This window comes from Sulfobacillus harzensis (assembly GCF_012933365.1).
In the GTDB taxonomy this organism is placed as follows: domain Bacteria; phylum Bacillota; class Sulfobacillia; order Sulfobacillales; family Sulfobacillaceae; genus Sulfobacillus_B; species Sulfobacillus_B harzensis.
Genome location: NZ_JABBVZ010000002.1, coordinates 1 through 57,671 on the forward strand (window position 1 = coordinate 1; position 57,671 = coordinate 57,671).

At 55.7% G+C, this 57,671-nt stretch carries 55 protein-coding genes and 3 tRNA genes; 18 read left to right on the plus strand and 40 right to left on the minus strand.

The genetic code is table 11. The annotated features are described in order from the left end of the window. Window positions 1–39: 39 nt before the first annotated feature. The 5 genes from HIJ39_RS00665 to HIJ39_RS00685 form a co-directional block, all read right to left on the minus strand. Window positions 40–360 carry a hypothetical protein gene (locus HIJ39_RS00665; protein ID WP_169095652.1) on the minus strand — a complete coding sequence of 107 codons (321 nt, stop codon included), beginning with the start codon at window positions 358–360 and terminating at the stop codon, window positions 40–42. A 303-nt stretch (window positions 361–663) separates the two neighbouring features. Beyond that, window positions 664–2,271, minus strand: coding sequence for a hypothetical protein (locus HIJ39_RS00670; protein ID WP_169095654.1), 1,608 nt, complete (start codon window positions 2,269–2,271; stop codon window positions 664–666). Next, complete coding sequence (locus HIJ39_RS00675; protein ID WP_169095656.1) at window positions 2,268–4,454, minus strand: glycosyltransferase family 2 protein; 2,187 nt, start codon at window positions 4,452–4,454, stop codon at window positions 2,268–2,270. Before HIJ39_RS00675 ends, HIJ39_RS00670 begins: the two co-directional genes overlap by 4 nt. Further along, window positions 4,451–4,636 carry a hypothetical protein gene (locus HIJ39_RS00680; RefSeq protein WP_169095658.1) on the minus strand — a complete coding sequence of 62 codons (186 nt, stop codon included), beginning with the start codon at window positions 4,634–4,636 and terminating at the stop codon, window positions 4,451–4,453. Before HIJ39_RS00680 ends, HIJ39_RS00675 begins: the two co-directional genes overlap by 4 nt. Then, window positions 4,633–5,097: a hypothetical protein gene (locus tag HIJ39_RS00685; RefSeq protein ID WP_169095660.1), complete on the minus strand. Its 465-nt coding sequence runs from the start codon at window positions 5,095–5,097 to the stop codon at window positions 4,633–4,635. Before HIJ39_RS00685 ends, HIJ39_RS00680 begins: the two co-directional genes overlap by 4 nt. 448 nt (window positions 5,098–5,545) lie before the next feature. On the opposite strand from HIJ39_RS00685, the gene HIJ39_RS00690 reads away from it, so the two are divergent. From HIJ39_RS00690 to HIJ39_RS00705, 4 genes are all read left to right on the plus strand, one after another. Continuing rightward, window positions 5,546–7,105 (plus strand): archaeosortase/exosortase family protein, encoded by a 1,560-nt coding sequence (locus HIJ39_RS00690; RefSeq protein ID WP_169095662.1) that lies wholly within the window; start codon window positions 5,546–5,548, stop codon window positions 7,103–7,105. A gap of 129 nt (window positions 7,106–7,234) precedes the next feature. Then, a complete protein-coding gene (locus HIJ39_RS00695; RefSeq protein ID WP_169095664.1) occupies window positions 7,235–8,239 on the plus strand; it encodes a GGDEF domain-containing protein in 1,005 nt (334 codons plus the stop codon). Further along, the gene (locus tag HIJ39_RS00700) at window positions 8,236–8,610 is read left to right on the plus strand and encodes a VOC family protein (RefSeq protein WP_169095666.1); all 375 of its coding nucleotides are present in this window, start codon (window positions 8,236–8,238) and stop codon (window positions 8,608–8,610) included. Before HIJ39_RS00695 ends, HIJ39_RS00700 begins: the two co-directional genes overlap by 4 nt. Window positions 8,611–8,680: 70 nt before the next feature. Next, the gene (locus HIJ39_RS00705; RefSeq protein WP_169095668.1) at window positions 8,681–8,938 is read left to right on the plus strand and encodes a hypothetical protein; all 258 of its coding nucleotides are present in this window, start codon (window positions 8,681–8,683) and stop codon (window positions 8,936–8,938) included. Between the two features lie 166 nt (window positions 8,939–9,104). Here HIJ39_RS00705 and aceA read toward each other — a convergent pair whose 3' ends face one another. Further along, window positions 9,105–10,367 (minus strand): isocitrate lyase, encoded by a 1,263-nt coding sequence (gene aceA, locus HIJ39_RS00710; RefSeq protein ID WP_169095670.1) that lies wholly within the window; start codon window positions 10,365–10,367, stop codon window positions 9,105–9,107. 290 nt (window positions 10,368–10,657) lie between these two features. Here aceA and HIJ39_RS00715 point away from each other — a divergent pair, with 290 nt between their 5' ends. Further along, entirely contained in the window at window positions 10,658–11,173 is a 516-nt protein-coding gene (locus HIJ39_RS00715; protein WP_169095672.1) for an RluA family pseudouridine synthase, read from the plus strand. A 221-nt stretch (window positions 11,174–11,394) separates the two neighbouring features. Further along, complete coding sequence (locus HIJ39_RS00720; protein ID WP_169095674.1) at window positions 11,395–11,715, plus strand: hypothetical protein; 321 nt, start codon at window positions 11,395–11,397, stop codon at window positions 11,713–11,715. Between the two features lie 76 nt (window positions 11,716–11,791). Here the strand turns inward: HIJ39_RS00720 and HIJ39_RS00725 are convergent, their stop codons facing one another. From HIJ39_RS00725 to HIJ39_RS00745, 5 genes are all read right to left on the minus strand, one after another. Beyond that, on the minus strand, window positions 11,792–12,175 hold the full coding sequence (locus HIJ39_RS00725; RefSeq protein ID WP_169095676.1) for a cytochrome o ubiquinol oxidase subunit IV: 384 nt from the start codon (window positions 12,173–12,175) through the stop codon (window positions 11,792–11,794). A gap of 30 nt (window positions 12,176–12,205) precedes the next feature. Further along, complete coding sequence (locus HIJ39_RS00730) at window positions 12,206–12,826, minus strand: cytochrome c oxidase subunit 3 (protein WP_169095678.1); 621 nt, start codon at window positions 12,824–12,826, stop codon at window positions 12,206–12,208. Further along, the gene (locus HIJ39_RS00735) at window positions 12,823–14,799 is read right to left on the minus strand and encodes a cbb3-type cytochrome c oxidase subunit I (RefSeq protein ID WP_169095680.1); all 1,977 of its coding nucleotides are present in this window, start codon (window positions 14,797–14,799) and stop codon (window positions 12,823–12,825) included. The genes HIJ39_RS00730 and HIJ39_RS00735 overlap by 4 nt, the downstream gene beginning before the upstream one ends. A 47-nt stretch (window positions 14,800–14,846) precedes the next feature. Then, window positions 14,847–15,767, minus strand: coding sequence for a cytochrome c oxidase subunit II (locus HIJ39_RS00740; RefSeq protein ID WP_169095682.1), 921 nt, complete (start codon window positions 15,765–15,767; stop codon window positions 14,847–14,849). 183 nt (window positions 15,768–15,950) lie between these two features. Further along, the gene (locus HIJ39_RS00745) at window positions 15,951–17,150 is read right to left on the minus strand and encodes an MFS transporter (RefSeq protein WP_169095684.1); all 1,200 of its coding nucleotides are present in this window, start codon (window positions 17,148–17,150) and stop codon (window positions 15,951–15,953) included. Window positions 17,151–17,269: 119 nt separating this feature from the next. On the opposite strand from HIJ39_RS00745, the gene HIJ39_RS00750 reads away from it, so the two are divergent. Next, the gene (locus tag HIJ39_RS00750; protein WP_243239240.1) at window positions 17,270–18,823 is read left to right on the plus strand and encodes an acetate--CoA ligase; all 1,554 of its coding nucleotides are present in this window, start codon (window positions 17,270–17,272) and stop codon (window positions 18,821–18,823) included. Window positions 18,824–18,851: 28 nt separating this feature from the next. Here HIJ39_RS00750 and HIJ39_RS00755 read toward each other — a convergent pair whose 3' ends face one another. Next, window positions 18,852–20,081 carry an MFS transporter gene (locus HIJ39_RS00755; RefSeq protein ID WP_169095688.1) on the minus strand — a complete coding sequence of 410 codons (1,230 nt, stop codon included), beginning with the start codon at window positions 20,079–20,081 and terminating at the stop codon, window positions 18,852–18,854. A 118-nt stretch (window positions 20,082–20,199) separates the two neighbouring features. Here HIJ39_RS00755 and HIJ39_RS00760 point away from each other — a divergent pair, with 118 nt between their 5' ends. Continuing rightward, window positions 20,200–21,804 carry a long-chain fatty acid--CoA ligase gene (locus HIJ39_RS00760; RefSeq protein ID WP_169095690.1) on the plus strand — a complete coding sequence of 535 codons (1,605 nt, stop codon included), beginning with the start codon at window positions 20,200–20,202 and terminating at the stop codon, window positions 21,802–21,804. Between the two features lie 12 nt (window positions 21,805–21,816). On the opposite strand, the gene HIJ39_RS00765 is transcribed toward HIJ39_RS00760, so the two are convergent. The 14 genes from HIJ39_RS00765 to HIJ39_RS00830 all read right to left on the minus strand — a co-directional run bounded on the left by HIJ39_RS00765 (window position 21,817) and on the right by HIJ39_RS00830 (window position 36,253). Beyond that, on the minus strand, window positions 21,817–23,295 hold the full coding sequence (locus HIJ39_RS00765; protein WP_169095692.1) for a hypothetical protein: 1,479 nt from the start codon (window positions 23,293–23,295) through the stop codon (window positions 21,817–21,819). Between the two features lie 69 nt (window positions 23,296–23,364). Then, window positions 23,365–24,516, minus strand: coding sequence for an ABC transporter permease subunit (locus HIJ39_RS00770; RefSeq protein ID WP_169095694.1), 1,152 nt, complete (start codon window positions 24,514–24,516; stop codon window positions 23,365–23,367). Next, window positions 24,503–25,471 (minus strand): ABC transporter ATP-binding protein, encoded by a 969-nt coding sequence (locus tag HIJ39_RS00775; protein ID WP_169095696.1) that lies wholly within the window; start codon window positions 25,469–25,471, stop codon window positions 24,503–24,505. Before HIJ39_RS00775 ends, HIJ39_RS00770 begins: the two co-directional genes overlap by 14 nt. Further along, entirely contained in the window at window positions 25,446–26,480 is a 1,035-nt protein-coding gene (locus tag HIJ39_RS00780; RefSeq protein WP_169095698.1) for a hypothetical protein, read from the minus strand. Before HIJ39_RS00780 ends, HIJ39_RS00775 begins: the two co-directional genes overlap by 26 nt. Beyond that, entirely contained in the window at window positions 26,477–27,460 is a 984-nt protein-coding gene (locus tag HIJ39_RS00785) for a hypothetical protein (protein ID WP_169095700.1), read from the minus strand. The genes HIJ39_RS00780 and HIJ39_RS00785 overlap by 4 nt, the downstream gene beginning before the upstream one ends. Continuing rightward, on the minus strand, window positions 27,432–28,352 hold the full coding sequence (locus HIJ39_RS00790; RefSeq protein WP_169095702.1) for an ABC transporter ATP-binding protein: 921 nt from the start codon (window positions 28,350–28,352) through the stop codon (window positions 27,432–27,434). The genes HIJ39_RS00785 and HIJ39_RS00790 overlap by 29 nt, the downstream gene beginning before the upstream one ends. After that, entirely contained in the window at window positions 28,345–28,749 is a 405-nt protein-coding gene (locus HIJ39_RS00795; protein ID WP_169095704.1) for a GntR family transcriptional regulator, read from the minus strand. Before HIJ39_RS00795 ends, HIJ39_RS00790 begins: the two co-directional genes overlap by 8 nt. A 125-nt stretch (window positions 28,750–28,874) precedes the next feature. Beyond that, the gene (locus tag HIJ39_RS00800) at window positions 28,875–29,918 is read right to left on the minus strand and encodes an alcohol dehydrogenase catalytic domain-containing protein (protein WP_169095706.1); all 1,044 of its coding nucleotides are present in this window, start codon (window positions 29,916–29,918) and stop codon (window positions 28,875–28,877) included. Between the two features lie 79 nt (window positions 29,919–29,997). Beyond that, window positions 29,998–30,288, minus strand: a complete 291-nt coding sequence (locus HIJ39_RS00805; RefSeq protein ID WP_169095708.1) for a DUF4359 domain-containing protein — start codon at window positions 30,286–30,288, stop codon at window positions 29,998–30,000. A gap of 47 nt (window positions 30,289–30,335) precedes the next feature. Continuing rightward, the gene (locus HIJ39_RS00810) at window positions 30,336–31,835 is read right to left on the minus strand and encodes a carboxylesterase/lipase family protein (protein ID WP_169095710.1); all 1,500 of its coding nucleotides are present in this window, start codon (window positions 31,833–31,835) and stop codon (window positions 30,336–30,338) included. A gap of 64 nt (window positions 31,836–31,899) precedes the next feature. Beyond that, the gene (locus tag HIJ39_RS00815) at window positions 31,900–32,145 is read right to left on the minus strand and encodes a GNAT family N-acetyltransferase (RefSeq protein WP_169095712.1); all 246 of its coding nucleotides are present in this window, start codon (window positions 32,143–32,145) and stop codon (window positions 31,900–31,902) included. 910 nt (window positions 32,146–33,055) lie between these two features. Next, window positions 33,056–33,658: a hypothetical protein gene (locus HIJ39_RS00820; protein WP_169095714.1), complete on the minus strand. Its 603-nt coding sequence runs from the start codon at window positions 33,656–33,658 to the stop codon at window positions 33,056–33,058. Between the two features lie 114 nt (window positions 33,659–33,772). Continuing rightward, window positions 33,773–35,071 (minus strand): EAL domain-containing protein, encoded by a 1,299-nt coding sequence (locus HIJ39_RS00825; protein ID WP_169095716.1) that lies wholly within the window; start codon window positions 35,069–35,071, stop codon window positions 33,773–33,775. A gap of 279 nt (window positions 35,072–35,350) precedes the next feature. After that, the gene (locus tag HIJ39_RS00830; protein ID WP_169095718.1) at window positions 35,351–36,253 is read right to left on the minus strand and encodes a LysR substrate-binding domain-containing protein; all 903 of its coding nucleotides are present in this window, start codon (window positions 36,251–36,253) and stop codon (window positions 35,351–35,353) included. 127 nt (window positions 36,254–36,380) lie between these two features. On the opposite strand from HIJ39_RS00830, the gene HIJ39_RS00835 reads away from it, so the two are divergent. Beyond that, window positions 36,381–37,487, plus strand: coding sequence for an SLAC1 family transporter (locus HIJ39_RS00835; protein WP_169095720.1), 1,107 nt, complete (start codon window positions 36,381–36,383; stop codon window positions 37,485–37,487). Window positions 37,488–38,333: 846 nt separating this feature from the next. On the opposite strand, the gene HIJ39_RS00840 is transcribed toward HIJ39_RS00835, so the two are convergent. The 14 genes from HIJ39_RS00840 to dnaA form a co-directional block, all read right to left on the minus strand. Continuing rightward, window positions 38,334–38,409 (minus strand) — tRNA-Arg (locus HIJ39_RS00840). A gap of 71 nt (window positions 38,410–38,480) precedes the next feature. Further along, window positions 38,481–38,573 (minus strand) — tRNA-Ser (locus HIJ39_RS00845). Between the two features lie 83 nt (window positions 38,574–38,656). Further along, window positions 38,657–38,743, minus strand: a tRNA-Ser gene (locus tag HIJ39_RS00850). A gap of 69 nt (window positions 38,744–38,812) precedes the next feature. Next, on the minus strand, window positions 38,813–40,084 hold the full coding sequence (serS, locus tag HIJ39_RS00855; protein WP_169095722.1) for a serine--tRNA ligase: 1,272 nt from the start codon (window positions 40,082–40,084) through the stop codon (window positions 38,813–38,815). Beyond that, window positions 40,077–41,117 carry an S-methyl-5-thioribose-1-phosphate isomerase gene (mtnA, locus tag HIJ39_RS00860; RefSeq protein ID WP_420824553.1) on the minus strand — a complete coding sequence of 347 codons (1,041 nt, stop codon included), beginning with the start codon at window positions 41,115–41,117 and terminating at the stop codon, window positions 40,077–40,079. Before mtnA ends, serS begins: the two co-directional genes overlap by 8 nt. A gap of 283 nt (window positions 41,118–41,400) precedes the next feature. Beyond that, window positions 41,401–42,000 carry a pyridoxal 5'-phosphate synthase glutaminase subunit PdxT gene (pdxT, locus tag HIJ39_RS00865; protein ID WP_169095726.1) on the minus strand — a complete coding sequence of 200 codons (600 nt, stop codon included), beginning with the start codon at window positions 41,998–42,000 and terminating at the stop codon, window positions 41,401–41,403. After that, window positions 42,000–42,887, minus strand: coding sequence for a pyridoxal 5'-phosphate synthase lyase subunit PdxS (gene pdxS / locus HIJ39_RS00870; RefSeq protein ID WP_338055031.1), 888 nt, complete (start codon window positions 42,885–42,887; stop codon window positions 42,000–42,002). Before pdxS ends, pdxT begins: the two co-directional genes overlap by 1 nt. A 32-nt stretch (window positions 42,888–42,919) precedes the next feature. After that, window positions 42,920–45,352, minus strand: a complete 2,433-nt coding sequence (gyrA, locus tag HIJ39_RS00875) for a DNA gyrase subunit A (protein ID WP_169095728.1) — start codon at window positions 45,350–45,352, stop codon at window positions 42,920–42,922. An 18-nt stretch (window positions 45,353–45,370) separates the two neighbouring features. Beyond that, window positions 45,371–47,287, minus strand: coding sequence for a DNA topoisomerase (ATP-hydrolyzing) subunit B (gyrB, locus tag HIJ39_RS00880; RefSeq protein ID WP_169095730.1), 1,917 nt, complete (start codon window positions 47,285–47,287; stop codon window positions 45,371–45,373). A gap of 71 nt (window positions 47,288–47,358) precedes the next feature. After that, window positions 47,359–47,616, minus strand: a complete 258-nt coding sequence (gene remB / locus HIJ39_RS00885) for an extracellular matrix regulator RemB (protein WP_169095732.1) — start codon at window positions 47,614–47,616, stop codon at window positions 47,359–47,361. 11 nt (window positions 47,617–47,627) lie between these two features. After that, window positions 47,628–48,173: a DciA family protein gene (locus HIJ39_RS00890; protein ID WP_169095734.1), complete on the minus strand. Its 546-nt coding sequence runs from the start codon at window positions 48,171–48,173 to the stop codon at window positions 47,628–47,630. After that, window positions 48,146–49,264 carry a DNA replication/repair protein RecF gene (gene recF, locus HIJ39_RS00895; RefSeq protein ID WP_243239242.1) on the minus strand — a complete coding sequence of 373 codons (1,119 nt, stop codon included), beginning with the start codon at window positions 49,262–49,264 and terminating at the stop codon, window positions 48,146–48,148. The genes HIJ39_RS00890 and recF overlap by 28 nt, the downstream gene beginning before the upstream one ends. Next, window positions 49,218–50,327 (minus strand): DNA polymerase III subunit beta, encoded by a 1,110-nt coding sequence (dnaN, locus tag HIJ39_RS00900; protein ID WP_169095736.1) that lies wholly within the window; start codon window positions 50,325–50,327, stop codon window positions 49,218–49,220. Before dnaN ends, recF begins: the two co-directional genes overlap by 47 nt. Before the next feature lie 267 nt (window positions 50,328–50,594). Then, complete coding sequence (dnaA, locus tag HIJ39_RS00905; protein ID WP_169095738.1) at window positions 50,595–51,947, minus strand: chromosomal replication initiator protein DnaA; 1,353 nt, start codon at window positions 51,945–51,947, stop codon at window positions 50,595–50,597. Between the two features lie 294 nt (window positions 51,948–52,241). On the opposite strand from dnaA, the gene rpmH reads away from it, so the two are divergent. The 9 genes from rpmH (at window position 52,242) to HIJ39_RS00950 (ending at window position 57,663) form a co-directional block, all read left to right on the plus strand. Beyond that, on the plus strand, window positions 52,242–52,376 hold the full coding sequence (gene rpmH, locus HIJ39_RS00910; protein ID WP_169095740.1) for a 50S ribosomal protein L34: 135 nt from the start codon (window positions 52,242–52,244) through the stop codon (window positions 52,374–52,376). A gap of 4 nt (window positions 52,377–52,380) precedes the next feature. Beyond that, window positions 52,381–52,725 (plus strand): ribonuclease P protein component, encoded by a 345-nt coding sequence (gene rnpA / locus HIJ39_RS00915; RefSeq protein ID WP_169095742.1) that lies wholly within the window; start codon window positions 52,381–52,383, stop codon window positions 52,723–52,725. Between the two features lie 2 nt (window positions 52,726–52,727). Then, a complete protein-coding gene (yidD, locus tag HIJ39_RS00920; RefSeq protein ID WP_338055032.1) occupies window positions 52,728–52,940 on the plus strand; it encodes a membrane protein insertion efficiency factor YidD in 213 nt (70 codons plus the stop codon). 18 nt (window positions 52,941–52,958) lie between these two features. Next, entirely contained in the window at window positions 52,959–53,636 is a 678-nt protein-coding gene (locus HIJ39_RS00925) for a YidC/Oxa1 family membrane protein insertase (RefSeq protein WP_169095746.1), read from the plus strand. 105 nt (window positions 53,637–53,741) lie between these two features. Then, window positions 53,742–54,437 carry a 16S rRNA (guanine(527)-N(7))-methyltransferase RsmG gene (gene rsmG, locus HIJ39_RS00930; protein ID WP_169095749.1) on the plus strand — a complete coding sequence of 232 codons (696 nt, stop codon included), beginning with the start codon at window positions 53,742–53,744 and terminating at the stop codon, window positions 54,435–54,437. A gap of 29 nt (window positions 54,438–54,466) precedes the next feature. Further along, on the plus strand, window positions 54,467–55,255 hold the full coding sequence (locus tag HIJ39_RS00935; RefSeq protein WP_169095751.1) for a ParB/RepB/Spo0J family partition protein: 789 nt from the start codon (window positions 54,467–54,469) through the stop codon (window positions 55,253–55,255). Window positions 55,256–55,257: 2 nt separating this feature from the next. After that, complete coding sequence (locus tag HIJ39_RS00940) at window positions 55,258–56,019, plus strand: ParA family protein (protein WP_169095753.1); 762 nt, start codon at window positions 55,258–55,260, stop codon at window positions 56,017–56,019. Then, window positions 56,012–56,899, plus strand: a complete 888-nt coding sequence (locus HIJ39_RS00945) for a ParB/RepB/Spo0J family partition protein (protein ID WP_169095755.1) — start codon at window positions 56,012–56,014, stop codon at window positions 56,897–56,899. Before HIJ39_RS00940 ends, HIJ39_RS00945 begins: the two co-directional genes overlap by 8 nt. 62 nt (window positions 56,900–56,961) lie before the next feature. After that, on the plus strand, window positions 56,962–57,663 hold the full coding sequence (locus HIJ39_RS00950; protein ID WP_169095757.1) for a DUF554 domain-containing protein: 702 nt from the start codon (window positions 56,962–56,964) through the stop codon (window positions 57,661–57,663). Window positions 57,664–57,671 lie beyond the last annotated feature (8 nt).

Sequence of the window (57,671 nt, forward strand, 5' to 3'; positions counted from 1 at the left end):
AACGAATGGTGGCGAATTACTGGACGAGGTGGTGGGAATTTACCGGAATGGGTGGTGGATTAGGTCCGGAATCCGCAAGATAGTGGAGAACCCCGCATCGTATTTCTGGATCGTATTTTGAACATACGCTATTTCGGCGGCGGAGAGGCCCTGTGCCTTGAGGGCCGCATTGCTGTCCGTCACGTAACCTGTGGTCGTATTGACGATCTCGGTATTGCGGGCCGCCTCGGCGGCCTGAGCCATCTGCGCCGATGTGAGTGTTCCGGTTGTTGTCTGGGCAAAGGCAGTCGCCCCGACCAACGGCACGACCAAGCCAACCCCTATCGTCAAAATTTTGTGGAGTCTTCCGCGGTTACTCACCTGTGACACCTCCTATTATTTTGGACAAAGCATGGCAGACACTCGCCGTAAGAAATAGGGGTGAGAACAAAAATCAGCCGGATGACAACCGGATGACATGAGATTAGCTATTCGAATTTCTTGGAACGCTTCGGGGTCACGCGACGACATGGTGGACCACCATCACAGTTCATTGAAATTATGTCCACGACGGGCATGATGATCTCGTCTTCCACGACTCGACGGTCCTAAGGTCCCGAAAATCTGCGCAAAACGGCGTCCGGAAAATCTACGAAGCGTGGGACAACCTCTCCAACCTGCCCCTTATGGCGCATCGGGAAGAATGGCATAAAGACGATATGCTGTTCCCGGAAAGGTGGCAATCAACTTGGTCCATGGCACCTTGCCCGCCCAAAGCCCAGGGTAGGTGCGATTGATGGCGTTTAATTTTCCAGTCCCTGATGGCTCGGGCACGAGGAATGCGTTAACCTGCCCGAGCGGATTGAGAAGGGCCGATTGGAAGTTCAAGTCAGCCGTTATGACGAATTGGTTCGGGTTTTTGACGTAGGGAACAACATCAAATGAGGTAAACGTATCGATTAACACTTTGAGATGTGGATGCGCATTGATATAGCGTGAAATTTGCTCGTCTTGGACAAAAGGATGAACTCTCTGTCCATGCACAATATCGCTGACGTATGCGTAATCGCCGTTCCCCCATACGGGATTTCGAAGCGCACGCCACGTGGTCCAATTGCCGACTATAAGCAACCCCGTCGCAAGGACCACAGCAAAGATTCGAAATCGCTTCCCGATGTCTTGCACTGACAGCGCCACTAAAACAAAACCAAAGGGAATATAGTACAGAAAAAACCGTGCCCAATCTGCCGAACGCCCCAGGTACAACAGAATCACCTGCAACATTGGCGCACCCGCAGCCGCCCCAATGAGCGGAAGACCCGCTCTACGCGAACCGCTGAGTTGCCCAATCAATGCGCCAAGAATGCCAAAGATAACGGGCACGAACAGGAACGTCCAGTGCACTGAGACCTGTATCGCATTCCATAAATGGGCCCTAGCAAAACGTGTCAGGGCATTTTCATAGACTCCAGTTAAAGTTTGGGAAGCGTTCCCGTAGGGGGACAGCAAAAAATACAAGGGATTTTTCATGATGAGCCAGTTGGTAAACATCCAAATGCCCGCCATGTAGACGATCGGGAGTTCAAAGACGAGCAACATGCCCTCTATATACGCCCGCGAACGGCCTCGACGGACCAGGGCCCCAATGAGCCCCAAACCCGCGAAAGCTGCCACCGGCACCGCTTCATAGCGCAACAGAAACCCGACGGCCAGCCAAATGCCGGAGCGCGCCAAGTCAGAGACAGCGTCCGTCTCGAAATAGGCTAGCAATCCTTCGGTCATGCCTAAGAGCGCAGCCGCCAACATCCCATCGGTCATCCCATTGGCCCCGTACCATAAGATCATGGGATTTAATGCGTAAATCACGGTCCACGTCCAACGCAGCCATCGCGGTACGCGAAGCCAGTGCAAGGCGCGGTACAGATTCGCTAATCCAATCCCATAAAACGCCGCGCTAACGATGTTGCCGGCAAATCCTTGAACGACTAAGGAAGGCCACCACCGGTGAAGCAGTGTCAATGGCACCTCCAGGAGGCTGGGCAGTGGATTCCAGACAAAGCCAATTGCTGCAAAGTGCGGATGGGGCCTCAAAAAAACATAGTAAGCGCTCAGGACGCGTGAAAACGCGTCACCAACGATGATTCCATTGGAAAAGAGGGTATGATGCGCTACCACCAGGGCCGCGACAAAACCACTGACGCCCAAATACCAGGGATCTCGGGTCGGCCTCCTTGGGTCAATGAGGACTGGATCTGATAAGAGGTCCCGTAATTCCGTGCTGACGGCGCTCATCCGACCTGCCTCTCATGCGGCATTTTCGCGTCGGTGAGGCCATGCACGGTTTTTTCCCAGTACGACGGCCGAGTGAACAATTGTAAAAAGCCCTTCCACCCGGCAATGGACATAAAGGTCCAATACACGGGGTTTAAGGTGGCATATTTGGACAAGTCCCAGTCGCGACGCGTCGCCAGTCCAGTCACATTGGTGTACATGAAAGCAAAGTTCCCGAACACTAAATTCAAAAATGCCGCATAGTACACCCAAGCGGGAAACAGGGCGTGGGCAAAGGGAACGCCCAAAAGAAACCATACCGTGGTCATTCCCCAGAGAAAGGGATTGATGAGAAAGGTGAAGGGAGTACCGAAGATGACCGACTGAAAAGCCATCATCCCGCCCCACCCCAACTCCTTGACCAACCGACGGGGATGACGCATGTGCACGATCCAGGTTTGGATATAGCCTTTCACCCAACGGGATCGCTGCCGAATCCAATTGACAAAATCGGAATTGGCCTCTTCCCAGGTTGTTGAATCCATCACCACGGTACGGTATCCGAGACGCGCCAATCGGATACCGAGGTCGGCGTCTTCGGTGACGTTAAAAGGGTCCCACGCCCCGATCTCTTTCAGCACCGACACACGAAAGTGGTTGGACGTGCCCCCCAACGGGATGGGCAAATTGCGAGCAAACAACGCCGGCAGCAGCTGGTCAAACCACATCGCGTACTCGCTGGTAAACCAACGCGTTAGGATATTCTGCGTTTGGTTGTAATATGAAAGTTTGGCTTGTACGCAAGCCACCCGCTCGTCGCTCACCCGAAAGACTTCAATCGCTTTGAGCAGTTGATCCGGATCAGGAGCATCCTCGGCATCAAATATTACGACGAAATCGCCGCGAGCCTGCCAGAACCCATAGTTGCATGCCTTAGGCTTCGTTCGCGGCATTGAGGTTGGTACAATCACGATCTGAATGAAGTTCGGTAAGTGGGCAGCTCTCGCCGCCTCCATGGTATCCAAATCGTCGGCCTCAAGCAGAAACTTGACATCAAGAAGATGCTTGGGATAACGGAGTTCGGAAATGGATTGGGCGATCTTCGGAAGCACCGCTGCCTCTTTGTATAACGGAACCAAGATCGTATAGATAGGGAGTTGGTCCTCGCTCAGCGCCCCCGACAGGCTCACCGGGCGAACAATGCTGTACGGCTTTTCTTTGGCCGAAACAAACATAAGCCATAGACGATACACGGTGTTCAACGCATAGAGGACTTCCACCACGGCATTCAAGAAGGTGAGGGTGACAAGCCAATTTTTAATCATAAAGAGCACGAAAGCTGTAGTGGCGGCAAGAGAAACCGTTTTTTGACGCCGGGACAAGAGATAATCGGCTGACTGGTCCGGTCGCTTCACCAATATCTGTTCGCGGCTGCGGGTCGCATGCCGGTTTCCATAGTAGCGCGAGTAGGTCACCAGCACATCCCGGTAGCCGGTCACGTAAACTAGCACCGGACAACCGAGGGAATCCACCAGTGTATTCACAACATCCGGACGCCACGGGTCCACCATGGCAATCCCGACCTGATTGGAAGACTGAAAAATGGGAACCACCGCATTTCTGAGCCAAAAGGCCTCGTCCATGGCATCCCAAACGTCTGGCGGAGCGGTCAGCCCGCTGCTTGCCAGTTCCACCAGCGGCAGACCGCTTTGTAATGCGAGCGCTTCGGCCACATCCCAAAAGTTGGCCATGTTGAAGCTGGTCAAGACCTCGCCCAACCGAGCACCCATTGCCGCTTGCATTTCCAACGCTTCCACCAATTGGTCGGCGTGGACTTTGCTTTGCTGCAGCAAGATGCCCCCCAATTGCCGGTCTACCAGGCGATCGGTTAGTCCATAAACCCGGTCAAATGCGAGTGTGAGTTCCCATTCCTGAACGAGAAACGCCTTGACGGGGATTCCCAAAGATTGGAGCCACATCACGGAATCCCTATTTTTCGGGTCCTCCAAGCCGACCCAAAGCCGGTCCTCCGGCTTTGCCAGCGGAATCACCCGATGTTTTACTAAAGCGTCCCGCTCGAAGTTCATTACCAGACTGCGATCCACGGGGTCAACCAACCCCCCATCAGCGGTATGATAGGGGATGAGTGAGACATGGCCTTCAATGTGGATGTCGAAACTCCCTGACGCGACCTGTGCGTTCATGACCGTTTACCTTCCTGCTGATGGCGCCTAAGCCGTCGCAGCGAGAAGATATAGAGAACCGGCACAATCGCCATCAGGGCCAAGGGCACGGTGAAAAAGACCCAATAGCCAACGTCCATCAGGGCAGACGCCACCAGCACCAGGGCTGCCACCGAAACTAAAGTGGAGATGGTCTTAATCATAGGCTTGGGCCCTTAAGCGAAACATAGATGGTATCCTTCTCCTGTCTGACCTGGGTGACCTCTTCCCGCATTTGAAGCCACTCAAGCAACAATCCGCGATGGCTAACGTACCCGTCGACTCGATAGAAGCCATCACGAAATACCTGAAAGCGAATGGATAAGGCATCAACCTGTTTCAGTTCATCGACCAAATCCACCACGTCAGCGAGATGCGCAAGCGGACCAATGAGAAGGGTCACGGTTGAGGAAGGGACTCCATCATCGCGGGTGAGTTCGCCAATTGTGCGGCGCAACGACGCGATGGTGACCTGGTCGACCTCACGCGCTTGCATCAATTGGGACACTTGGGTGCGAAGAGCATCAATCTCGCGAGCTTGGTCGTCGCGTTGTTTTTCCAGTCGTTCGATTGCGGCGTCGACGTCGGCTCGTCGGTATCCTAGGAAGTCCCGACCGAATTCCATTGACACTCCTTGGCGAAACATCATACATTAATATGGTAAATCTTATCACTAATTAACGGAATGTGTCGATTGTAGAGGGAAAATATGGCCACGCGCGCACGCTGGATTGCATATCCCCTGGGGCTGATTCTATTCATGGGAATTGGTCCGCTTGCGTACGCCGCCCCATCCCCGTCCCCCCCACAAAAGCCTCCACACGTTAGCGAGCAACAACCCTCAACTTTTGAAAAGGCCCATAAGAAAAGCCCTCCCGGGGGCAAACAAAAGAAAAAGGCCCAAAAGAAAAACGGGACCGGTGACGATGGCGACCAAGATAAAGATAAGAATCATGACCATGACGATCCACCGCCGTCAGATGAGCTTCCCGAAGTCCCCTGGGCAACTGGCATCCCGGTGATTATGTTGGGTTTGCTTGGAGTCTACTTCAAGAAAAAGGCCCCGGGACAGAATGGAATCTAAGCGACTGAGTCCCATGATGGTGGGTTTATGGATTTTGTTAGCCATTGCCCCTCTGTTTCATGTGTGGTCCACATTAACCACCGATTTCTTAGCTGACAATCCGCTGGCGTATCTGGTATGGATTCCCGTCGTCGCGTTCGCGTGGGCATTTCTCCGACTCTTATCGATGGCGCCATATCCCGATGATCGCGAGCTGAACAGCATACTGGGCATGACGGGGATAATCTTATTCGGTTTAGTGCTTGCCCTCGGAAGCTACCACTGGCCGTGGGCCTTCTCCATCGATAACCTGGGCATTTTAATTTGGCCCTTCTGGGCTCTCTCATTGGCGTGGTTTCTCTTTGGCGTGGGCACCACACGTCGCCTGATCCATCCGCTCGCCTATGTGCTCTTGGCATGGCCGCCATTGTACACCCGCATCGTAGCATGGACGATGCCGGCCCTAAACCAGCTCGACTTAACGGGAATGCACTGGCTGGACCGGGTTCCCTGGATTCGGCCAGAACATGGCTCCGGTGTCTACCTCGTCCAGAGCGTGCATAGCTGGATTCCCATACAAATCAGCCAGGTTTGCAGCGGCGCGGATAGCCTTCTAGCTATTCTTTTGTTCCTGCCCGTTGTCCTCGCTTTCTTCCGCGGATCAGGCATTTGGAAGTTGACCCTGCTCGTGAGCGTTGCCGTCGGGGCCGTGGTTTTGAACTTCCTGAGGCTTCAAATCATTCTTTTCCTGTTGCACGCGACCAACGCCAACCTGGCGCTAGGGATTGTGCATCCAATCTTGGGCTTTCTGCTCTTGGCCATGCTATTCACCGCCATGCTGGGGGCCTCGCCTCTGTTTCATCTTCAGGCCCAGTTCCCCAAATTGACCGCGCACTTGCGACCTCCCCGCCCTGTTCCCCTCGGCATCGCCATCGTGGCGGGGTTTGCGCTGTGGCAGGGGCTGACCCCTTTGGGGCAGTGGGGGCCGGGAACCCCGTCGCACCCAGTTGCCGTGGCCACCACCCGCCTTTCAGCTTATCTTCCTCGCATTGCTGGGTTTCATCGCACCGTAGCCCTTCACCAAAGCGAGGAATCCGTCATGGGTCCCGGATCCGAAACACTGGCCGTCGATTATGCCAATGGCACGAGCGTCATTCTGGCAGAGGTCTGGCGAACGCAAGACCCTTTGGTCCTCGCAGGCTTAGGAGGACGGAATTGCCTCTTGTTTCACGGTGATCGGGTGCTGAACGCCTCGCCTGTGTCATTGTTCCACCATGTTCCAGGCAATGTTTTCGTGGTGGCGGCTCCGACCCCAGCCATCACCCGTCTTGGCCCCGAGTACATTGACGTGGAATACACCGCCTCCACAGAACTTCGGGATGGCCACCGCTGGTACTTTCGGGTCGAGGTTGCGGGATGGGTATCTTCCAAAACGGTGAGCCAACAAGCCGCTATTCGCGCAGGGCACCAAGTCCTTGCACACATCCGGGATAAACGCACCACCCTCCCCTTGCTCGCGGTTTTGGAAGTGACCGCTCAGCGTCTCAACCTCACCACGACCAGTGCCTAATGTCGTAAACTTTTTCAAGTGTGAAAAGAGGATTCCTTTCCACCGCGGCGAAGGCTATCCTTATATGATCACATCTTGTATGAATCTCTCTACTCGAATGCAGCGTCCAATGATTGAATGGAGGTACCCTTGGATCCCAATTCGGAGTCGGTTTTGCGTGTTTTCCTTCACCGAAGTCGCCAAGTCATTGAAAAACCGACGTTAAAAGAAAAATTAACGGCGATTGCCCAGGCCATTGTGGAAGCTGGCTTGTTCCGGCGTGTTGCCGTGCAACTCTATGCGGAAAGTTATGGCGAAAAGTTGTTTGGTTGGGCTGGCATCACCGCCGAAGAGGAGCAATGGCTCGAGACGCATGACACCCTGGGTCCTGACGAATATGAGCGGGTGCGACGCTATGGAGTGGACTTAGGCAATTTGTACTTCGTGCCCCATGACCGGATTTGGATGGTCCTGGGTGACCCCGATAGTTTTTTGCTGTCTTCCCAGGTGGAGTGGCAAGGGCCGGGATATTGGCACCCGGACGATATGCTTTACGCCCCGCTCCTAGCGTCTGACAACACGACAATGGGCAATGTGACAGCTGACGACCCACCCGACCATCGACTCCCCACGGAGCACACAGCCGCCCTTTTGACCCCATTTCTTGCCATCGCATCCATATTGGTGGAACAATCCTTGGACCGCCGCCGCGATACGCTGACGTCATGCTTCAATGGCCCCTTCTTTCGAGACGAAATGGCGACGTTGGAAGCGAGCGGTAATCTCCGGGGCGTGTTGTTTCTTGATATGGATAATTTAAAGATGGTAAATGATAGTCAGGGCCATGCCGCCGGTGACCGGTTAATTCAAGACACCGCGCATGGTTTGGGGCAGATAGTGCAGCAAGTGCTGGGACGCTCGATGCCTGTGTTTCGCTTGCACGGCGATGAGTTTGCCGTGCTGCTGCGGAGCGGGTCACCGCCGCTAGACCGTATGCTCCCGGAACTAAGAACCCTTAGGGATGCATATCTTCCCAACATCAGCATTGGGGGCGCTGAATACCAATTAGGGATGTCATTGGCGGAACTCACTCGGCTGGCCGAGCAGAGCATGTACCAGGACAAATGGACAAGAAAAGGACTGTGGCCGCAATGACCCCGAAAAATGTTGATCACCTAGTCCTCGAAGTGCGGGATATGGAGAAAAGCCTCGCCTTTTACTGTGGCTTGCTGGGCCTGCCGGCAGAGCGGCTTGATCTATTTCAACAGGGTCAGGCTCCCTTTGTCTCCGTCCGAGCTGGCACCACGCTGGTCGACCTATTCCCGTCAGACAATCCTAGCGCCGGACCGCCCCATTTTTGCGTGGAATTTTCGGATCCGATCGAGGAAATCATAGCGGCTCTGAAGGCCCACGGCATTGATCCCGGCAAGCCTAAACCACGATTTGGGGCCCGGGGCACGGGGCTTAGCGTCTATGTTTACGATCCTGACGGCCACCAAGTCGAAATTCGCACCTATCACGCCTAATTCCCGATTAAAAAATTGCGTCCCTCCGTGCCCTTTCCTACGATGGGAAAACAACGACGGGAGGGACGCCATGCTACTCGTGACTGTGGGGGCGGCATTCGTAGTGGCAGCGTTATTCGTACGGGTCTTGCGCCCGCTTTTGGTGGTGGTGTTGGCATTAACCGCGCTACTTTGGATTTTGCCGCAAATCCCGGTTAAAAACGCCACATTTCAGTCGGTGGTCCTTATCGCCGGGCTTGTGCGCCACGTACTACACCATTCGGTGCAAAACGGCCTCATCCAGTATCGCCGTTGGGGCACAGCAATGTTGTCGCACCACCATCTCTAGTGATACGCATCCTCCGACAGGATTAGAGGCTGACCTTGGTGGGAATGGCACTCCGGACACGCCTCGACAGCCACAGGAAGACAGTCGAGACACCAAATCTGGCGGCAATCGGTGCACGCCCACACTCGCATCTCCATGCGCCCCTCGGGGTGTTGACCCCTGCAGATCATGACCTCACCTCCTCTGTGTTGAATTGCGCCTCCTCGGTCGAGCCCTTGAGTGCCGTTGTCTCTGATTGGCCTTGAGTCAGAACCATCATAAGGGTGTCGAAATAGCCGGCTCCCACTTCCCGTTGATGGCGCACGGCCGTGTAGCCCCGCTGTTCCCCTTGGAATTCGTCCTCCTGCAACGCAGCATACGCCTTCATACCGTGGTCTCGGTACGCGTCCGCCAACTGAAACATGGACCAGTTGAGGGCATGGAACCCGGCCAAGGTGATGAATTGGAACACGTAGCCCATGTCCCCCAACTTGTCTTGAAAGCGCTCCAAATCAGCATCGGCCAATTTGCGCTTCCAGTTGAAAGACGGGGAACAATTGTAGGCCAACCATTTCCCGGGAAACTCGGCGTGAATAGCTTCAGCAAATGCGCGGGCTTCATCAATGTTCGGCTCGGCCGTTTCACACCAGATGACGTCAGCATACGGGGCATAAGCGAGTCCCCGGTGAATGGCGGCATCCAGTCCCGCACGCACGCGATAGAAGCCTTCCGCGGTACGCTCTCCGGTCAAGAAGGGCTGGTCGGCCGGATCGCTGTCTGACGTCAACAAGGTGGCGGCATTAGCATCCGTTCTCCCAATAATCACCGTGGGGACGCCAAGCACATCGGCGGCTAGACGGGCCGCGGTCAGATGGGAAACGGCTTCTTTGGTGGGAATCAGCACCTTTCCGCCCATATGGCCACACTTTTTTGCTGAGGAAAGTTGGTCTTCCAAATGAATGCCCGCGGCGCCCGCTTCAATCATTGCCTTGACTAATTCAAAGACATTGAGCGGTCCACCAAAACCCGCTTCAGCGTCAGCCACAATCGGTGCGTACCAATCACGCGATCCCCCCTTAGGATCGGTGCGATACACCTGATCAGCGCGCATAAGCGCCCGATTGATCCGCTGCACCATGGCAGGAACGCTGTTCGCGGGATAGAGTGATTGGTCCGGATAGGTATCGAATGCAAGATTTCCATCCGCCGCGACCTGCCAGCCGCTGACATAAATGGCCTCTAGTCCCGCTGCAACCTGTTGGACCGCTTGATTTCCCGTCACCGCGCCTAAAGCTCGCACAAATGGCCGATTGGCCAGCAAGTGACGCAACCGCTCTGCGCCCCGGCGCGCCAAGGTGTGCTCAATCATGACCGTAGGCCGCAAGGCCTCCACATCTTCCACGGTATACGGACGCTCAATCCCCCTCGTTGTAAATCCGTCATTGTCCATCAGGTTACCGCTCCTTCCCAAAGTCTCATTTGCCCCATCATACTGAGGGCCACCTGGGCTTTGCCGGATATTTCCCGTCAAATGCCGCTCATTAGGGATGAACGGTGGATAAAGGCCCCTTAACGGAGAGTTGCGAGCCATGACAATCTGGGACACAATAGAAGGCACCAACAAAATGGAAGCTCGCAGGCTTCCGGCTGATTCTTGGAAAGAAGGCGATCGCGACGGAAAAAACTCCGCGCATTCCGATCACTCCCTTGGATTTGGACCTCTGGTATGAAGGGCCAACCGTGGTCATTGCCGACAAACCGGCAGGGATGGCCGTACACCCTCAATCCCCCGAGGGAACCGGGACAGTGGTCAACGCGTTATTGCACAACAACCGCTGGTTAGCTGACATGGAAACCAGTCATGCCCCGGGGGTGGTTCATGTGTTGGCCCCGGAGGATCGCGGTCTCGTGGTGGTGGCAAAATCCGAGGAAGCCCACCAGGAATTGACCCAATTAAAGAACGAGAAGCGCTTGATATTTTCCGTACGGGTGCGGCTGAATAGCGACGTTGAGCCAACGCCTCACCCCGATGTCGTGGTCATCGATCACCAGCGCTATGATGGCCTTGATGTCTACGATATCGACACCAGCATCGGAGATACGGCCCAACTGCGATCCTCCTGGCTCCATGGGGATGCTGCAGCCAGCATGGTCGTCTATCGCGTCCACGTGCCCATGGCGCAAAAGCGCCTTGACATTGGCCTAGGCGAAAGAATATGGCTGCCACGGGTCGACCTCTATACGGCACCGCCCTGAAGTGTCTGCAACGGAACGAAAGAGTTTCTTTCGTCTTATGGCTTCGGTTGGAATGACCACACCCTCACGGACGAGACCAATGTGGCGGAAATGCGGCGTCTAAGAGGAAAACACGAACGGGGCATTCCGCTCATCATCGTCAATGGGCAGACGTCGGTGGGCTTCGATCGGCACCGGCTAAAGGCCCAATTCGGCCTTTATTGAATCTGTGGAGGTGAGTCATGGCAGATTGGAGCGGCACCTTAACTTTTAGCGAAGATAGCTTGCAAGCGCTTGATGCCTTCATCCACCACCCCGATACGCGTCAGACGGACATTTTCCAGCAAGGGACGTTGGCGGTGGACGGCCAGGTCCATCTCGATTGGATTATCAAGCACGATATCTTTGAGGGCGTGGTGATGCACGTAAGTCTCATGGGAGACGACGGCACGCGTTTTCTTGGCGGCGATGGTGCCGTCCTTACCGAGGCACAGGAGGCCCTGCGAACGTTCGACGTCAATTACGAAGGGACGACCTATCACCTCTCGGTTGTTAAGGAATAGCACACGTTTGGCACAACAAAGAAGCGCCCACCCTTTTCAGAGGGCGGGCGCTTTTTCTGCAACTGTCCTGAATGTTTTAGGACACGCCGGATTTAAAGAGCATGATCCAGATGGACATCCCCACCATGCCTAGCGCGATCAGAAACACCAGGTACAGAGGAATCAACTGCCATGCCATGCCGCGGCTCTCCTTCAAGTGCATGAAGACACCTAACTGCAGCGCGGCCTGCAATCCTGCCAGAACCAGAATGACCGCGAGCAGCATCACCGCCGGAAGTACATGATTCATCACCAGGAAATAGGCAGCAAAGGTCAAGATTAAAGACCCGATGTACCCCGCAATTTGCACGGTGGGGAACTTCTCTTCCTCAAAGTGCGGCTTCAGGAATGCGAGGTTCTTGTCATTATCTTGTTGATAGGCTTCCTCGACCGTCAATGCGCTATCAGCGTGCTCAGACATGTCGACGCCTCCCTTCCCTCACGAACTCGCTCATACGATTTTCCCGTTCAAGTACACAAAGGTGAAGATGAAAATCCATACGATGTCCAGAAAGTGCCAGTACAGCGAATAGGTAAACACCTTGCGCGCTGTCTGAGCGGTAATGCCCCGCTTCTTCAGTTGGAACAGCAGCGTGATTGCCCAAAAGATACCGAACGTGACGTGGGCTCCGTGAGTGCCGACCAGGATGTCAAAGGCGGATAAAAATCCGCTCGTGTGCCAGGTGGCTCCGATGGCCGCATAGCTCACGAAGTCGTGAATTTCGGTCCCGACGAACCCGGCGCCAAGGAGCACCGTAAGAATCATCCAACCCATCAGCGCCTTGACGTTTCCGCGGCGCATCGAATAGATGCCGAGTCCGATGGTGAAGCTGGAGGTCAACAAGAGCAGCGTCTCCAGCATCACCGGACCCATCTGGAACAACTGGTTGGATGACGGCCCGGACGCGACGGCACTGTGAAACACCGCATAGGACGAGAACAAGCTTCCGAAAATGAGCACGTCCGTGACCAGGAACATCCAGAACCCGGTAATCTTGATGCTTTCCTTTTCGTCGGCGAACTCGATGGGAAGATGCTGCGCCTGTTTTTCTTCAGCGAGTTCCAAACTCATCCTTGCAACCTCCCTAGCGATGCCTCTGTGCGCCGCACAAACTCGGCATCCAAGTGATGATGGTCGTCGTAGTCAAAGCCGGTGAACAAGAGACATGCAACGACCGCAAGTCCGCCGATGATGGCAATGGGCCACCACTTGAAGGTGAGTCCAAAGCCCCCCACGAAAAACGACACGCCCAACAAAAAGGGAATCGCGGAGTTTCGGGGCATCTCAATGTCCCGAATGTCCTCGGGCTTCAAATCGGCCAGCGATTGTCCGTTCTGCTTCATTGCCCACCAGGCGTCCCGTTCATGTACCACAGGGATGCGGGCAAAGTTGTATTCCGGGGCCGGCGAGGGGATGGACCACTCCAGGGTCCGCCCATCCCACGGGTCACCCGTCAAATCGCGTTCCCCGTAGAGCAAGCTCCAGATGATGTTGTAGACCAAGGCCACGAATGCCGCACCCATGATGAAGGCTCCCACGGTGGAAATAACGTTGAGCTCATGCCATCCGAATCCCACCGGATAGGTGTAGATGCGCCGCGTCATGCCTTTGAGTCCCAGTAGGTACTGCGGCGTAAAGGTAACCCAAAAGCCGATGAAGAAGAGCCAGAAGGCGACCTTGCCCTGCCGCTCATTGAGTTTCATACCAAACATCTTCGGCCACCAATAGTAGAGACCGGACAGGAGACCAAAGAGCGTCCCACCAATAATCACGTTGTGGAAGTGGGCCACCAAGAAATAGGTGTTGTGGAATTGGTAGTCGGCCGGCACGACCGCCAACAGCACGCCCGTGGCGCCTCCAATCACGAAGGTGGGAATGAACGCCAACTGATACAGCATCGATGTGGTCATTTGAATGCGCCCGCCCCACATGGTGAAAATCCAATTGAAGATCTTCACACCTGTTGGGATCGCGATCAACATAGTCGACAAACCGAAGAAGGCGTTGACGCCCGGACCTGCCCCCATGGTAAAGAAGTGGTGCACCCAGGTTCCGTACGAGAGGAACATGATCGCTAGAATGGAAACCACCATGACGGGGTATCCAAAGAGCGCCTTCTTTGAGTAAGTGGATACCACCTCGGAAAACACCCCAAACAGCGGAATCACCAAAATGTAAACCTCGGGATGGCCGAACAGCCAAAAGAGATTGACGTACATCATGGGCATCCCACCGTGGGCCAGGGTGAAGAACGAGGACCCAAAGATGCGGTCAAAGAGGCTCATGGCCAACGCCACCGTCAGCGGCGGGAAGGCGAACAGAATCAACGCCGAGGTGACCATTGCCGACCAGATAAATAGCGGCATCTTCATCAGCGTCATCCCCGGGGCCCGCATGCGGACCGTGGTCACCAGGAAGTTGATGCCTGTCATGGTTGTGCCCATACCGGCAATCAACAAGGCTACAAAGTAGTAGTTTTCGGCCGGACCCGGGTTATACGCCAAGCCTGTGTAGGGCGGATAAGCCGTCCACCCGGCGTTCGGAGATCCCCCAATGATGAAGGAGATGTTAAACAGAATCGCACCGGCCGCAAACAACCAGTAGCTCATCGCGTTCAGCCGCGGAAAGGCCACGTCGCGCGCCCCAATCATGAGGGGCACCACTGCGTTGAAGAGGGCAAAAATGAACGGCATGGCCATGAAGAAAATCATGATGGTGCCATGCGTAGTGAACACTTCGTTATATTGCGTGGCAGGCATGAACTTGGTGCTGGGGAGCGCCAATTGGGCCCGAATCATCATTGCGTCAATGCCACCGCGCATCAACATCAACAATGCCGCAATTAAATACAGCACCGCGATTTTTTTGTGGTCGACCGTGGTCAACCACTCGCGCCATAACCAACCCCAGCGCTTGGTCTTGGTCAGAAACCCGAGGATCCCCAACCCACCGACCACCAACCCGAAATCAATGAGCAGAATATCGGGCAGGCGTACCGAGGGTGGAAAGAGGATGTGAATCAAATATGGGATAAACGAAGGCATACGTCTCCACCTTTCAGCATCTAACCTGTAAACCTTGCGTCCGTCTCCTAGCGACTCATCACCATGGGAACGTACTCAATGCCGTTCTTATGGCGCTGGATGCTGTACATCCCGCCACCGGTCAAGGTAAACCCGCTCGCGACCGATGGGAACGTGTCCTTGGGATAATTCCCGTAGGTTTCCACGCCAACGGTATTGAACTTTAGCAACTGTTTAAAGTCGGCGTTGGTCATCGGCTGAGCCGTGGACGCCGTCTTTTGAGCCCAGGCTTTAAACTGGGCCGGAGGTACCGCCTTCACGTTAAAAAACATCTTCTCAAATTGGGTTCCGGAAAACTGGCCGCTGTGTCCCCAATACGTTCCGGGCTTGTTGGCCTCCAGCCACAAGGGCAGGACGCGATTCGGCATCGTATATTCCATGCCGCCCAACTGCGGAACCCAGAACGTGTTCATGGGCGAGTTGGCCGTCAGTTCAAACAAGACCGGCTCTCCCGAAGGAATGACCACGTAGTTCACGGTCGCGACATGCTGGCCGGGATACTGAAAGAGCCATTTCCACGTCAGCGAGGTTACATCAATGACCACTGGATCTTTCGCTTTCGGGATGCGGTCCAGCGCATATGTAACCTTAACGGTGGGGATGGCAATAACCGTCAACAAAACCGCCGGCAGCACCCACCACAATATTTCCAATCCGCGGTGGCCATGCCAATCCGGGCGATAGGGCGCCGTGTTGCCGGGCTTGTCGCGAAAACGAATCAGAGCGTAAAAGAACAGCACAAAAACGATGAGAATAACAATGGCCATGGCTATGGAGGCCAAAATCATGAGGTGCATCTCTTGACGACCCACTGGACCGGCAGGATGCAGCATCACATATTGCTGACCGCAGCCCGTGCTAAGAAGCCCTGCCGCTGCAGCCACCAATAGAAGCTTCGAGTACGGCTTTCTAAACCGTTGACGGAACATTGAAGACCACCTTCTCCAGAGGATTCTCGACACAGGCGGTTATCCACCGACAGAAAATACAGATGAGGCGGAATTGTTATTCAACACTTCGGAACTTTTCTTTCCCTGTAATCGTTAGATTACTTAACCCGAAGTATAACAATGTTAAAACTCGTAATCAATTATCCTGGACAAAGGAGCGGATCAGAATGTTGCCGATTTTTGTGGCTTTGTTTTAAGAAGGACGCCGACCAATGAGGCACTAAGGGCAAAGGGGACCGCCACCATCAGTTCTACCCGCGGCGAGGCGTGCAACGACAGCGCCAATCCCATCCCGGCGGGAACGAGCACAGCGCCCAAAAATCCAGCCGTGTTGGCGATTCCGGAGGCTAAACCCTGGGCTGGATTAGGAAACCGCTCGCGAACAGTCGCAAATGTCAGCACCGCAGCCCCATTGGCGGCCCCTAAGAGGATAAACAAAACCGCCATCAAACTAAGCGGCAGTCGAAAAACCGCGAGCACCACCCACACTAACGCATTAAGCACCGTTACCGCGGCATAGGGTCTTCTAACACCCCATTTGTCAGCCAGCATCCCGGCAGGGGGTCCGCCCAGCAAGGCGCCGGCAAGCCCAAATGCGAGAAAAGTGCTGGCAGCAACCTCATTGAGCCCATAGTTGGTGCGAAGATATGGGACCGCATAGAGACTAACAAAGCCGAGGAAGGGCCCCATTAGTCCAAAATGGCCCAAGGCGACCGCCCATAGCTCGCGTCGCTGTCGGAAGACCTGATCCCACGGCGCCCGTTCCTGCGGTACCCGAACCTCTGGGTGCATCGGACGAAGCCGCCAAAAGATCACGAAACTTGCTGCCGCCAGTGCAATCAAGGTCCATCCCATCACCGCAAAAGGAGCACGCCAACCCGACGCCTCAACCCAAACAGCCAACGGAATGGTGGCCACCAGTGCCCCCACATTTCCCGACATGCCGGTGATGCCTAGTACGCGTCCGAATATCCCAAAAGAAAACCAGCGCGCCAGCACGGCGACAATATTGAGCCAAATGAGTGCATCCCCCAGGCCCACCAGGACTCGCGACACAACCACCATGGAGAAACTATGGCTCAGGCCAAACATCACCGTGCCCATCCCGTCAAACACGGTCCCCACCACCAGCAGATGCTCGGCCCGAAACCGCCGCGCACCTAGGGCCACCGGAATTTGCAGGACAGCATAGACCAGATACTGGCCGATCGTCATCAATGACAAAATTCCGGGCGTCAAGTGGAACTGGCGCATCAGCTCGGGCGTAACCAGACCGGGTGCGGTGCGCTCCATGAAAATCAACCCATAGGTGAGAGCCAAGACCAAGAGAATTAAGATAGCCTGCCATCGACGTGATTCCATAACTCTAGCATATCCGTCTTTGACGCCAACCGAGAGATAAACCGCAGAAGATGTCGATCGGTTATGGTTGACAGACAAATCTGGAAATGAGACAACCAAAGCATATGGAGGGAGGCCGCATGAATTTCGCCCATCTGGTTGACGGTATTGCCGAGACGGCGCCGGATCGTCACGCGCTTGTCGTCGTCACGCCTGACAAGTTAACTGAGCGTTTAACTTATCGCCAACTCGCCGAAACATCCAACCGCCTCGCTCACAGCTTGATGGAGCAGGGCATCGCGCGAGGCACCCGGGTCATGGTTCTTCTGCCTCGGGGCAAAGAAGCCTATATCAGCTATTTGGCTCTTTTGAAGACCGGGGCCACGATTATGCCGGGCTCGGAGATGCTGCGCTCGGGCGATATCTTATATCGAGTGCGCCACGCGGAGGCTCAAGCTGTCCTGGCGGATCAGAGTCTGGTATCCACCGTGGAAGAAGTGCGCCATCAAATGCCCTCCGTGACCAGATATCTGGCCAGTCCCGACACCTCAACACCGGGATGGCAGTCCCTTGTAGCCCTTCAATCCAACGGCAGTCCGGATCCCGTCCGGACCAGCGTCCTTCCTGATGACCTGGCCTTCTTATCCTATACCAGCGGCACCACCGGCGGGCCCAAGGGCGTGATGCATACTTACCGTTGGCCCTTCGAGCATTTGAAGGTGGCCGGAACATATTGGTTCGACGCCAAACCTGACGATCTGGCCTGGGCCACCGCCGGACCCGGTTGGGCCAAATGGGTCTGGAGCCCCTTTGTCTCCGTCTTGGGCAATGGGGCCACGGGATTTGTCTATCAGGGGCGCTTCGAGCCCGAGACATATCTTGCGCTCATGGCTGAATATCGCGTGACGTTGCTATGCGCCACTCCCACAGAGTATCGGCTGATGGCTAAGGTTCCCCAATTGGATCGCTACGCCCTATCCTTGCGCTCTGCCACCTCAGCCGGCGAGCCGCTCAATCGGGAAGTCATCGAAACCTTTCGTCGCGTTTTTGGGGTGACCGTACGCGACGGTTATGGGCAGACAGAAAATACCCTCCTCGTGGGGACGTTGGAGAACATGGAGGTCCGGCCGGGCTCCATGGGCCGGCCCTTTCCCGGCCTCCCGGTGACCATTGTCAACGACCGTGGTGAGCCGCAAGGACCGGGCGTGGTGGGCCACATCGCCGTCCACCGTGACCATCCGGCCTTGTTCCGGGGCTATCTAAATGATCCCGAGCGCACTCGAGCGGCCTTTCGCGGCGACTGGTACACGACGGGAGACCAGGGGCGCCTGGATGAGGATGGATATATCTGGTTTGAAGGACGATCCGATGACATCATTATCTCCGCCGGATACACCATTGGCCCCTTTGAAGTGGAAGATGCATTGGTGAAGCACCCCAAGGTGGCCGAATGCGCCGTCGTCGCCAGCCCGGATGAAGAGCGGGGTCATATTGTCAAGGCATTCGTCGTGCTGCGAAATCCTGAGGATAAAAATGCCCCGCATCTGACCGAGGAGCTTCAAGCGCACGTGAAAGCGATCACGGCCCCTTACAAATATCCGCGGGCCATTGAGTACGTGGATTCTTTACCGAAAACCACCAGCGGGAAGATTCGCCGCATCGAGTTGCGAGAGCGGGAAAAGGCAGGACGGTAATGCCTCGCCACGATGGAGGCCGAAGAACTCAGCCACTGCGGGTCAGGGACGGCGACGTCGACGAGCGGGAAAAAATCCATGTCAACAGGGCGGCGGTGAGAAGAACCACGCCCAATAGCGCCCATCCCCAATTGTAATGGCCCGTAGCATCCACGAAGGCACCAAACAAGGGAGGGAAAATGGCCGAGCCCAGAAAGGCGGAGGTTCCCACACTGCTCATGGCAAATCCGGAATTTTGGGCAGGTACGGACTCCCCCGCCCATGTCATGGTGAGCGCATTCCACCCCACGGCGCCGGCCCCGAACACCAGCCAGATTCCCAGCAACAGCACGAACGGGGTGTGGTCCGGCAACCATGCCACGACAAACGCCATAACGGCGGCCGTCACTGCACAGGCGACAATGACTGGCGGCCGGCGTCCACCGATCCGATCGCTGATAATGCCGGTCACCACGCGCCCGATACCGCCGCCCAGTTGCGCCGCGGCTAACACCAATCCTGCCCTGGCTAATGTCAGGTGGTGAACCGCATGCAGATCACTAAGCGTGAATCCCAAAACCAAATATTGTCCGGACACGAGGAGAATGGCGACCAAACAGGGACGCCAGACAGACGCCAAAAGACGCCAATCAAAACCCTTTGACGCGGCAGCCAAAGGTCGCTTGGGCCACGGAAGCATGAGAGAGGCGAAAACCCAGCCCAAAATCAACAACTCGGCTGAAAACACCCAAAAGACGGTGTTGAATCCATCGGAATCTACGATGCGCGGCAAAAGACTGGCTGCCAGCAACGCGCCAATCGGAACGCCGGTTTGCCGGATGCCCATCACCATACCACGCGGTCTGTCGCGAAAAGCGGTAAATACCGCCTTGGTTCCTGAGGCCGGCGCGATGGCCAGAGCAATGCCAAGAAAGAACAAGAGCGCCAGCACGCCGTAAAATCCCCGTACAACCAAGAGGCCCAGGGAGAAGAAGGACATCGCCAACGCTCCCCCAAAAAGCAAGCGCCGCGGTCCCACGCGATCCGCGGCCGCCCCCATCACAACCATAGAGACCATCACGCCCAGTGACAGCGCCGTCGTAACCAAGCCCATTTGGGCCAACGATAAGCGGTACAGAGCGGCGAAATAGACGCCCATGACCACAATCCCTTGCTGTACAAACGACATTCCCGTCTGCGAAAGGGTGGCCGCGGCCAGAAACCAGACCGGGCCGACCCGGGCCCGAAACCCCAGAGGATCAAAAGTACGCGTTGCCATGCGATCACCTAATTCATCCTTCGACACACGGAGAAAAAATTCCCTCCCCAACACCAACGCCTAAATTTTCTGTGTTACCATGCAAGAAATAATGTTGCTCCAATGGAGGCGTCCTCATATGATGAAAACCCCGCTCTTATTGCGACATCTCTTCGAATACGCGGAAACCTATTTCCCGTCGGAGGAAATCGTCTCACGGGGCTATGATAATACCTACCGTTTTAGCTATGCCGAATATGCGGAACGGACGCGCCGGCTGTCCGGGGCCCTCTCTTCGTTGGGGGTAGGGTTGGGGGATCGCGTGGGCACGTTTTTATGGAATGACCACGTCCATCTGGAAGCCTACTTTGGGGTTCCTGCCATGGGTGCCGTGCTCCACACCATCAACATCCGCTTGGCACCCGAGCAAATCGCCTATATTATCAACCATGCGGAAGACCGCGTCCTGGTTGTAGACCGTACCCTGTGGCCAATCTTAGCGCCTTTGGCACCGCAACTTAAGACTGTCAAAGCGTTTTTGTTCAGCGGCCCAGGGCAGCTTCCGGATGTTCCCGGCGCCCTCGATTACGAGGCGGCAATTCAACAAGCCACCCCGATGTCATCGTATCCGGATCTGGACGAGAATCACCCGCTGGGCATGTGTTACACCTCCGCCACAACCGGAAACCCCAAAGGCGTCGTCTACACCCACCGCGGCATCTACCTGCACAGCCTGACGCTTGGCCTGGCCAACACCATGGGACTCTCCATGGAGGACGCAGTGTTGCCCGTCGTCCCCATGTTTCACGTCAATGCCTGGGGACTGCCGTTTGCCGCCCTTTGGTATGGGGCAAAAATTGTGCTTCCCGGTCCCGCGCCTACGCCAAGAGATTTAGTGGATTTGATGAAAGACGAAAAGGTTACCGTCGCCGCCGGTGTGCCAACGGTCTGGCTCGGATTGTCCCGGGTTCTGGAACAGACCGGTGAACGGCTTTTTCTCCGCGAGGCGGTGTGTGGCGGCTCGGCCGCTCCTGAAGGACTCATACGCCGGTTCGAGGAAGAATTTCACATCCCCTTTGTCCACGCCTATGGCATGACGGAGACCAGCCCCATTGCCAGCGTTGCCCGCCTCAAGAGGGCTCTGGTACCCGCGTCAGACCAAGAGAAGATGGCCGCGAAAGCATCCCAAGGCTTGTTGGTGCCGGGCCTCACCGTTCGGTTGGAGCGCGACGGGCAGGAAGTCCCCTGGGATGGCGAATCGGCTGGAGAGATGTGTCTTCAGGGCCCCTGGATTGCCGATGAGTATTATCGCGATGCACGCAGCGAAGAAGCTTTTGTCGATGGCTGGCTGCATACCGGCGATGTCGCCACCATTGATAAAAATGGCTACATTCACATCGTCGACCGAACCCGGGATGTCATTAAGAGCGGCGGAGAATGGATCTCGTCCGTCGACTTGGAGAACGCCCTCATGTCCCACCCCGCCGTCTTCGAAGCGGCCGTTGTGGGCGTCCCTCACCCTAAATGGGACGAGCGGCCCTTGGCCTTCGTGGTATTGAAGGAGGGGGCCACGGCGTCTAAAGAGGAGTTGCTGGCACTGTTAGCCCAAAAATTTGCCAAATGGCAGTTGCCCGACGACATCCTCTACATCGATGAGGTGCCAAAAACCACGGTGGGAAAGTTCCTCAAGCGAGCCCTGAGGGACCAATATCAACACTATCTCGCTGGGGAGCGGGACGCTTGAGTCCCTCCCCGCTTATTCGCCCTCTTCCATGACGTCATAGAGCGCGTCCACGCCCTCTTCGGCGGCATCCTGCATCGCCTCTTGGCCGGGCAAGTCTACCACGCCGAGACGATCGGGCTGGCCAATGGCCTGCTCGTGCTCTAGACGTGCCAGTTCCCGCCTCAAACTGACCTCATCGCGGGCGAAGATCAAAAGAAATTGGGGTTCGTCAGCCATCAAGGTCCATTCCATGTCGTTGGCCGACCCGATATCGAATGAGCGTCGATAGTCAAATTCCATACCCTGGGAGAAATGAAACACCCCCGGTTGCTGCTGCAAAGAGGATGGCCCGGGGAGCAACTCCGCCAACGCGTCCATATCCTCGACCGGAGCCAGGGCAAAATACCGCGGGTTCATCGCAAGATATTGGGCTAAATCCGCGTCGTTGACCGGCCCCTCCTCAGACACTGACATGGCCGCAATGCGCCAGTAGCCCTGGGAATCGCGCCGCAACAGAGCTGTCGTGACACGCTCGACAAGCTCCTCCTCATCGGGACGATACCACCCGTGAAGAGCCACACGCACGGCATCCGACGACTCGTCCAGTATTTCGCCTTGAAGTCGCCAAAGATCCCCTGTCTGGGCTTGGTCCCGCTCCTGCGCCGCAATATAGTCGAGGATATCCGTGGGCCGTGCTTCGTCCATCAGCATGTCGTAGCACGCCGCATAATCAGCGTTGTTGCGGGCGTTTTCGTAGGCCATCGCAACCTCAAGCGGAGTGAGAATTTCGTTCTCGAGAAGATAGGAGCCATCAATCCACGGCTTCACCTCCCGCCCGCCAGCCAGCACCATCCAAAGGCCCACGCCCACCATGCCGTCAAACGGGAAACGGTTGTTAACGGCTGATTGCACCATCCCCACCAACGTCAAAAGACTTAACGCCTCATCCATGGTGAGCGTCTTCCAAACCATATCCTTGAATACATCCTGCTGTTCGGAATCGGTCACAAAATAGGCCTCCCCGATCGCGCCCGCGGAAAATCGCAGAAGCCAAATCGCTTCGATGCCTTCATAGGGACCGCCCCAACGCATCCGCATCATCAGCGAGGCGGCATGAAGCCGATACGGCGAAACCAGTATCTCCTGAATTTGGTCGACCGGCGGATACCAAGAGTAGGGAGACAAAAACTTGACCGCCTCCGGTCCTAGTTGCCGTGCGCGCTGAATCACAGACCGACCCAGCGCCTCGCGATCGGGCCGGTCGTTGAGGGCAATCAACAGCCGGCCAATCAGCGCCATCACTTCCGCCACGTCCGGTAGTTCCTGAATCAGCCGGGCTACTTCATCCGGGCTCAACGTGCGGACAATCAAGTCCGCCAATTGGTCGACTCCCCCGGGCACCCAGACGGCTTCTTTCATCGCATTAACGAAAGCATCGCCTGTCAGCCCCAGCATTTGTCCGAGCGATGCCAATACCCGAAATTTTCCCTTATCCTCTTTGTCACGAGCCATGATGAAGCAGCCTCCCTATTGCTTCTCATGGTAACATACCGACGCCGCTTCGAGAGCCGTCCTGGAACGCTACACATCAAGCCGCCGGGACCACAGAATCCCAAATGCTACGGAGGCGAGGGCCCATGCCCCAACGACAGCGAGACCCGTACCCAAGGATAGCCAGGGAATGCCTGTCTGAAAGGCCAGAGCACCGGTCCAGTCCTCCATCAGGACCAAATGGGTGGTCGGGTCGATGACGGCCCATGCCCCGGCATGCTCTGCGAACAATCCGCTTATCACCAATACGGCCCCCACGATGAAGGCGAAAATGGTGGACCCAAAAGCCATGGAAAGCCCCACCGCGATTGACGTCAACACCCCCAGTGCAAGCATCGCCAACCCCAGTGCGGCTAAATCATACTGCCACTGCGGAAGAATATGAAATTTGCTGCCCAAAACGGTCAATTGGGGAGGCACCGTTCCCGGCTGAAATCCCAGATGAAGCCCAACCACATGTGGAACCATGGGTGATCCGATGCCAAAAAAGAGGCTGCCGAGAACAAAGAATCCCAGAGCCGAGGAGACGATAAATCCCCAAAGAATGCTTAGCGAAGCCGACAGCTTGGCGAGATAGATTTTCCGGCGGGCTGGTGCGTGCAAGAGTAAAACGCCCCAAGTGCCGCCTTCCAACTCCTGCGACACTCGATCGCCGCCAATCCCCACCGCCAGCAAGGCGAAAACCAAAAGCGTTATCCCGCCCAGTACCTGCCCGTCCAGTCGGAATGCGGTTTCGGTGCGGGGATTGTAACGGGTTAGCCCATGGCCCACCATATACTGCGTCGTCGCGATCTGTTCCAGGGTACTGCCACGGTCGGCAACCGGGATACTTTTCAGTCCTGCTTTCAATTGCTTGAGCTGCACGACTTCATTAGTCGGCTGGACTTGTTGTTTCATTTCCTGAAGCGTTTTCTCGTCCGACGTCAGTTGCTGCTCCACGGCCGACTTGGCTCTCCCGGTGGCCATCTTCAACTGTTGACGGTCCGCTCTTACCTGCCTTTCCGCCGATCGAAGGTTGACCGCCATCATATGCCGTTGAGACGCTTGACCGTGAAGCATCAATAGGCTACCGCCTACCACGATGACGAGGAAAGCCACCAGTAGCATGCGGCCGCGATGCGCGAGCAGTTTTTCTACTTCATTGCGGTATAAGGCAGCAAAGAGACCCTTACGATCCGACATGGGCTGTTCCCTCCATTGCGATATTTGTGTCTTGGGATTCATTGTTAATCCGAGCAAGATACTGCGCCTCAAGATTCTCCCGATATGGGCGGACTTCCAAGAGATCAACCTGGGCTTCGACCAGAGTGCGAATCAGTCCGGACACGTCATTGGGATGCGCCAAGGCCACGACCGCCCCGCCGTCGGAAATCCGGCGGGCGGCATGCTCCAGATTGGCGAGGTGGGTCATTAATGCGGCCTCATCGCGTGCCCGCACAAGGACCTCGACAGACCTGTCGTGATGTGTTTCCTCCATGCCCACGGCCCGGCCATGATTGATAAACACCATGCGGGTGGCCAACTGTTCTACCTCCGAGAGAATGTGGCTGGAAAGCAGAATCGTTACACCCGATTGTTGCAGCCGCTGTAAATGCAGCCGAAACTCGCGCATGGCCGCCGGGTCGAGACCGTTCATGGGCTCGTCCAGCACTAAGATATCGGGTTCCTGCAACATGGCTAACGCCAGCGCCAAACGTTGACGCATGCCGAGGGAATACCCCTTGACGCGGCGATTGGCGACCTCGCGAAGGCCCACCTCGGCAAGCCGGGCACCGATAACCTCCGTCGACGTGGAGAGTCCCCGCAGCCGCAAAACCTGGCGTAGATTTTGTTCTCCCGTTAGATAGGGATAGAAATGGGACTCCTCAATGATGGCGCCCACGCCGGCAAGCGCCGAACTCGTGTCTTCATTCACATCAATCCCATGAATGCGGATGCGTCCCGTCGTCGGGCGAACTAATCCCAATAGCATACGAAGACTGGTGGTCTTGCCCGCGCCGTTAGGGCCGAGAAATCCACAGATTTCCCCGCGCCGCACCTCAAAGGAGAGGTCGTCCACCGCCTTGACCTTTCCATATTGTTTCGTCACATGGTCAAATTGAATGACCGCATCATCCATGACGTCCATTGCTTCCATAGAATCTTCCTCCCAGCCCTTTCATTCGAAACGAGCCTATCGCCACAATCACCATGCGCCAAATGAAGAAGCCCACAACAAACACGCCAATCCAGAGAACCACTGATCCCAAATGGGGAGACGCCGTGGTACGGGATAGTGCCATGGTCACCGTGGCAGTCCACCAGGCCCAAAAGGCATAGACCAAATTCCACATCCAACGAAAGAAAAACGGATCCCGCAAGCGTTCATACGGCGCCCGCTTGAACCACCGGAACGACAATCCACCAAGGATGAGGATCCAGACGAGATAACCAGCCAGATCCCTCCAGGAACCGGCTCGCCAGGCGACGGAAGTCGCCAGTGGCTCAAAATGTTGAACCCCGTTGATGGTCATCTCAAGCCAGGGGGGCCAGAAATTGATCGCAACATTAGGTCCATAACACAGTGTGGCGACGAAGCTGGCCATGTTCCCGACTAAACCCGGCACACCCGCGACCAAGAGAGCAGCCAAAATCCCATAAACTAGATTGCCGATGGCGGATGACACCGCAAGTCCGCTTGCGACCATTGCTAGGCGAATCCCCACGACCAGGAGCAGCGTGGATGCAATCTTGCCATACGCACCCGGCTCCCCGAGGGACAGGCTTCCTAAAGAGACCGTCAGCGCCGCCGCCAGGGATCCCGCCACCACCGTAAGCCCGGCCCACCACATTTTCGCTTGAAGTATGTCGGTTCGCGACAAGGGCCCTTCCAGCACAAACGACAGTCGACCGCGTCCCCAATCATTGAGAAAAATGGCGAGCGCCAACAGAAGCGCAACGACGGCCTGGGGGGCAGCTCCAGCCCCGGCATATTCCGTAACTAAGCTGGATGCGAAGAACGGTTTGATGCGGGCGATCTGCATCAGCCCCTGCCACTGAAGAATCCAAGGCACTATCGCCGCGAAAAACGCCACGATATAGAGGGTGCGATTGACGCGCCATTCACGATAGAGCGCAGCGCGTGATGGAAGGCTATTCGGGGTCACCGTGTCGCCACCTCCCCCATCCGAAAGCGCTGGAACAGCGCACGCCAAACAAACCAGGCAACCACTGCGGAGAGGGCAAAAACGGCAATGGAGCCGAACTGCGGGGACGACGCAGGCCTGAAGAACAGGGTCACGGTTCCGCCCGTCAGCGCGGCTAGGATCCCGTACACGACATTCCAGGCCCCTGAAAATAGGAGCGGCTCCGAAAACATCTCCCAAGGAGCGGATGACCACCAGCGAAAAGCCAGGCCCCATAGGGCGACACATTCCGCCGTGTAAACGGGAATATAGGCTAAAGCCAACGTGGGACTAAATCCGTACGCGAACGGAGAGACGTGGTCGAGCAACGAACTCGCTCCCGCCATCGTGACCGAACCCGGTCCTATGATGGAGCCGACTGCCATAACAGCGCTCCCGATCACCAGCGGACCGAGGATGATGACGGCTGCTCCCGTGAGAGCGAAAAGCAAGTTTCCAGCCATCACTGATGCCGTCAAGGCCGCGGAAGCCAAGACCAACTGGGAAATGCCGATTAGCGCCATGTACCGCGAAAATGCACTCCAATCGTGGAACCCCGAGATGATCCCCATTACCAGGAGCACGCCCAGTTCTAAAAGCCACCCGGCGAAAACCGATCCTAAAACGAATTGGGTCTTGATTCGAAGAGCAGGACGCCTCGGCACCGGTCCATCCAATAGCGCCGCAAGACGGGACCGATCGCGCCACAACACCGCAACTCCCAGCAATCCGGCGATAATATAATCCCACCCACGAAATTCATTAGGATACGTCACACGCAACATAATTCCTCGTATAAACATCATCGTATATCGGGTCCAAGGGTGGGTTGCGGTATAAAACTCCAGCAACCACGGTGCCGCCATGAGAAATGGGGCGACCACATATAAGCTGCGGTTGACCCGCCATTCGCGATACCAGAGGGCGGAACGGTCAGAGCGACTCCCAGTTGAGCGCTTCACGGCTATACCCCTCCTTCGCCAGAATGACGCGAAAAATCTCGGTGAGATCCAAGTCCAGACACTCGACGTTGTCGGCACCGACCGCCCTAAAGTACTCTTTCATGGGTTCCGCCGGCCCTTGAACGGTGATTACCGCCGTACGACCATGCCGCTCTACGGCGATGATGCGTCCGTCTTCCAGCAGTCCTGGCCGCCAATCGGCCATCACCACCTGTAACCGGTGCATGGATCCCTTCAACGTTTCGAGTTCCTCTTCAACAATCATCCGGCCGCGATAGAGGATGGACACTGTATCCGCCAAGCGTTCGATGTCTTCGATATTGTGGGTCGCAATCACCAGCGTGGTGCCCTGGTCGGCCGCCATGTCGATGATAAATTGCAGCATCTGGCGTTTAACCACCACGTCTAGCCCGTTGGTGGGCTCATCCAGAAGCATCAATTGCGGGTGGGAGGCAATCGCCACAGCGAGCTGTAGACTCGTCTGCTGGCCGCTGGAGAGATGGCGAATGGTGGCTCCAGCCTTTAGCTCAAGGGCCTTGAGCAGTCGGTTGCACAGCGCTTGGTCCCATGCTTGGTACAAGAGGCTCGCGTAGCGCACCCACTCCTCCACACGGAAACTAGGCACTAAAGGGCGGCCCGATGCCACATAATGCACCCGTTGGCGGATGGCCGCGTTTTCCCGGGCCAGTTGCTCGTCCAATACCGAAATGTCTCCCACATCCGGCCAAAGGACTCCCAACGCCAACCGCAGCATCGTGGTCTTGCCGGCTCCGTTGGCTCCGATCAGGCCGTGCACGCTGCCGCGCCGAACATGCCACGTGACCTTCGTTAAAGCCGGCACGCCGCGGAAAGCCTTTGACACATCCCGCATGACCACCGCCATGTCACTCATCGCCGTTACCTCCTCGATCCCGTCGCCACCGCGCTTGGACTTCCTGAAACATCTCTAAGAGCTCATGGTCCGTGAGTTGCAAGTGATGCGCCTCAATCATCATCTGAACCATGGCCTCTTTCATGGTCTCAATGCGCCGGCCGCGGTCCGGCGGAGGCCCAGGGGAGGCGACAAATGTGCCGCGCCCCCGCACCACTTCGATGACATGCGCCCGCTCGAGCTCTTGGTACCCTTTGGCCACCGTATTGTGGTTCAGGGTCATGAGCGTGGCGAGTTCCCGAACAGACGGCACCTTGTCGCCGCTTTGCAGCAATCCTTTGGCGATGGCTGCCTTAATCCCATCGACCACCTGCTGATAAATGGGGGTTGACGACCGCGGATCAACCTGAAACCACATGCGTACACCTCCGTCCCGCGTGTACCATTACATGTGGTACACATTGACCATACTGCAGGCCTCCCCAGGTGTCAACAACAGGAGGCCCAAAAAGTTCCCAGCTCAACACCGGGAGCTCGCAAGCGTTACGGTCCGACGGTCAGAACGACCTTAGTAGCTTGGTGCTGGTCAAACAAGTGATACCCTTGCGCTCCGTCCGCCAACGGCAACTGATGGCTGAAAATATGCTCTGGATGAAGCCGTCCTTGACTTAACAGCGCCATCACCGCCCCAAAAACGGCCGGCACATTGGCCATCCCAGCCCGGATGGTGAGATCTTGGGAAAACGCACGCCCCATCGAGATGGGAAGAGCACTCTCGGTGTAGACGCCGGCAGCCGAGACCGTCGCAAATCCGCGTGCGGCCTGCATGGCCACTTTTAAGGCCTCTGCCGACCCCACCGCCTCGATGACCGCATCGGCGCCTCGCCCCTGCGTCATGCGTCGAATTTGCCGTGCGGCATCCGCACCGCCTATGATCGGCCGCGCTCCCAACGCTTCGGCCTGTTGCAAACGAGAGGCGACCAAATCCACTGAGAAGACTTCCGCGGCGCCAAAAATGAAGGCCATCTCCACACATAGAAGCCCAACGGGGCCAGCGCCCACGACGCACACACTGTCGCCAGGCCGCACCTGGGCGCGGTCCACGACGAAATAGGCGGTAGAGAGGATATCTCCAACCAGAAGCCCCGTTTCACTAGGCACATTGTCTGGCAGCTTTATCAGCGTGGTATCGGCGTGAGGAACGCGAACCCGCTCCGCCTGAGTACCTGCCAGCCCTCCGAGACGGCGACCAAATCCAAATAGGGCGACGACCGCACATTGCGAAAAGTAGCCGCGGCGACACGCCCAACAGTGGCCACAAGCCACAAAAAAGGAGCCTGTCACCCGATCGCCTAAAGCTACGTTGTGTACGTCTTTTCCGAGGGCATCGACAATCCCCACATACTCATGGCCAATGGGAACGCCCGGCTCAATGCCCTGAATACGGCCGTGATAGGCATGCAAATCCGAGCCGCAAATGGCCGAGTGCGTCACCCGCAACAGAACGTCGGTGGAATCCAAAATTTCGGGGTCGGCCACGTCCTGGTATTCCACGCGACCGGGTTCCGCCAATGTTAAGGCTTTCATGGGCTCACCCTTCCTTGTCAAGGTACGAAAGGGTTCGTTGCCAACACGAGCGTTTCCTGCCAGGATCCCGCCCCCGATTTTAATGATGGGAGAGCAGAATGAAGTGATTGAAGAGGCCCAATACCGTAAAACTGTGCCCCAGCGCGGCGGTACGATAGAGGCTGAAAACCCCATAGTTGTGGCGCACGGTATTGGCCGCCACGGCGTGTTCAATGGTGCCGGAGAACAACGTCGACAAGGTGCCCACCAAGCCTCCGGCATGGGCTTCAATCATTTGGACTGCCCACGTCGAATATTGGCTCATGGTTGGATTGGTCAACGCCAGCACCAAAACGGCCGCGGCGATGATAAGCCACTTCAGATATCGCATTTCGGACGCCTTTCGTGTACGGTTTCCTCTAGGATACCCACCACGCTTCAGTTAACCGGCCCCTTAGATGACAACAAGGCGTCCCAGACCTCCCGTTCAGCCCGCTTAGGGTCACGCATCAGATGGCTCTCAACATCAAATATCATCGTTTGACGGTCGTCGGGGCGATAGGGGGGCCAAATGGGGAGCGACTCGGCAACAGGATTTTGGCCGTGGACATACGCTATCCAGGCTTGATGCATCGCATCTGCAATTGCTTGCCGATTGGGCGACTGGCCGGTTAGCGCTGCACCCCCCGGCACATCAATGGTGTTGAACACGAAAGGAATCTCGATAGCATGGCAAGCGCCTAGCACACCCCCGGAGATTTGGCTGGGCCAATCAAACCGATAAGCCCACACGGGCGCCACACGGGATTGACGCTCGGCAACCCGCTCACTGGGATACCAGAAGATGCGATCCGTGGCTAATGCCATCAAACCTTGAAAGAGATCTATGCCCGACTTCCCCGCCACGTAATAATCCCGGAGCCGCTCATCCAACGGTCCACCAGCCACGTGCTCAAAGACCGCGATCATCTGCTCGCTTGGCATACTCCTCCAAGCCGGATTCATCGCGCCCCATAAATTAAACTCATCGCGGGTGGTTCCAATCAACAACGGAATGCCCGCCGTATCTCCGGCATCAATCGCCAGTTCTAGTGGTTGCGAGATCACCACCTGGTCCACAACCGGCCCCCACGGGAGCGATATCTCTTGTTCTAATTTGCCTTGCGCCATAAGCAGCCGCTCGGTGGGTAGTTCCAGCAGCTGAGGCCATTGCTCGGGCGTTAGCTGGAGATGGCCAAGAAAGTGCTGGGTGATGCGATCCGCCTCGTCCGCCGTCTTAAAGAAGGGTGCCCCGCTCTGCATAATCGCCCGGTCGATATGCTGTCGGGCGGAGGGCATAGCCAACAATGTGCCCACGCTCATACTGCCGGCGGATTGACCCGCCACCGTAATGCGTTCCGGATCCCCGCCAAAAGCACGGATATTTTCCCGAACCCACGCGAGCGCCGCCTGCTGATCCAAAAATGCCACGTTGCCTGAGCCAGCATAGTCCGGACCCGCGAGGCGATCGAGATACAAGAAGCCAAAGGGCCCCAAACGGTAGTTGATAGTCACCACGACCATGTTACCCCGGCGCGCGAAGGACGTACCCTCATACCATGCGGACTGACCGCTGCCAAAGACAAAAGCGCCCCCGTGTATCCATACCAGCACTGGACGCGGGGCACCATCAACACGTGGCGACCAAATATTGAGGTTCAAACAGTCTTCACTTTGATAGTTCGCCTGGTCTTGAGAAAAGACCCCCGGAGCTGGTGTCTGAGTACATACCGGCCCAAAGGCGGACGCGTCCCGTACGCCGGTCCAGGCAACCGGTGGCTTCGGTGGTTGAAACCGGCCCTGTACGCTGGCAAAGGGAACATTCTTCCAGACCAAAACCCCGTCCTGCTCTATCCCTTCCACTTTTCCATACCGTGTCTCGACCAATTTGGAATTCATTGGCATCCCCCCAGACCATTGAACCGACTTCGAGTGCCTATGTCAATGCCGGAGATAGCGGTAATCAGCCGATGCTCGCCGTGATACGGGCGTTGAGCCGCACTTCGATGGCCGGCCACTCTTCGGGTACGATGCCATAGACCATAGTATGTCGGAGACTGCCGTCAGGGCGTATACGATGATCGCGCAAGGTCCCCTCATAGACAGCACCAAGTTTTGTCATAGCAGCTTGAGAATATTGATTACAGTCATCGGTGCGAAGTTCCACCCCGAGAGCGCCCCACTGCTCGAAAGCCCGCTTCAGCAGCAACCTCTTCGCATCCGGCGTACCCCTACAGTTGGGCAATACCAGGTCCAGCCAATCTCCACCCTCCGGTCCCCCGTCTACACATTGAGATAGCGGGTGCTTCCCACGACCGATTCGGAACCCTTGCGGATGACCGCAAAGGCTTACACCCGAGCGTGATTGTCGTCATCATGGCCTCTTTCATCCAGCGGTGGAGAGTCTCGCAATCCGACAAGTTCCGGGGACATCCATGACCAAATCAGCCGGTCTTTTTGAGCCACGTTCCATAAAGCCTCGGCACGCTGAGAACCGTGGGTTCCAATCGCACAACAGGCCCGTCCAGAACCACTGGTCCCAGTGTCATCGTGTTTCCCCCCACAGGTCCCTAATTAATCCCGTGGCCATCATTCTTAGCACTTTAATGCCAACGGGGGAGACTTTAGTCGAGCGGTTTCACATATATTCACTAGCCACGGAAAACCCGCGATGGGAAAGCATTTGGCTTTTAAGACGGTCACGCTGCCCTGGCACGACCACCATTTGTGCCGCTCCCCACTGATCAAGCGCCAAACGCCGAGCCGAATTAAGCAATGCGGTGCCGACAGCATCCCAACGAGTTCCGCCTTTAACCCAAAAGTCATGGACGTAGCAGGAGGAACCCCCGCCTCATAAACCGGTGGAGGCGGCACTTGAGTGGCAACGAGGAAGCCGTCAATCAGCCCTTCCTCATTTTCGGACACCAAGGTAATAATATCCGGACGCTCAACGAAACTGGCGAGAAATGGAGTATGTTTTCCACCGTATCTTGGGCTACGCGCTAAAAAACGGGTTGGCACTGGGCATACTGGACCTTTTTTCGTGGGCGAGTGCCGCCATCGCCGACCCCCATCCTTCGGCATCGCCGATCGAATCACAGATGTTCCCCCTTGTATCTTCAGCCCAAGGCGCTCAACGGAACGAAGGAATTCGCGACTGCTACCGCCGAATGCAAGGGAGCGCCGTCTTCCATTTCCAACCGCACCCGTGTTTGTTGCAACTGGAACATCAAACGATGGGAAGGACCGCCAACGCCTGGAATCCATTCCCACTGGCCCGACGTGCCGTTGGCCAAGCTTGTGGGTGTGGTTACCAACGGACGATATGTTGAGGGTATCGTCTGTGATGACTCCATGATAATCATGTTGCTGTACAGCAAGTCCACTTGGGTGCCATCACGGTAGCTCTCCTGAAACGTGACCGGTGACACCCCTTGGCGAGGCAGCCAAATCTTCAAGTGTAGCTGCTGCGCGATATGGGCGATCGCACTTAGGGACGGCCCATAGGAGATCGGAACGAGTCCTTCCGCGTTTGGTTTTGGAACCGCAGGCGGAACTGATGTCCGGACTGGCTTTAGGGCAGGGGCAGGGTGACCGGTGGCCGCCGCGTGAGCCGTTGGCACAACTGGCGGCATCAATTGTTCTAACCCCACCATTACCGCCGCAAGAGCGCCAATCCCCGCCACTATCACCGCGCCCTGCCTTATTGCTTGCCACCGCATAACCGTTCCCACTCCCATCCTCGCTAGTTTCTCGGGCTCCATTTTAACCTAGAAAATGGGAGGCATACCACCAAATGGGGTTGAGAGGTCCTGTGTCTGTCCGTGACGGGGCAATCAATGATCATCGCAATCGGGTTGGCGAACGGCACGCGACCGTCGATGATATTGCGACGTTTGGCCTTCGCGCTCAACCACCAAGCTCACCAATCGGGCGAAGGTTTTCAAGACGTTGAGCCGTTCGGGGGACCATGCATGGGGCAGCAGAAAATCCGCGCCAATCACGCCCCACGGGGGACTGCCGACCGGAAAAATAGCGACGGACTGTGGTGATCCCAAAAGACGGTTTAATTCCCCCTGGTTGCCGCTCTCCGATGCTTCTGTCTCCATTCGTTGCTGTATTGCCAGGGTACCGTCCATAAACGCTCGGCGCGCCAACGAAGGACTCTCCCACGACATCAGCTGACGATGGGCGTGACCCACGCTGACCCATGGTTTCAGCCCCTCATCTGTAGCGGTCATCACGGTCACGGAATGGGGCTTAAGCGTGCGGTAGATCGCCTTGCAGATTAAGTCCAAGCGAGCCTTGCTATCCGCTGCCTCCATGAGATCATCCATGAGGGCAGCGTGATATTCCCAGTTGTCGTAAATCGCGGGGATCGGCGTCGCCACGCCGCGCAGTCTTTGGTGCTGCTGCAAAATGACGCGCTCGATCGCGGCGCTAATCTGGGGGCGCTCCTCCCAGGGGCGAGGCGGGCAAAAGTAATAGCCTTGACCTATAGAGACCCCGAGTCGAATGCATGTCTCCAGTTCGCCGGGCTCCTCCACCCCTTCTGCCACGAGCTGAAAGGACAAAATCGAGGCCAGCTGGCTGACCGCTTCGATCACGTTCTGCTTAACCCGATCACGGTCAGCGCCCCGGACCAAACGCGCATCCAACTTGACGTAATCGGGGCGAACCGATACCAGCTTTTCGAGTCCGGAATAGCCGCTACCAAAGTCATCCAAGGCAAACCGGCCGCCTTGGTTCTGCCATCCGCGCAAAAATGTCTCCATTTCGCCCACGACCCACTCAGCGCGTTCCGTTACTTCAAGCACGATGCGGCCTATCCGGGACTCCAGGTGTGACTGAATGGCCGGATGGCGAAGAGAGTCAGGATGCAAGTTGACGAAGACTGGACCATCCGGGTGGGTATCATCGAGGAATTCCACCATCTGGGGGATGAGAACCCGGTCAACGGGCACCGCCAATCCCGCTTCGCTCGCTTCGCGGAAAAATTCTTCCACGGGCAGGTTGACCCCTGCGATGCTCGGCCGGCTCAATAGTTCATAGCCCAAAATCTGCGCGCTCGAGAGCGACACAAAAGGCTGCAACACAAAGTGTACCTCTGGTGCACTGAGCCATTGGCTCACCATGCCATTAGACTCCACGAAGTTGTACCCTGCCTTTTCTGATGGTCAAAATATAGGCCATCATGGGGCCATGCCCGATGATGATTGTTGACCCCATTGTACTCGTTGGTCCTGGATTGCTGGACGACTTAACACGTTCTTAATCCTGCCAAAACGTGGCCCGCCCGTGGGCCAACAAAGTGACGACGGACGTTGGTATTGAATAATGCCAACACCCCAGAAAGGGCTGGTTTACCCGATCAAAGGAGTCCCCGCTGGCATAATAACGTCCGGAGATGCATGTTAGGCCTTTTGTCGGATGCGAGCGTCGTGTCGGAGCTGGTCTAGTAACTGTTCGACCCGAGTAGTGATGTTCGCACCCGGCAGAACCGCCTCCAGGGTACGGGTCAAATCCAGCCCAACGATGGAGACTGGAACAACACCCGACACGGTAATTTCCTCTGCACCAAAAATAGCCCGTGACACCACACTGACCCCGATGTTGTTGGCTACCATGGCAAGAATCGATCGCAGGGAAGCCAATCGCATCATCACATTGAGCTCGCTCACGGCGAAGCCCGCATGCTCCAAAGCCCGTTCGAAGACCCGCCGCGTGCCGGATCCCTCCTCCCGAAGGATCCAGTCGAGGGCCGTCAAATCCGGGATGGAGACCGATTCCCGGTGTGCCAACGGGTGCTGGGTTGAGACAATCAACGTCAGTTGGTCCGTCCAAAGCTTCTCGTGGTGTAGGCGGCCGCGAACCGGCGTACCTTCGATAATGCCAACATCTACAGCCCCGTCGGTGACCATATCGAGGACCGTCTCACTGTTAGTCATGACCAGATTGATGAGCGTCTCCGGCCATTGAGCGCGGAAACGCCCAAGCGGTCGTGGCAAGAACAACTCCGCCGTCGTATGGGATGCGGCGATTCGGACGCGCGAAACCCCTTCCTGGGTTGCCCGCACGTCGCGGGAGGTTTTGTTCCATAGCGCTTCCATTTGTTCGGCGGCTGAAAACAGCGTGCGTCCGCTGGCGGTGAGCTTCATGCCGCGACTGCCGCGCACAAAGAGCGTGGCGCCCATGTCGCGCTCTAACGCCGCAATTTGCGATGACACCGAGGATGGAGACAAGTTGAGACGCTTGCTGGCTTGGGTGAGCTGACCGAGGCGCGCCACCGTAAGAAAGACGAACAATCGAGGGTCCACCCGATATCCCTCCTGTGTTCGGAATTCACGGTCGACCGTTAGGATTAACCAAACGCACCCCGTGTATTTTCCCCTTATCATACTCCTATCGTTCGTAAGTTTGAGGAATTGAGAGGATGTGACGTCAATGCGGCTCGTTAAGGGGTTCACGCCGAACTGGTTTACCGCTGGAATGGGAACGGGAATTGTGGCGTTGGACGCCTATTTGCTGCCGGCCGGACCTCGGTGGCTTCAGACCGCGGGCACGGGCTTATGGTTTCTCAACATGGCGCTGGTTGCTGTGCTGTTGGTGCTGATGGGTCTTAGAGCAGCAACCGATCCGCAGGGCGTTAAGAACATTTTCACGCATCCCATGCAGTCCATGTTTTTTGGCGCCATTCCGATGGCCATGACCACCGTGGTCAACGGCTTCTTCGACATGGGCCCGCACTTTTTTGGCGCGTCGGCTTATCATGTGGGCTCCGTCTTGTGGGTTGTCAACGCTCTTATTGCGCTAGGTTCGGTATTCATCATTCCCTTTCTGATGTTTATTAGTCACGATCATGACCTATCGCGCATGACCGCCGTTTGGCTGATGCCAATCGTGCCGGCGGAGGTTGTAGCGGCGTCTAGTGGCTTGATGCTGCCGCACTTGTCCAACCTAGCGCTTCAGCAGGATGTGTTTATCGGAACCATCGTGTTATGGGCGTTCAGCGTCCCGATGGCGTTTTTACTGCTCGGCACTTTGTTCTTACGGTTAGCGGTTCACAAGTTGCCCCCACGCGAATTGGCCATTTCCACATGGATAACGCTGGGAACATTGGGCACCGGCATCATGGGACTGATGATGGTCGCCAAAGATGGCGTTCTGGTATTTCCCCACCTGGCGCCTAGCATCGCAGGTGCGGCTACATTAGCGGCACTCATTCTGTGGGGACTGGGTATTTGGTGGATGGTGCACAGTTTCCTAATCAGTGGTTATTATCTTTGGATACGGTCGCTGCCGTTTAATTTAGGTTGGTGGGGGTTGACCTTCCCGTTGGGAGTATTCGCCGGCGGAACGGATTTGCTCTACCACGCATTGGGAACCGGGATTTTTCACTGGGCGTCCATCACCTTTTTTGTCCTCTTGGCGACGTTTTGGGTTTTCGTTGCCGCATTTACGCTTCGTCACTTGGCAGAACTAGGCCAGCCTTCGAGTGCCTCGACCCATGTCGATGCTGAGTATCAGGACGACGATGAAAAGGTGGGGTAACTACCCCCGGATTCTGAGATTAGGCTGGTCCACTGGTGGGCCAGCCTCCTCCATTTTTGCGGCAAACACGGGTGTGTCTTGGGTGAACGCCACACGCCTCCTGTAGCTCCTGACATATTTTTTCTGGCCGCGGGGAAGTTAACCAACACTACTGAAGCTCAAGGAAGGAGGGATTATCGATGCGGAAAGCCTCTCCAACGGCAGCACTCGCCTTGGTTGCACTCGCCTTAGCGCTTTCCGCCTGCGGCCCGCCGCCGCACGCGCCCACAAGACCGCCGGGACGGAACCCCGCCACCAACCGGACCCACCCGCTATTCGGAAACGCTATGAAGGGCCCTCATATTGGATCTATCTCTTCTATTTCGTCAGCCACCAATACCGGCACGGCAGAGGCTGAGCCTACCGGGGCCAGAATGCAATGAGAACGGAAGTTGGTGGGATCCTGAAGCGGCGTGATTACGATGGTGGTCTCGCGACGGACCCAATCCATCAGCGAGTCCTACAGTCCCCGTGTCAACAATAGATTCGGGTCTTCAGCAGCCGAAAAAGGATTCCCTTGGGTCCTAGTTCCCCGTCTTCATTACATAACCGAAGACCAAAAAGTCCGGCGTCATATAACCCGTCCAGACCGGATCGGTTGGCTAATGACGACGATGGTCGAGTTTTGCTCTCTCCTTATAAATTATTAAAAGCCCGCCCACAACGTCCCCGTTGAAGCGGCCTCTCATTGGATAGCTTATTTCAGTGTTTCTGCTCACAAAGAGCAGCTTGGAGTTACGAGTTAGTTACGGAGTGGAATCCTCTAAACGGCTCCGTTCGAGTTTCAGAAAACCGCTTAAAAATTAATGGTGCGCCCGTTAGGATTTGAACCTAAGGCCTCCTGATTCGTAGTCAGGCGCTCTATCCACTGAGCTACGGGCGCAACAACAAAATTGATTTTAACATCTTGTCTAAGCTGGAGCAAATGAAACTCTTGGTACAAGCTCTAAAAGATGGCGGAGGGAGTGGGATTCGAACCCACGCTAGGCTTGAAGCCTACTAACGGTTTAGCAAACCGTCCTCTTCGACCGACTTGAGTATCCCTCCGCAGCACGAACCATGGTACCATAGGTTGTTTTGCTGTAGCAAGTGGCGTTTACTGGACACCATTTACGCCAATTGAACAAAAATGGCGGAGGGGACAGGACTCGAACCTGCAAGCCTTGTTAGGGCGGCGGTTTTCAAGACCGCTGCGTTACCAATTACGCTACCCCTCCAGCATCTTTATATTTTAACCGCCAGGCACGAAAAAGCCAAGAGACAGTTTCTTGAACGCCTGCCATCGCTTAGATCTTTAATACGGATGGTCCATCAAAATATGGTTGCAACACATCCGGAAGGCGCACGGATCCGTCCTCCTGTTGGAAGTTCTCCAAGATGGCGGCAAATGTCCGCCCAATCGCGAGAGCGCTCCCATTGAGTGTGTGCACAAACTCGGTCTTCTTCGACCCTTCAGGACGATAGCGAATATTGGCGCGGCGGGCCTGAAAATCCCCCATGTTACTGCACGATGAAATTTCGACATAACGCCCATAGCTTGGCATCCAGACCTCAATATCATACGTCATGGCTTGCGAAAAGCCCATATCGCCCCCGCACAACAACACCGTCCGGTAGGGAAGACCCAATTGTTGCAACACATCTTCTGCGTCCGCCACCATCTGGTTTAAGGCCACATCCGACTCGTCGGGACGCACAAAACGGACCAGCTCCACCTTGTCAAACTGGTGCTGACGAATGATACCGCGGGTGTCGCGTCCAGCTGCCCCTGCTTCCGCGCGAAACGACGCGGTGTACCCCGTATACCTGATAGGGAGATCTTTATCGTCCAAGATCTCATCGCGGTGGAGGTTGGTCAATGTAACTTCAGCCGTTGGAATTAAATAATACTCGTGAGGAACAACCCGAAACACGTCCTCTTCGAATTTCGGAAACTGCCCCGTGCCCACCAAGGCGTCACGATTTACAAGATAGGGAGTGGCCATCTCCACATATCCGCGACGCCGATTGTGATCCAGCATGAAATTAATCAAGGCGCGCGAAAGCTGGGCGCCACGTCCTGAGAAGACCGTAAAGCGAGCACCCGAGAGTTTCCGTCCACGTTCGAAATCCAATACGTGGAGCGCCTCGCCAAGCTCCCAATGGGGCTTCGGCTCAAAGTCAAACGTGGGGACAGTGCCCCAGTTGCGCACCTTGACGTTGTCGTCCGCCGATTTGCCGTCGGGCACTTCGGGAAGCGGTGTGTTGGGGATGGTCAACAAAATGTTTCCGATTTCCAAATCAAGTGCACGTACATCCGCCTCGAAACGTTGAATACGTTCCCCCACGTTGCGCATGGCCAAGATAAGCTCCTCTGCAGGCTCCCCAGCCTTTTTACGCCGCGCGACCTCTTCTGACGACCGGTTCCGCTCGGCCTTTAAGCTCTCCATCTCCCCAAGCAGAGTACGACGCCTTTCATCCATCGTCAGCAGCTCACCCAAGTCCACCTCAACACCCTTTTTTGCCAGAAGCCTCTGGATTACATCCGGCTCTTGGCGTATCCGGCGAATATCAAGCATCGGGAGTTCCCTTCCCTTCTTGTTCCAATAGTTTCGCGATACCGGTTTCAAAATCCCCTTGTGCCACACCCGTATCCGTGACAATGGCGGAAATCAGAGACGATGGCGTGACATCGAATGCGGGGTTGAAAACCGGCATGTCGCGTGGTGCGATGGCCTGACCCCGTATCTCCCGCACCTCATGAGCCGCGCGCTCCTCGATGGGGATAGCGTTGCCGCTGGACAGCGTGCGGTCAATCGTGCTTAAGGGCGCGACCACGTAGAACGGGATATGGTGAAAGTGAGCTAAGACGGCCAGTCCGTAGGTCCCAATCTTGTTAGCCGTGTCACCGTTAGCCGCGATCCGATCGGCCCCCACCAACACGGCATCCACCTTCCCTTGAGCCATTAAGGAGGCAGCCATGCTATCCGTGATGAGAGTCGCCGGAATGCCATCTTGCACCAACTCCCACGCGGTAAGCCGCGATCCCTGCAGCAAAGGACGCGTCTCATCGACCCATACCTGATCAATCCGCCCATCGGCGTAAGCCTGACGAATGACGCCCAAGGCCGTACCAAGACCAATCGTGGCCAAGGACCCGGTATTGCAATGAGTCAAAACCCGACTAGATGGTGGTAGCAAAGCAGCCCCAAATTGTGCCATTCGCTCATTGCGCAGGGACTCTTCTTGATAGAGAGCATCTGCCTCCCTACGTAAATAACGGACTAGCGCGCTTCCCTCGCCGGGTCGTGTTGCCCACACTTTATCCACAGCCCACGCCAGATTGACCGCTGTGGGCCGTGCATTGCGAATCCGGTCTTTGGCGGCCTCCAATTCGTCCGTTCCATTCGTATGCCCAGCCAGAGCCAACGCCTCTACCCAGAGACCATATAGCCCTGCCACGGCGATGGCGGGCGCCCCGCGAACCGCCAATGATTGGATGGCGTCCACAACCATATCTGCCCGGGTGCATCGAATATAGCGCATCCTTTCAGGCAACGCCCGCTGATCCAAAATCTCCACGGCATCGGCGGTGGGTCGGATAGGCTCAATCATGCCACACCCCTCCTCCAAAGCAATAAAAAGCTCGTCCCGAATCTCTCGGGACGAGTAAACTCTCGCGGTACCACCCCAGTTGGTGCTTAACCCACTCAAAGCCAATATCGGCGGCCACCGCCAGCCCTCGCTGGAATCTCGGAAAGCGGAAAGCTTGCTCCCGGGGTCGGATTTCACCTACCACCGACTCTCTATACCCGGAACCCCAAGCATGTTCTTTCGTCATCGATCGTTCAGTATTCAGTATTGGTCGTTACTATAGCCACTCGCCATAGGAAAGTCAAGAAGTCGCCTCGCGAACGGGACTTAAGCTTTCCACTTTCTTGATGAAATACTCGTGAATGCGAATATCAGGGCTCATCTCGGGATGAAATGAGCTCACCAAGTAGGGACCTTGTTCCGCCATGACCACCTCGCCCTGATACCGCGCCAAAGGCGTCACATCAGGCCCTAGTCGTGTGATCTTGGGAGCGCGGATGAAAACGGCAGGAAATGGTTCGGAACCGAGGCACGGAATATCCAATCCCACCTCGAACGAGGCGACTTGCCTTCCATAAGCATTCCGGGCAGCCTCAATATCCACATAGCCCAAACGCGCCGGCGACGGGCCGACGACATCCCGCGCCAACAAAATCAGTCCCGCGCACGTCCCATAGATGGGGAAGCGGCCTTCGCGGGTCCGTTCTTTTAGCGCGTCAATGAGTCCGTACTCCGCCATCAGCATTCCGATGGTGGTACTCTCACCCCCTGGCATAATCAGGCCATTGATGTCGTCCAAGTCGCGGGGCAAGCGAACTTCACGGGCTTCGGCACCAGCCCGCTCCGTGTGGCGAAGATGCTCACGCACGTCTCCCTGAATAGCCAGTACTCCAATTCTCATTAGATGCCTCGATCCTGCATACGATCCTTAGGCTCCAATGTCGCCATCTCTAGTCCTGGCATGGCTTCCCCAACATCTGTCGACACCTCAGCAATAACTTTGGGGTCGTTGTAGTGCAAGGTGGCCCGAACGATGGCTCGCGCCGTCTTCTCAGGGTTCGCCGACTTAAAGACGCCCGAGCCCACAAAAATACCGTCAGCCCCCAACTGCATCATCAACGCTGCATCGGCTGCCGTCGCAACACCGCCAGCGCTGAAATTCACCACCGGGAGCCGGCCCAGTTCCTTGACTTTCTTCACCAAATCCAACGGAGCCCGCAATTCCTTGGCCAAGTCGGGCAATTCCGGCTCCGGAGTGGCCACCACCTGGCGAATCTGCGAATTCACCGCACGCAAATGCCGAACCGCCTCAACCACGTTGCCAGTCCCGGGCTCCCCCTTGGTGCGAATCATCGCGGCACCTTCGGCAATACGCCGTAGCGCTTCGCCCAAATCACGCGCCCCACAGACAAAGGGCACATTAAACTTCCACTTGTCAATGTGATACTGATCATCGGCCGGAGTAAGCACTTCACTCTCGTCAATGTAGTCAACTTCGAGGGCCTCAAGCACCTGTGCTTCCACAAAATGGCCAATACGTACCTTAGCCATGACCGGAATGGATACGGCCTCTTGAATGGATTTGACAATGCGCGGGTCGGCCATGCGGGCCACACCACCGGCTTTGCGAATATCTGCCGGAACCCGCTCCAACGCCATAACCGCCACGGCTCCTGCCCGTTCGGCAATGGCGGCCTGTTCGGGGGTGGTGACGTCCATAATCACGCCGCCCTTCAGCATTTCCGCCAAACCTGCTTTGACGTTATACGTGCCACGCTGTTCTTGCACGAAATTTTCCTCCTTCTTTAATATAAGAGCGACTACTCCTCTTCCGTGTCTGCCTTAACCAGAGCCACGGCACTCACACGGTGATCATCTTCCAAGCGCATGACTTTTACTCCTTGTGAGGCCCGTCCTTGCTGCGAGACAGACTCGACCTGTAGACGGATTAACACGCCTTCGCTGGAGATGACCATAAACTCCTCATCACCATTGACTGGCAAGATTCCTGCAAGTCCTCCGGTCTTCGCGGTAATGCGCATACCCATGACGCCTTGTCCACCACGACCGGTAATGCGAAACTGATTTAGCCGCGTGCGCTTGCCAATGCCGTTTTCGGTGAGAACCAGCAATTCCTTCTGATCAGAAACAGTGGCCAATGAGACAACCCAATCATCGCCCTTGAGACGGATGCCGGTTACACCGCGAGCAGCCCGTCCCATGGGGCGAACTTGCGACTCTTCAAACCGGATCACCTGGCCATGACGGGTAGCCAACATGATATCGCTGTGTCCCTCGGTAGGCTCAACCCCAATAAGTTCATCGTTTTCGTCGAGCGAAATGGCAATAATGCCACCGCCCCGCCAAGTTCCATAATCGGATAAGGCGGTGCGTTTGACAACACCTCGTTTGGTGGCAAATACCCAGAAATGGGTGTCGGAGGTATCGGTCAAGGTCTGAACAGCTGCGATCCGCTCATCCTGCTCCAATGCGATAAGATTGGCAATGGAAATGCCCTTGGCTTGTCGTCCAGCCTCTGGTATTTCGTGCACCTTCACGCGGTAGATGCGTCCGCGGTTGGTGAAGAAACAGAGATAGGCGTGAGTTGACGCCACAAACAAATGGGAAATAAAGTCATCTTCCCTAACCGTGCTGCCGCTGACGCCCCGTCCACCCCGCTTCTGCGGACGGTATACGCTGGGCGATAGACGCTTGATATAGCCGCGGTGGGTAATGGTGACCACCATATCTTCTTCCGGGATCAGATCCTCATCAGAGATATCCTTCACCGATGGTCCTAGCTTGGTTCGGCGCTCATCGCCGTACTTGCTACGAATTTCCTGCAAATCTTCTTTGATCAGATTGTAAACCAACCGTTCGTCCGCCAAAATCGCCCGCAGTCGCTCGATAAGCGCCATAACCTCTTGATATTCCGCCTCGATTTTCTCCCGTTCCAAAGCGGTCAGCCGTTGCAACCGCATTTCCAAGATAGCGGTGGCTTGCTTTTCAGAAAGGCCAAAGCGCGACATCAATCCCTCGCGCGCCGCGTCGACCGAGCTGGCCGAACGAATCAACTGAATAACCTCGTCCAGAAACTGCAGCGCAATCCGCAAACCCTCGAGAATATGGGCCCGCGCTTCGGCTTTTGCCAATTCAAACCGCGTCCGGCGTTCAATGACCACCTTACGATGGCGGATGAAGTTCTCCAGCATCTCGCGAACGGAGAGAATCATGGGCCGGCCGTCCACCAGGGCGAGCAGAATGATGCCAAACGTCTGCTGCATGGGCGTGTACTTGTACAGTTGGTTCAAAATCACTTTCGGCACAGCGTCGCGCTTCAGCTCGACGACGACGCGAACACCGGTACGGTCTGATTCGTCGCGCAGATCAGATATGCCCTCAATCTTCCGTTCGTGAACCAGGTCGGCGATTTTCTCGATCAGCCTCGCTTTGTTAACCTGATACGGAATCTCGGTGATCAGGATGCGCTCCCTGCCACTGGATGTTTCCTCAACGCGGGCTACTCCGCGGATGGTAATGATGCCGCGTCCAGTCGCATAAGCCTGGCGAATCCCCTCCCGGCCCATGATGATGCCCCCGGTCGGAAAGTCCGGCCCAGGCAAAATGGCGAGCAACTGTTCAAAATCGGCCTCCGGATGATCAATTAACAGCTCGGCAGCACGACACACCTCAGTAAGATTGTGCGGAGGAATATTGGTAGCCATACCCACCGCAATACCAGAAGAGCCGTTGATGAGGAGATTAGGAATCTTGGCTGGCAACACCGTCGGTTCCTCGGTCGACTCATCAAAGTTCGGGGCAAAATCCACCGTATCCTTGTCGATATCCGCCAAAAGCTCCATCGCAATAGGAGCCAAACGCACCTCGGTGTAACGCATAGCCGCAGGGGAGTCGCCATCCATGGATCCAAAATTTCCATGACCATCGACCAACGGGTAGCGGATGGAGAAATCCTGCGCCATTCGCACCATGGCGTCATAAACCGCTGTATCTCCGTGAGGGTGATAGCGGCCCAACACTTCTCCCACAATACGCGCCGATTTCTTATAGGGATGATTGGGCGTATTGCCCAATTCCTGCATCGCATATAAAATGCGGCGATGAACCGGCTTCAGCCCGTCGCGCACATCCGGCAATGCTCGGCTGACAATAACGCTCATCGCATAGTCGATATACGAACGCCGCATCTCATCTTCGATGTCGATGGGCCTAACATGGCCAATATTTGCCACTTACAGCGCCTCCGATTATTATCCTACGGTATCAAGATTGCGCACCTGGTGCGCATTCTCTTGAATGAAATCTCTACGGGACTCGACTTTGTCGCCCATGAGTACGGTAAAAATCCAATCCGCCGCGGCTGCATCCTCCAGTTCCACGCGCAACAGCGTCCGCGTTTCGGGATTCATCGTCGTTTCCCATAACTGCTCCGCATTCATCTCGCCTAAACCCTTGTAGCGCTGAATGTTGATGTTGTCGTGTCCCCCCCACTCCTTCATCAAACTTTCCAGGGCCGCGTCATCATAGAGGTACCGTTCCTGCTTGCCCTTTTTCACCAAATAAAGCGGGGGCTGAGCAATATAGACATAGCCGGCCTCGATGAGCGGCGTCATGTAGCGGTAGAAGAAGGTTAAAAGTAGGGTGCGGATGTGCGAGCCGTCCACGTCCGCGTCCGTCATGATAACCACACGGTGGTAGCGAGCCTTGGTAATGTCAAACTCGTTGCCAATGCCGGTACCAATAGCGGTAATCATCGCCCGAATTTCTTCGTTGCCTAAGATTTTGTCCATCCTAGCCCGCTCCACATTCAGAATCTTTCCCCGGAGCGGCAAAATCGCCTGAAACTGGCGGTCTCGGCCTTGCTTGGCCGAGCCACCAGCAGAGTCGCCCTCGACCAAATAGAGTTCCGATTCGGATGGATCTTTGCTTGAGCAATCGGTCAATTTTCCCGGCAGCGCCGACGATTCCAATACGCTTTTCCGCCGCGTCAGCTCCCGGGCCTTGCGGGCGGCTTCGCGGGCTCGAACTGCCTGAATCGCCTTTTCCAAGATGCGTTTGGCAATGGAAGGATTCTCCTCAAAGTACGTGGACAATCCGTCAGCCACAATTCCTTCGGTAATCCCCCGAACTTCCGAGTTTCCAAGCTTGGTTTTCGTCTGCCCTTCGAACTGGGGTTCCGGAAGCTTGACCGAAAGAATAACGGTCAACCCTTCCCGAACGTCGTCACCCGAGAGGTTGGGATCCGCATCTTTTAAGAGTCCTAGACGGCGGGCATAGTCATTGCATACGCGAGTTAGCGCAGCCTTAAACCCTGCCTCATGCGACCCCCCTTCAAGGGTGCGAATCGTGTTGGCAAAGGTAAACAATGTTTCCGTATAACTATCGTTGTATTGAACGGCGGCTTCAACAAACACCCCATCCTTTTCTCCTCCAAAGGCAATCGGCTTAGGGTGAATGACCTCACGGTTAAGGTTGAGATACTCGACGAACGAGACAACGCCGCCGGTGTAGTGATACCGGACCTGCCGACCCGTGGATTCCTCATACAGTGACAGCAATACGCCTGAATTCAAGAATGCTTGTTCACGAAGGCGCGTCGCCAGCGTGTCAAACGAAAAATGAACGTCTTCAAAAATTTCCGCGTCAGGCCGAAAAACCACCTCAAATCCTGTTTCGGTGGTCTTCTCCACCTCACTTACGGCATCGAGGGGCTTGCCTTTGGCGTAATGCTGCACACTTAAAGCGCCGCCGAACCGACTATAAGCGACCAATTCGGAGGACAAGGCATTCACAACCGACAGACCAACCCCGTGAAGGCCGCCGGACACCTTATATCCCCCGCCGCCGAATTTACCCCCGGCGTGCAGCATGGTGAGAACCACTTCTAAAGTGGGAATCCCAACTTTGGGGTGGATCCCGGTAGGAACGCCGCGACCATTATCGCGAACGCCTACTTTGCCATCCGCGTACAACGTAACCTGAATCCGGTCACAGACACCGGCCAACGCCTCATCGATAGAGTTGTCGACGATTTCATAAACCAGGTGGTGGAGACCCTTCACACTGGTTGAGCCGATGTACATGCCAGGACGCTTACGGACAGCCTCAAGTCCCTCGAGGACTTGAATTTGACTTTCTGTGTATTCGGGACTTTGTTTGCCCGCCATTATCTGGGGATCCCCCTTAAACATACGAATAAGACCCGCCCGGGTCTGGTAATTTCAGTATACCATAGCGCCTATACGGATTCGAATGGGGAGTCCCGCCGCTCGGCCCGACGCATCAGGGTATGGGCAGAAATAGCAGTCAAGTATAGGTTCTCGTCCGTCAACACAACGGACTTAGCATCGTATCGGTCGCCCCTAACGCGTCCCTCAGATGTCAGGCGAAGAAACAAATGGTGAAAGTCCACCGACTCGTCGAGGAGCCGCTCTTGAAATATCCCGATTACATCCGGCATTGGAACCATCCAGTCCTGGCCAATGTGCAGATACATAATGACCTCGTTTAGGCGTTAGTTTGGCGGTCCAACTCACACGCCACGCACAAGCGATAGCCCTTTAGCGTGGGGGCATGACAGCGCGCGCAGGGAACAAAGCCGTTCGCAAGCCATTCGTGGGCCGCTTCTTGATAGTTTTCCTGAACACGCGCCAACAATACCTGGAGGTCAACGTGAGGGTCCAATCGATGTTCAGTCCGGGCATGCGGGGAGGGACGATACGGCTCACTTCGCCGCGGAAGTCGGGCAAAGTCGCTTTTGACCCGCGTACGAATATCTTTTATGGATGCCTGGGGCAGCTCGTCAGCGATGGCGGCGAGAATGCGTGGCTTGTAATAGCCGATTTCCTGCGCCCATACAGAAGACGGCACGGCGACAACCAACACACCGTCGTTGGTCAGGGTGAGAATGTGGCTGTACTCTGCCACGGTATCGCCAACCACGTGCCGCCATAACCGGTCTAGAGCCCGGAGCCATTCGGCCCGCTGCCAGCCATGTTGTGCGCTAAGACGACTTAAAATCTCCCCTAGGCGCGGGTCGGGGGTGGATTCCATGCGCGCACATCGCCCCTTTCCACGTGAAGAATCTTGGGCTCCAGCGAGGCGTAGCTTCTCGGTTCAGTGTCAGTAACAATGGTTTGCTGTTCTGTCGTGGATACCGCAGCCAAGAGAGCCTCGCGACGCGCCGAATCAAGTTCGGAGAGCACGTCGTCCAGCAAAATGATCGGGCGGATCCCGGTTTCGTTCCAAAGCCAGCGGTGGGTCGCCAGTTTTGTGCTCAGCGCGAGAGTCCGCAGTTGTCCCTGGGAAGCATACAGCGTAGTGTCGCGCTGGTTAAGGCGAAAAACCACATCATCTCGATGAGGGCCAACTAACGTCGTCTGTCTGGCCCGCTCCTCGCCGCGCCGGGCGTTTATCAATTGATAGTAGGAGCCTTCATCCGCAATGGGCTCGAGGCTACCGCCGAACTTTAGCGCCGTTTCGAGCGCTTCCCCTGGCGCCAACTGAGAATGGATGGCCATAGCGAGCGGCAGCAGTGCTGCCAGCGTCTCGCGACGTCGTTGCCAAATGTACAGCCCTTCTTTGACCAAGAGCGGGGTAAAGTCGTCGACGACCGTTTGAAGAGCCGCTTCCTTCAAGGCCCGGTTCCTTTGCAGCAAGAGACGATGGTACGCGCGTATGGACCTGGCGTAATGCCTGTCGTGGGGTGCCAGCAATAAATCCAAGAACCGGCGCCGGCGCTCAGGGGATCCCTTGGCCAAATAAACGTCGTCCGGTGAAAACAGCACAACCGGGACAACCGGGCCCTGGTGCGTCCGACGGGACGGTTGTCGCTGAATACGGTGCCGCCAGGTTTCGGGTCGTCCTTGAATCTCTCCGGTAGCCTGCAGCCACGCCACCGGCTCGCCCTCTTGGATGGCTTCGCGCTCTTGAGCGGTGCGAAAATCACGGCCTTGCAACAGCACATAAACGGCTTCCAATAGGTTGGTTTTTCCCTGTCCGTTCGATCCCACCAAAAGCGTCAGCCGGGGAGAAAATTCAACCTGGGCACGGCCGATGTTGCGAAAGGCGCTAACATCCAAGACGTTGATGGCCATTTTAGACGAGTTGTCGAAGCGGCAACACCACGTGACTGTACTGCGCATTCTCAGTATCACGAATGCGCAGCGGTGATTGAACACCGGAGAATTCCAGCACCGCCTCTTCTCCCTCCAGGGACTTTAGGGCCTCTAAGAGATAGACCGGATTAAAGAGCAGGTCAAGTTCTTGCCCATGACTGTCAAATTCCACCGATTCATAGGTTTGCCCAAATTCCTGAGCGGACGCCGAAATGTCCAGTTGTCCCCCCTGGTGGCGAATACGAACCGAACTGGTGCGGTCTCGCGCAGCAATGAGGTTGGCGCGTTCCAGCGCACCGCGAAAGTCTGACACCCGTACCCGGCCTTGCACAACAAATTCTTGGGGAATGACCCGTTGGTAATCGGGATATTGACCATCCAACAAGCGAGAGACAATCACGCTGGAACCGGTGCGAATCCGGACGAGATTGCTGCCCAATGTGAGTTCGGCATCCTCGGCAGCATTGAGTCGCGCTGATTCCGCCACCAACTTGGCAGGAACGACACAACTTCGCTCTCCACCCCGATACTCTGGAACTGCGACCCAGGTGTGCGAGAGTCGGGTGCCATCGGTCGTGGCGAAGATGAGTCGACCAGAATCCAAGGTCAACGACACCCCGCGCAAGATCGGCCGAGTCTCATCTTTGGCACAGGCGAACAACAATTCGCGGGCCAAACGAGTAAAAATGCCGGAGCCAATCACAACGGTTTCTAGGGATCCCTCGAGGGCTTGAAATTCGGGAAGCCGCTCAGATCCGAATCCATGCAACGTTGCTCGGTTTTTTCCGTACTTAATGACTGCCTTCGCCCCACTGTCCTCCGTCCCGAGTTCCAATGTCGCGGTTGGAATGCGCTGTACAAGCTCGGTCAAGAGACTTGCCGGCAGAACAATTGTGCCAGGTTCGGTGACTTCAGCGGCAATCTCACTTTGGAGCGTTGTGAATAAATCGGTGGCAGTCAGGGTTAAAAGGTTGTCCCGAGCGTCCAACTGAATGCCGGCTAAAATTGGCATATTGTTCTGAGGCATAATCACCCGTGATACCGTGGCTAAGGCCTTGGCTAATTGATCTTGGGTGGCGTAAATGTGCATCCCGAATGCTCCTTTTGTCAAATAGTGCCGAGCTTATGATGAATACGTAAAGATATTTTAAAAGATCGTTGTCTTAATAAGGCTTGGGGATAAGAGGATAACCGACTCAAACCGCGTCATTTTGCATCATCCGACAGGGAATAAGTTTGGGATAACTTTCCTCGATATCCCCAAGCCCGTCAGGCCGGGAACGCGTCCTTGGGATAATGTGGACAACTTCCATCATGGTACACAGGGTTGTCCCGGTATTGCCCACACGTTACGCACTTAATGAGACTCAATGCGTTTTATCAGAGTTTGGATTGTCTGATTGAGCTGCGGGTCCTGAGTGCGATCCCGCAACACTTTTTCGCAGGCATGCATAACTGTGGTATGGTCTCGTCCCCCGAATTCCTCGCCGATTTTTGGCAAACTGGCATCGGTCAGTTCACGTGCGATATACATGGCAATTTGTCGAGGATGGGCAACCGCCTTCGTACGCTTTTTGGCTTTGAACTCCTCTACCCGGAGATCAAAATGGCGGGCGACCTCCTCTTGAATGAGGCGAATCGTAATGACTTTCTTGCGAGTTTCGTGAATCACATCTTTCAATGCTTCATACGCCAAGTCCGGTGTCAGCGTCTGCCGAGTAATCGATCCATAGGCCATCACGCGAATGAGGGCACCTTCCAATTCACGGATGTTGGTGTCAATTTTGGAAGCAATGAACTGAATGACTTCGTCAGGTACCGATAAGTTCTCCAACTGGGCCTTCTTCGATAAAATAGCCATTCGCGTCTCTAAATCAGGCGGTTGGATGTCGGTAATAAGGCCCCATTCAAAGCGTGACCTAAGCCGTTCCTCCAAGTATTGGATATCCTTAGGCGGCCGATCGCTGGAGATCACAATCTGCTTATGCGCGCCGTGTAATGCTTCGAACGTATGAAAGAACTCTTCTTGAGTCCGTTCCTTACCGCCCACAAACTGAATGTCATCGATGAGCAGCACGTCGATGGTCCGGTATCGGTTGCGAAAGGGCACCATCTTATTATCTTGAATAGCGTTGATGAGTTCGTTGGTAAAGTTTTCGGCCGATACGTACAGAACCCGTAAAGCAGCGTCCTGCTTCAACACCACGTGTCCGATAGCATGCATTAAGTGGGTTTTCCCCAGCCCAACACCACCATATAGGAACAAGGGATTATAGGCCCGGGCAGGCATTTCCGCGACCGCCAGCGAGGCGGCATGGGCAAAACGGTTGGAGCTGCCAACCACAAAGGCTTCAAAGGTATATTTGGGATTGAGGCGCGAGGCATACTCGGATGGTTGAGACTCCCGCGCTGATACCTTAGAACGCGACTCTTTCGGCATGACTGTTTCCGGTTTGGGCGGCGCCACCATGATGCGAATGTCCAGCGCTTGGCCAAACGTGTTGTGCACCAAATCTCGCATCAAGTCGGTGTAGCGAGCGGCAATGAGTTCTCGCGTAAATTCGGTGGGGACCTCCAACGTCAGCACGTTGTCGTCCAAACTCTTTGGTACCACGGAGCGTACCCAGGTTTCAAAGCTCGGCGTCGACAACTCATTCTTGAGTCGGTCAACTACATCAGCCCACAACGACTCAAGGCCGATATTGATCATGGCACTCCTTCCCCCTGTGAACGCTATGCACAAGAAATCCACAAGATTATCCACAACTTGTTGATATCTCTTGTAAAAATAATGATTCCTCCGACGCAGCGGAGGCTCGCCCCCATCATAGCAGATCCCCTTTTGGGGTACAATTGAATTAGAGGGAGTTCCTAGCGGATCTTGTGCATTTTGGAAGCCCGTTGGGCATACCCTGAAACGGGACAGGTGGTGGCACTCCTTGACCCTCAGAGTGGGCGTCTGTATAATAAATGCGATTTGCCTTGTGTCAGGGGGTGACTAAGGATGAAGCGCACCTATCAACCGAATCGGCGTCACCGCCATAAAGTTCACGGATTTCGGCAGCGCATGCGTACCCGCTCGGGTCGGGCTGTACTGCGGCGTCGTCGCCAAAAAGGCCGTAAGCGGGTAGCGGTTTAATCACATGCAATACCAGCGTCTTAAAAAGCGCGCGGAATTTGGACAGGTTTTTAAACGAGGCCGGACGTATGGGGACCGTTACGTGGTCCTTTTCGTTCTCTATCCAGGCCGAGGGCCGCGTCCGCGGGTGGGGTTCGCAACTCAGCGGACGGTTGGCAATGCCGTGAGGCGTAACCGGGTGCGACGACGCTTGAGGGCGTTGTACAGCCAATATGCCGATGACGTGAAGCCCTGCGGAGATTTGATCTTTTTAGGGAAAAAAAGCGTGCTGGATGCTCGCTGGACAGATTTAGAGCAATCTATGCAGCGCGTTCTCCGGCAAGCCGGGTGCTTGGGCAGCAAGGGTTGATTGTGATGAAGTACGTAGTGTTGGGGCTGATACGGGTATACCAGCGGTATGTGTCTCCCATGACGCCGCCGTCCTGTCGGTATGTGCCTACCTGTTCCCAGTATGCGGTGGAGTCGGTATCGAAATACGGGGCTCTGAAAGGTTCATGGTTGGCCATTCGGCGGATCAGCCGATGCCATCCCTTTCACGAAGGTGGGTATGACCCTGTGCCTTAGGGCCACGAGGAGGATGTTATGGGAGCAATTTGGCATGGGTTCACGGGCCTGATACAAGCGATATTTATCGTCTTCTATCATTGGACCGGGAACTATGTGATTGGCATTGTGCTGCTGACGCTGTTGGTTCGTCTGGTGCTTCTACCATTAGGTGTGGCACAGGCGCGTTCCATGCAGAAGATGGCACGACTAGCTCCGAAGCAGCGGGAGTTGCAGCAAAAGCACAAGGGCAATCCCCAGGTGCTGAACCAGGAAATCTCCAAGATGTATAAAGAGGAGGGTGTGAATCCCGCGTCGGGTTGTCTCCCCCTCTTGCTCCAGATTCCAGTCATGTACGGGTTGTTTGACGTTTTACGGACGTTTCACTATCGGCAGAGCGGTGGATTGTGGATTTGGCACAACCTGGCTCAGCCTGACCATACATTTGTATTGCCCATTTTGGTAGCGATTAGCACCTTTTTCATGCAACGTCAGACGATGCAAATGACCCCTTCTCAACCCGGCATGGAGTCGAGTCAGAAGATGATGTTGTACATGATGCCGTTGGTATTTGGGTACGTAGCCTACCGATTTCCGGCCGGTCTCTCCATCTATTATGTCGTATCTAACGTGTTTCAGTGGGTTCAAACCATTGTCTTGCTGCGAAGGCCCATTAACGGCGGAGCTGCCGGTAGTGCACCGGCAACGCAAAAGTGAGAGTTCAGGGAAAAGCCGCGCGATGCGCGGTTTTTTTTGTATCCCGGTAATCGGCAGTGGGGTGTTGTTTTGGTAACATATGGATGTCAATAGAAGGAGGGTTCGATGGAACAAATTCGGGGACTCAAATCAGAATATGGCGTTCCCGACGATCGCCAGGACTTGCTGGAAGGGTACATACGTTTAGTTGAATCAGCTCCCATGAATTTAACCGCTTGGCGGGGCGACCTGCTGTGGCAGCGCGGGGTACTTGATTCGTTGGCTATGGGCTGTCTTTTACGGACGGGCGTCCAACGGGCATTGGATATAGGAAGCGGTGGGGGTTTTCCGGGCATGGTCTTGGCCATCCAAAAACCGTCGGTTCACTGGGTATTGCTGGATTCTCGGGCGCGCCGCTGCGATTTTTTGCGCGGGGCAGTTGAAGACCTTGGATTAAATAACGTGGAGGTTGTTACGGCGAGGGCGGAGCAGTGGGTCGTTAAGGAGCCGCGGGTTCGGGAGGAGTTTGATGCTGTAACCTTGCGAGCGGTGGCCTCAACCGCGGTGTCGTTGGAGTTAGGATTGCCCTATACGCGGGTTGGAGGACAGGTTCTTTTGGCCAAAGGTCCTCGGGGGCCCGTCGAGTTGGATCAGGAACGGGGGCGGTTGGAACATTTGGGGGGCGCGCTAAAGGGATGGTATTCGGGTGTGTATCGAAGTAGTCAGGGTGACTATGACCAGTTTGCAGTCATAGAGAAAGTGGGCCCGACTCCCAGGGTATTCCCGCGGAGGGCCAAAGACTTGGGGAAAAGCTGGGACTAAGGACGGCAACGTCGGTCAGGAGGCGTTTTGTGGAAAATCACGGCGATGCAGCGGTGCAGATGGTTCCTGTTGACCGAATCCAGGTCAACCCCTATCAACCTCGCCGGCAGATATCGGCCAAAGAGCTTTCGCAACTGGTTGAGTCCATTCATAATCATGGGGTAATTCAGCCGATTGTGGTGTCGCCGGTTGAACGGGGATACCAATTAATTGCGGGCGAACGGCGGTTTCGAGCAGCTCGGATGGCAGGGCTCACCCGGATTCCAGCGGTTGTCAGGCGAGCCGATGGCGAAACCAGTGCTGTCCTGGCGTTAGTGGAAAATTTGCATCGGCAAAGTTTGTCATATTGGGATGAGGCGGAAGGTTTTTTGCGGCTTCACACAGAATTTCATTGGACGCAGAGTCAAATTGCGGAGACCATGGGTCTGAGTCAGAGTGCTGTGGCCAACAAGCTGCGACTTTTACAGTTGGACCGTGATATCCGTCGACGCATTCAAGAAGCGGGACTTACTGAGCGGCATGCGCGGGTGTTGTTGTCATTGCAAGCGGACCAAGAACGGCGCACGTTGTTAACTCTCATGATTGATAATAAGTGGACTGTGCGTCAGGCAGAAGAATGGATTGCCCATCGCGCCCGTGGGAGGAATTCACATCCGGCAACCAAGGCTGTGGTCAAGGATTTCCGCATTGTCTACAACGCGTTTAAGAAGACGCTGAGTGCTGTCGAAGAGGCGGGCATGGCAGTGGAAATGACGCAGCATGAAGATTCCACGGGTTGGGAGATTCGGGTGCGCATTCCCAAAAATCGGGAGGGGTAAGTTTGAGCCGGGTCATAGCGGTGGCCAATCAAAAAGGCGGGGTGGGTAAGACCACGACGGTTATCAACTTGGCTGCCTATCTGGCGGATTCAGGAAAGCGGGTATTGGCCATTGACGTTGATCCCCAAGGCAATACCACAACCGGACTTGGGATAGAAAAGTCACTCGTCGACGTATCCATTTACGATGTGTTGTTGGGCGGCGAGCCGCTCATGGAGGCGCTGATTCCGACAGAGGTGGTCGGGTTACACCTCTTACCGGCGACGTTGGACCTCGCGGGTGCGGAGGTTGAACTGTCCCAACAGGAGGGGCGGGAATTGCTCCTTGAGAAGGAGGTCCGCCTGATTCGGGATCGGTACGATTATGTCTTCATCGACTGCCCTCCCTCACTGGGGTTGCTGACTATTAATGCTTTAACAGCTGCCGATTCGGTGATTATCCCAATGCAATGCGAGTTTTTTGCATTGGAGGGCTTGAGTCAGCTGTTATCGACTATTGAGCTCGTGCAAAAACGGTTAAATCCGCGTTTGAAGCTGGAAGGCGTGTTGTTGACGATGTATGACGCACGCACTAATTTAGCGCAGCAGGTTGCTGACGAAGTGCGCAAACATTTTCATCAACAGGTCTACCAATCGGTTATTCCCAGGGCTGTACGGCTGAGCGAGGCACCCAGTCATGGGCTGCCTATTCTGCGTTACGACCCGAAGTCCCGAGGAGCAGAAGGCTATCAAAAATTGGCTAAAGAGGTGATGCAGCATGGCTAAGGCGCGGGGATTAGGCCGCGGTCTCTCGTCGTTGATTCCTGAGCGTTCGCCGGAAGAACGCACCCAGGAAAATCTTCACGGCTCGACGGCACCTCAAGGCATTGACCTCGGCGCTGTCGAGGCCAACCCTTTTCAGCCTCGGCGCGTTTTTCGAGAAGAGGATTTGGCGGAATTAACGGCATCGATTCGCATTCACGGCGTGATTCAGCCCATTCTGGTGCGTCCTGTCGACGGCCATTATCAGCTAATTGCTGGTGAGCGACGTGTACGCGCAGCGCGGGCCGCGGGATTGCGCACCATTCCGGCGGTCGTTAAGGAGTTCAGCGACCGAGAAGCGGTTGAGCTCGCATTGGTGGAAAACTTACAGCGTAGCGATCTGAATCCGATGGAAGAGAGTTTGGCTTACAATCGGCTGATTGACGAATTTGGGTGGACGCAAGAAGAGATCGGGGCGCGGGTGGGAAAATCGCGCAGTCACGTGGCCAATTACCTGAGATTGTTGAATTTGGAAGAGGAGATCCAGCGTCTGATCTCTGAGCAAGCGCTAACTGTGGCCCACGCGAAAGTGTTGCTGTCTGTTGCCGATGGGCGGCGTCGCGAGTTGGCGCGCCGATCGGCTGAAGAAGGTTGGACTGTTAAGCAGTTGGAGGCTGCCGTGAAGCGGGGCGACCTTCCTCCACGGCCAAAGGCACAAGAAGATGTGCATTTAAAAAGTGTGGAGGCTGGCCTCAGACGGCGGTTGGGTACTAAGGTCACGTTGCGCGGGGACAGCCAAAAGGGCCGCATAGAAATTCCCTATCGAAGTTTAGATGAGCTAGAACGTCTCTTAGCAATCCTGGATCACGAGCCCTCGCCATCGGATGGTGGATTTGTGGTTTAAAAATGTTCCTCGAGGAACATTATTGAGGAACCAATATTTGGCATAGGAGCTATCAGCAGCGAATGAATCACCTTACCGGTGCGTTGGTTAACGGTGTCGGGGCACTGTTGGGTTCTCTGTTGGGCCTCGCATGGGGAGGACGGCTAAGCGCCGCTTTCCGGCGAGAGGCGATGCGACTGATGGGCCTTGTTGTCGTTGTCATTGGGGTTAAGATGGCGTTTCCGCTGGCTGACCCCGTCAACCTGCTGGTTTCGGTCGTTGTCGGAGCTTGGCTGGGCGCACTCCTTCGCATCAGTGAACGTTTGGATGTGTTGGGACAGTCTATCGAGCGGCGTGTTGGGAAAAGAGGCTTCATGCAGGGTTTTATTTCTGCCGCGCTGATCTTTAATGTAGGCGCCATGGCAATTGTCGGATCCTTGCAAGCGGGGCTGACACGCCACCCCACGATATTGGAAACCAAGGCAATATTAGATGGGGTGACCGCCTTGCTGCTGACGTCGACGGCGGGATGGGGTGTGGTCCTAGCGGCACCCCTGACATTTGTCTACGAGGGCGTTTTGTCGATTTTGGCCTCCCTTCTTAAGGGGTTCTTGTCGGGAGCGATTCTCACCGATCTGAGTGTGGTGGGTGGTGTGATGGTCGCCGCAATCGGGGTGAATTTTCTTAGTGAAAAACCGTTGATTAACATTGCCAATCTACTCCCAGCTTTGGTCCTGACGGTTATACTAGGATGGTTGAAGCTTCAGGGTGTGTCTTTTCTTTAAATTGATAG

Coding starts and splice junctions, on each gene's coding strand:
- HIJ39_RS00670 (WP_169095654.1), bottom strand. CDS start 2,271: ATGAGCGCCGTCAGCACGGAATTACGGGACCTCTTATCAGATCCAGTC.
- HIJ39_RS00675 (WP_169095656.1), bottom strand. CDS start 4,454: ATGAACGCACAGGTCGCGTCAGGGAGTTTCGACATCCACATTGAAGGC.
- HIJ39_RS00680 (WP_169095658.1), bottom strand. CDS start 4,636: ATGATTAAGACCATCTCCACTTTAGTTTCGGTGGCAGCCCTGGTGCTG.
- HIJ39_RS00685 (WP_169095660.1), bottom strand. CDS start 5,097: ATGGAATTCGGTCGGGACTTCCTAGGATACCGACGAGCCGACGTCGAC.
- HIJ39_RS00690 (WP_169095662.1), top strand. CDS start 5,546: ATGGAATCTAAGCGACTGAGTCCCATGATGGTGGGTTTATGGATTTTG.
- HIJ39_RS00700 (WP_169095666.1), top strand. CDS start 8,236: ATGACCCCGAAAAATGTTGATCACCTAGTCCTCGAAGTGCGGGATATG.
- HIJ39_RS00705 (WP_169095668.1), top strand. CDS start 8,681: ATGCTACTCGTGACTGTGGGGGCGGCATTCGTAGTGGCAGCGTTATTC.
- aceA (WP_169095670.1), bottom strand. CDS start 10,367: ATGGACAATGACGGATTTACAACGAGGGGGATTGAGCGTCCGTATACC.
- HIJ39_RS00720 (WP_169095674.1), top strand. CDS start 11,395: ATGGCAGATTGGAGCGGCACCTTAACTTTTAGCGAAGATAGCTTGCAA.
- HIJ39_RS00725 (WP_169095676.1), bottom strand. CDS start 12,175: ATGTCTGAGCACGCTGATAGCGCATTGACGGTCGAGGAAGCCTATCAA.
- HIJ39_RS00730 (WP_169095678.1), bottom strand. CDS start 12,826: ATGAGTTTGGAACTCGCTGAAGAAAAACAGGCGCAGCATCTTCCCATC.
- HIJ39_RS00735 (WP_169095680.1), bottom strand. CDS start 14,799: ATGCCTTCGTTTATCCCATATTTGATTCACATCCTCTTTCCACCCTCG.
- HIJ39_RS00740 (WP_169095682.1), bottom strand. CDS start 15,767: ATGTTCCGTCAACGGTTTAGAAAGCCGTACTCGAAGCTTCTATTGGTG.
- HIJ39_RS00745 (WP_169095684.1), bottom strand. CDS start 17,150: ATGGAATCACGTCGATGGCAGGCTATCTTAATTCTCTTGGTCTTGGCT.
- HIJ39_RS00750 (WP_243239240.1), top strand. CDS start 17,270: ATGAATTTCGCCCATCTGGTTGACGGTATTGCCGAGACGGCGCCGGAT.
- HIJ39_RS00755 (WP_169095688.1), bottom strand. CDS start 20,081: ATGGCAACGCGTACTTTTGATCCTCTGGGGTTTCGGGCCCGGGTCGGC.
- HIJ39_RS00760 (WP_169095690.1), top strand. CDS start 20,200: ATGATGAAAACCCCGCTCTTATTGCGACATCTCTTCGAATACGCGGAA.
- HIJ39_RS00765 (WP_169095692.1), bottom strand. CDS start 23,295: ATGGCTCGTGACAAAGAGGATAAGGGAAAATTTCGGGTATTGGCATCG.
- HIJ39_RS00770 (WP_169095694.1), bottom strand. CDS start 24,516: ATGTCGGATCGTAAGGGTCTCTTTGCTGCCTTATACCGCAATGAAGTA.
- HIJ39_RS00775 (WP_169095696.1), bottom strand. CDS start 25,471: ATGGAAGCAATGGACGTCATGGATGATGCGGTCATTCAATTTGACCAT.
- HIJ39_RS00790 (WP_169095702.1), bottom strand. CDS start 28,352: ATGAGTGACATGGCGGTGGTCATGCGGGATGTGTCAAAGGCTTTCCGC.
- HIJ39_RS00795 (WP_169095704.1), bottom strand. CDS start 28,749: ATGTGGTTTCAGGTTGATCCGCGGTCGTCAACCCCCATTTATCAGCAG.
- HIJ39_RS00800 (WP_169095706.1), bottom strand. CDS start 29,918: ATGAAAGCCTTAACATTGGCGGAACCCGGTCGCGTGGAATACCAGGAC.
- HIJ39_RS00805 (WP_169095708.1), bottom strand. CDS start 30,288: ATGCGATATCTGAAGTGGCTTATCATCGCCGCGGCCGTTTTGGTGCTG.
- HIJ39_RS00810 (WP_169095710.1), bottom strand. CDS start 31,835: ATGAATTCCAAATTGGTCGAGACACGGTATGGAAAAGTGGAAGGGATA.
- HIJ39_RS00820 (WP_169095714.1), bottom strand. CDS start 33,658: ATGCGGTGGCAAGCAATAAGGCAGGGCGCGGTGATAGTGGCGGGGATT.
- HIJ39_RS00825 (WP_169095716.1), bottom strand. CDS start 35,071: ATGGTGAGCCAATGGCTCAGTGCACCAGAGGTACACTTTGTGTTGCAG.
- HIJ39_RS00835 (WP_169095720.1), top strand. CDS start 36,381: ATGCGGCTCGTTAAGGGGTTCACGCCGAACTGGTTTACCGCTGGAATG.
- serS (WP_169095722.1), bottom strand. CDS start 40,084: ATGCTTGATATTCGCCGGATACGCCAAGAGCCGGATGTAATCCAGAGG.
- pdxT (WP_169095726.1), bottom strand. CDS start 42,000: ATGAGAATTGGAGTACTGGCTATTCAGGGAGACGTGCGTGAGCATCTT.
- gyrB (WP_169095730.1), bottom strand. CDS start 47,287: ATGGCGGGCAAACAAAGTCCCGAATACACAGAAAGTCAAATTCAAGTC.
- remB (WP_169095732.1), bottom strand. CDS start 47,616: ATGTATCTGCACATTGGCCAGGACTGGATGGTTCCAATGCCGGATGTA.
- HIJ39_RS00890 (WP_169095734.1), bottom strand. CDS start 48,173: ATGGAATCCACCCCCGACCCGCGCCTAGGGGAGATTTTAAGTCGTCTT.
- recF (WP_243239242.1), bottom strand. CDS start 49,264: ATGCGCAGTACAGTCACGTGGTGTTGCCGCTTCGACAACTCGTCTAAA.
- dnaN (WP_169095736.1), bottom strand. CDS start 50,327: ATGCACATTTACGCCACCCAAGATCAATTAGCCAAGGCCTTAGCCACG.
- dnaA (WP_169095738.1), bottom strand. CDS start 51,947: ATGATCAATATCGGCCTTGAGTCGTTGTGGGCTGATGTAGTTGACCGA.
- rpmH (WP_169095740.1), top strand. CDS start 52,242: ATGAAGCGCACCTATCAACCGAATCGGCGTCACCGCCATAAAGTTCAC.
- rnpA (WP_169095742.1), top strand. CDS start 52,381: ATGCAATACCAGCGTCTTAAAAAGCGCGCGGAATTTGGACAGGTTTTT.
- HIJ39_RS00925 (WP_169095746.1), top strand. CDS start 52,959: ATGGGAGCAATTTGGCATGGGTTCACGGGCCTGATACAAGCGATATTT.
- rsmG (WP_169095749.1), top strand. CDS start 53,742: ATGGAACAAATTCGGGGACTCAAATCAGAATATGGCGTTCCCGACGAT.
- HIJ39_RS00945 (WP_169095755.1), top strand. CDS start 56,012: ATGGCTAAGGCGCGGGGATTAGGCCGCGGTCTCTCGTCGTTGATTCCT.
- HIJ39_RS00950 (WP_169095757.1), top strand. CDS start 56,962: ATGAATCACCTTACCGGTGCGTTGGTTAACGGTGTCGGGGCACTGTTG.